This window comes from Vibrio sp. Vb1026 (genome assembly GCF_033338745.1).
GTDB lineage: Bacteria > Pseudomonadota > Gammaproteobacteria > Enterobacterales > Vibrionaceae > Vibrio > Vibrio alginolyticus.
Genome location: NZ_JAWOTH010000015.1, coordinates 1 through 57,671, shown reverse-complemented (window position 1 = coordinate 57,671; position 57,671 = coordinate 1). Strand labels below are relative to the sequence as shown.

Sequence of the window (57,671 nt, the reverse complement as noted above, 5' to 3'; positions counted from 1 at the left end):
CCAAACCTTTGGTGTAAGGGTGGTAAGGACTTTCCAGAATTTGCTTAGAAGGCGCGACTTCAATCAACTCACCTGAGTACATGATGCCGATACGATCCGAGAACTCGACCATCAATGACAAGTCATGTGTGATGAACAGAATTGAGAAACCAAACTCTTCTTTAAGCGCGTAAATTTTTTGTAGAATTTCACGTTGAACCACTACATCCAATGCGGTAGTCGGTTCGTCCATGATGATCATTTTTGGGTTCAGAGCCAAAGCGATTGCGATTACTAGACGTTGACGCATACCACCAGAGAACTGGTGCGGGTAATCACTCAATCGGCTAGGGTGGATATCAACGATTTCCAGCAGACCTTCAGCGCGTGTTTTTGCTTGAGCGCGAGTCATATTGGTATGACGCATGATGACGTCACAGAACTGCTCTTCCATGGTTAGAACAGGGTTCAAAGCGTTCATCGCACTCTGGAATACCATCGACATTTCACTCCAGCGGAACGCTTGCATGCGATCATCGCTGTACTGAAGGATATCTTCACCGTTGAAGATCACCTCACCACCTGTGATAAACGCTGGTGGCTTATGAAGGCGCATTAGTGAGAAGGCAACAGTGGACTTACCACAGCCAGATTCACCAGCCAGACCGAATACTTCACCGGGTGCAATGTCGAAGCTCACGTTGTTACAGGCGCGGACATCGCCCGCGTCTGTGATGTAGTCTACGCATAGGTTACGGATGGAAATTAGTGGTGCAGTCATGATTATTTATCTCCGCTCCATAGTGCATTTTGTGGTGCCAGTTCAGGCTCACGCTCTTTCTTGTCTTTTGCTGCTAGTTTTTTCCAGCGTTTCATGCCTTTGTGAGAACGAAGTTGAGGGTTCGCAATTTCGTCAACGGCAAAGTTCAACAGAGCAAGACCAGTAACCAGTAATGTTAGGGCAATACAAGGTGCTAGTACTTCCCACCATGCGCCAATCAGCATGGCTGATGAGGTTTGCACGTTGTAAAGCATGATGCCCCAACTGATCGTGTTGGCATCACCCAAACCTAGGAACGAAATGACCGCTTCAGTGTTGATCGCCAGCATTACTGAGCCAATGAAGCTCGCACCGACAATTGGGATAAGGTTTGGTAAAATCTCAACAAAGATGATGCGGAATGAAGACTCTCCCAATACTTCGGCGGCTTTAACGAACTCTTTCTCGCGTAGTGCCATAGTTTGAGAGCGGACAACACGTGCACCCCATGCCCAAGAAGTACCAGCGATAATCAAGGCAATAGTGAGTGGGCCTGCTTCACCGATAAAGGCCGCCAACACGAATAGCAATGGATACTGCGGAATTACTAACATGATGTTCATCGCGGCACTCAATACGTCATCCACTTTGCCGCCGAAGTAACCTGCCGATATACCAATGACTGTTGCTAAGAAGCACACGATGATGCCAGCGCCAAAGCCTACACCCAGTGATACTCGTGCACCGTAAGCCACTTGCGACCAGATATCGCGACCCATTCGGCTAGTACCTAATACGTGGTCGGCCTTTTTAGACATAATCAGTGTACGACGATCGTCTGCTAGGTTTTTAGCAACCCAACCATCAGGGTTGTTTTGTGCCTGTTTTACAACAAAGCTTGGGTATTCGTGTGGGTTACCGGTTCGCTTGTCTGGCGCATGCTTTGTAAGTAAAGGAGCGGCAATCGCAACGAACACGAACAGCGTAACAATGCCAAGACCAATGCGAGCAAATGCGTTACCTAAAATAAGTTTGAATAGTTCTTTCATGATTATTTGCCTCCCGTACGTAGGCGAGGGTCTAGAATCATGTACAGCATGTCAGCCATTAAGTTGAAGCACAGCATGAACATCGTCATGATAATTAACTGACCTTGAAGTACTTGGTAGTCACGAGCGTGAATTGCGTTCAATAGAACAGTACCTAGGCCTGGGTAGTTGAAAATCATCTCGATGATTAATTGACCACCGATGGCCATACCTAAAGACATAGACAGTGCGGTAACACTTGGAAGTAGTGCGTTACGTGCGGCGTAATTAAAGACGACGCGGTTTTCACTCAGCCCTTTACCTTTAGCCATCGTGATATAGTCTTCGGCGAGAAGGTTGATCATGTTGTTACGCATGTTAACTAGGAAGCCACCAATTTGAACGATGGTTGCACAGAATAGAGGTAGTACAGCGTGGTAACCCACGTTCTTGATGAACTCCCAGCTTGTCCAATCAGGAATAGTACCTGGCGTGTAAGCATAGCCAGATGGGAACCATTTCAGGCCAATCGCAAAGGTAAACAGTGCTAACATTGCGATAACCATTTGTGGAATCGCTTGAATGATCAATGTGCCAGGCGTTACGAATGCATCGTACTTACTACCGCGCTTCCAGGCGGCAAAAATACCAAGGACAGAAGCGATGGAGAAAGAAAGTACAACCGCAGTACCAGCTAGAAATAGTGACCAGCCAAATGCACTACCTAGTAAAGAATTAACTGAAAGAGGGTAGAACTGGATTGATGTACCTAGCTCCCAACTTAGAATGTTTTTAATGTACGAGAAGTACTGAATGTAAATTGGCCCATCAACGAAACCGAGCAGTTCTTTCATTGCTGCGATTCGTTCTGGAGTCACCTGTACTGAAGCATTAGCAAACATCATGGTAACTGGGTCACCAGGCATTGCTCGCGGAATAATAAAGTTTAACGTCGCTGCAACTAAGAGCGCGACAAGATAGAACGACAAACGTCTTAAAAAATAACCCATAACTCACACCTTACTCACCCAGATTTTTTCCCTGTTTCTGGTTTCAGGTCGCTCCTAGCGAAATTTAGAGCGAAAAATCCCCTGACGACGAGCGCCACATATTGGTTTCGTTAACAAGGGATTTTTATAGGCGGCACACGGGATGCATGCCGCTTGAAATGAACTTCTACTTATTTAACTGGTTTTAGGTCCAGTACGTGAAGTAGACGCTCTGGGATACCTGCCCAAATGTTTGGACGGCCCTTAGGGTTTTCTTCGTTCCACCAACCAGTGAAGCGAGTTGTGTTGTATTGGTACATGTACGCGCCAGATAGCACAGGAATAGTTACTTGGTCCTGAGCAATGATCTTCTGAATGCCATGAGCGATCTCTAGCTGTTCTTGCTTATCTGCTGTCTTGTAGAAGCTGTTAAGAAGACCGTCTAGCTTATCGTTCTTGTAGAAGTGCATTGCAAAGCGAGGCATGCCGTCACCAGCTTGTAGCTTCGAGTTGTAGCCACTATCCCAGTACAAGTGTGGATCTGCACCGTGGAAGTAGTTGGTGTAAGCAACGTCGTAAGTACCTTCTAGCATAGCTTGGTTGTATACCGAGAAGTCCGGTGTACGAGCACGAGCTTTAATGCCCACTTCTGCTAGTTGCTCAACGGCTAGTTGTACCGTGTTGTTGAAGTCAGTCCAACCGTTTGGTGATTGAATTAGAAGCTCGAAAGACTTGCCAGATGGTGTATCCACAAAGCCATCTTTGTTTACATCTTTGAAGCCAGCTTTAGCTAGAAGCTTTTTCGCACCTTCCGCGTTGTATGTGTTGTAGCCTTTGTACTTGTTGTGCGTCTCTTCATCAGACCAAGCTTCGAATGCGTAGCCAAGGCCAGATGCGAAGTCGTTCACTGTACCGCCGCCGTAGAAAGCGATATCAATGATAGTTTGACGGTCTAGCGCCATAGAGAACGCACGACGGAAGTCAACGTTAGTTAGTGCTTCGTTTTTCGCAGCGTCTGGGTTTTTGAAGTTCACTACAAATGCTTGAGTACCCGCTGGTGGGTACCAGTAGTGGTGATTCGGACTTGCTGCAGCGTACGTACGGTCGATGTCTGGTACGAATGAAGACGTCCAGTCCATTTCGCCGTTAACGATTTTGCCCAAGAATTGGTCGTTGTTCGCGATTTGTGGCACACGCAGACAATCTACATCTAGGTTGTCAGCATCCCAATAATTCGGGTTCTCACACTGGATATATAGCTGCGGTGTGAAAGTGTCGATTTCAGTAAATGGACCACTGCCTACTGGATTTTCGTTTGTGAATGTTGCTGGATCTTTTACTTTGCTCCATACGTGCTTAGGTACGACTGGTACTTTCGCAATTTCGTAAGGAACGTTTGAGTTTGCTTCGCTTAGACGGAATTTAACTTGGTAGTCGTTAACTTTTTCTACGCCAGTCACCCAAGAGTTGATACCAGATTGGTCTAGCTCTGGCTTCTCTTTAACTAGGTTGAAAGAATAAACAACATCATCAGCGGTAAACGCTTTGCCATCAGACCATTTTACGCCCTTACGGATATCGAAGGTTACGCTCATCAGGTCATCAGCCATGGTAAAGTTTTCTGCTAGACGAAATACAGGCGTGTTACCGTGCATTTCGTTAAAAACAACGAGCGGCTCGTAAATAAAGTCGGTTGTTGTGTGCAGGTTAGTTGCACCCAAGAAAGGGTTAAAGTTACGAACGAAAGTTGTAAACTCTTTAGGGTGGATAGTCAGTTCACTGCGTTCAGCCGCAGTAGCTACCGATGCAAAACCTGTAGTAGCCGTTGCAATAATTGCTGTTGCTAGTGCTGTTTTTTTAATATTGGCAAGCATAGCTGTTCCTTACTATTTGCTTTCATTTCACTAAATGGAATTGAATGTCATCAATTGATAAACACTCTCTAAGACCTACCTCTTGTACATGCCTTACTCATTACAACATTGAGTTTCGCCAAGAGTGGCCTGTAGGCCTTAGGCAGGAGTAAGAAAACACCTTATCCATAAAATAATCAAACTTGATTCCCGTTAAAAACGTTAAAATCTCTGAGCTCTCCGTTATAAACGTTATTTTGGCTAATTTTAACCAGCATTGGGCCAAAAAATAAACGTTGATATGCGTCGCAGTTTATATCCTTGTTAATAATAAATGTTGGTGATTACTAACCTGCTGGTCCTTTTTAAATATACGTTTCCTGCTTGTTTTCTAGGTTCGGAGATCTCGCTCACATGCAGAAATGGTGTTAATTAATCAGCTAAAAATTAATCTGCCGTTCTGTTGTGATTAAGTTCGCAATCTCTATCAATAGTTCGTCAAAATCCGCTTGTTATCTGAAAAATGGCCTTTTTTATCGACAGTTTTCTTCCGTTTGTTGTCCTTTTTTTATTGTATGAATGAAGTTTTTTCGGTTGCTCGAGCTTACCTAGTTAAGACAAGTTAAATGGATAAGGTCGTACGTTTTGAAGACCAACAATAGATAGCGTTGTCTAACCGAATGTTCGTTATTGGAAATATGTTAATGGGGTAGGAAGAGGCGGTCTCTTTTATCTCAAGGAAGGGAATACTCGAATAACAAAAAAGCCCAGCATGTACGCTGGGCTAGTTTTTTTGATAAATATTAGCTGGTCAATAGTCGCTGTAGTTTATCTCGTTGTGCTTCTATGTATGCTCTCTCGGGGCTCTGTTCTTTGCAGTGTTCGAGAATGAACTCTATCGAGCTTAGCACCGTTCTCCAACGTGGTGTTTTGGGTAATGTTTCTATACGCATGTATTTATCTAAGGTGCGTGTTTGTAAAGTACTTCGGTCTAGATAAACGCGCCACAAGCCACTTTGCTCTGCAAATGCGAATTTACTTTCACCCGTTACAGATTCCCAATACTCTAAAGCATGTGTCATTGCGTCGACTAGAACTTCCCGCATAAGTTCTTGCTTGTCCTTTTTATTACCGAGTGCTTTGTCTGCAAGGCGCGTAAATTCTCCGCCAAGCTCTTTTAGCTTTTGCAATTGGTCTTTGTCACCATCAAATGCATAACTTGAAAGCACTTCTACGGCGGTTTCTAGATTATGTATGCGAGCGGCACTGGCTCCACCGCCGACATTAAAGATGTACATGATATCTAACCCTGAACCTTCAGGGAGCTTAAGAATGTCTGCTTCGATGTTCTGACGAATATCTTCAATATAGATATCAATCTTGCCACAGTAATGAGGTTGTTTGACGGTTAGATATTTAGGGGCAATCAGCTCATCAGCAGATGAGCGCTTTAGCTGTTCTAAGCTGCGCTTGAATAGCTTACAAGCAGCTTCGTTAGCAAAGCGAATACGCTTGTCTTCACGTAGACAGATGATAGCTTCAGGAGCCGATTCTAGCTGTTCCAACAAACGACCTTGAGTCTCAAGTAAGCTTGCTTCAACGACTGCTCGCTGTCTAAGTTCAGACTCTAGCACTTTGTTTTCCATATGGCGCATTTCTGCTTTACTTGCCGTTAAATGCGCTTGGATACGTGCCGCCAACTCTTGTTTATTAAATGGTTTCGATAAATAGTCGTTGGCTCCTGCTTCAAAACCTCTTACACGATCTTCTGTTTGACTGAGTGCGGTGAGCATAATGATTGGCAACTCGGCATGATCATAGGTTTCACGTAGTTCACTACAAACTTGGTAGCCGCTCATGCCTGGCATCATGATATCCAATAACAGAAGTTCCGGCTTCTCTTGCTCGACGAGCGCTAACGTTTCTGGCCCATCGGAGACGGTACGCACACGATAGCCCTCTAAACGTAAAAAGCTTTCAAGCACGCGTAAGTTTACTGGTTCATCGTCAGCAACATACAGTAACGGGCCGTCTGGGTTCTCTGGAAGTGATAAGTCTTCGCTGTTCTCTACATTAACTTCAGGAATTTGGAAGTGCCCGTGCGCAGCTAGAGTCTGGGTTGCTTGGATTTCTTCTTCACTGGCGAGCGGTAAAGTGAAACTGAAGGTAGTTCCGACCATTGGTTGGCTACTGACGTATAACGAGCCTCCCATTAATTCGATCAATTGCCGGCTAATGGAGAGCCCAAGCCCTGCACCTTGACGATAACGGCTCGCGTCTTGCCCTGCTTGGATAAGTGGTTCAAAAATATGCTCAAGTTGTTCTGCGGGAATTCCTTGTCCAGTATCCACGACTTGTACGCGTACATGATCATCTACCACATTAGCGGAGATAACAATTTTACCTTCTGAGGTGTATTTAATCGCATTGCCAATCAGGTTATATAGCACTTGTTCAAGGCGTTGCGGGTCAGCTGATACTGCTTTTAAATCCGCTGGGACTTGGTTGATGATGCGGATGGTTTTACTTCCGAGTAAATGGCTAGAAAGCTCTAAAACCAATCGTGTTGCACTGCCCAAACTCACTGCTGATTTCTGGATATCCATGCTTCCATAACGCATTTTATGATAATCCAACAAGTCATCGACTAGATTAGCGAGACGCTGACCACTTTTAATGATGATATCAAGCTGATATTTCTGGCTAGCGGGGATCGCACCATTGGCGCCGGACGCTAAGGTTTCAGCAATCCCGACCATGCCGTGTAACGGTGTACGAAGTTCATGAGAAGTCGTGGCTAAGAATTCATCTTTTAATTTATCGGCCAATTGCAGTTCTTCATTCTGTTTTTGAATGATCTGTATGTTGCTTTCTAGTTCTTCATTTTGCTTCTTAATGGTTTGAATCTTCTCTCGAATAGAGCGTTGCATTCGTTCAAAGCTTAACGCAAGCCGACCAATTTCATCTTTACGAACCGTATTAAAAGACGTGTCATCAAGATCCCCTGCAGAGACCTTTTCGGCAACCCAAGTCAATTTCAGCAACGGAGAAGTGATAAAGTTTGATAAATAGTGAGAAGCGATCACCACAAGGATAATGGCGATCAACATAGCGATAACGAATAGTTTTTCGAGTTGATGGATACGAGCGAAAGCTTCGTTTTCTGGTAACTGTACGACGAGCGCCCAAATCACACCACGAGTTTCAATCGGTGCATAAGCCGCGATGATCTCTTCACCTAAACCGTTTGTGTAAGTGCCGACACCAAATGCACCAGAGAGTGCTTTATCGATCACTTCTAAACTGTTCTTTATGTCGTCTTGTTTCGTGTTAATTGTGCGAGGTTGGTGATCATTTCCAACCAGCAAGGTGTTAATTGATGACTCTCGGTTGGCGTCTGCGGCTAACTTAGTGATGCCATTATTTGGCAAGCGGAACATGGCATAGCTGTGTAGATAACCTTGCTGAACAATTGGTGCACCTAGCCAAGCGACTGATTTCCCCCCTTCCAGCTCGAAGTCAGACACAATCACAGGAGTGTAGTCTTCGTTTACTTTTCGACGTTCAGTCACATCATCGGCGAGACGCTTGAAAGTTTTGCCAAGTGCCGAGTCTTTGTAGGGGCCTGATAACAAGTTCGTTCCGTAGTTATCGTCTTTGTTGATCGAGTAGGTGACGTTACCATTGATGTCGACCAGCAAAATGTCATTAAAATCAGAGCGCTTGAGGAGCTCTAAGTAGGCCCAATGATAGCGTTTATGTAAAAGTCGGTAACGTTCACTTCCTACATAGTTGGATGACTCGGGTAACGTTGAGGTTTTGATTTGGTCTCCGCTGCCCTCGATGTAGCGCTGTTGGGCGTTTTTACGAGACTCTTCAATATCATTGCCTAAACGACTAAAGGCATTGACGAGACCATAGAATCGGCCACCACTGGCGTAAGCCAGCTCTGAGCGCACAAAGCCCATGACTTCGGTTTCTCGTGCCTCAAAGTAGTCGATGATTTGCTGCTGTTTTGTATCTCGAACAGACAGTAAGTGCGAGGTGCTTTGTTCTTGCAGATCTTTACTGTGGGACTGCAAGAAAAAGATCGCAGTAATGGTAAGAGGTGTGATACTGAGCACCAGAAATGCGGTCATCAGTGTACTCTGAAGGCGCTTAAATTTCTGTTTTTTGTAGAATTTAAACATGGATAAGATTACAACTCATAATGGGCAGTTCTAAAACATACTTCGCTGCCGAGGTTCTCGTTAAAAACGGATAAGATGTTCAACTAGATAGAATTAACAAAATTAACGAGTTTTTTTTCTTTGACAAGAAAGTTAGTTGTAAAGCGTGCAGGGTGACGCAGTTTTTCTTATGAGTGTTGAATTTATGAGAAAAAATCGCGCAGGTTTATGCCTGCGCGGGGGAAGTTATGATTTTTTCGCGTAGTAGATAGAAAATTTATTGGTCTTATTTAGCGTCTCGCAATTATTAAACGCCCGCTCGATAATTGGTGGGTATTTTAAGAAGCTATTCGCGACAATCACCATTTCGCCATCTTTGGTTAGATATTGTGGTGCCTGACCCAACAAGGTTTCCGCTGCGTTGTAATTTGTGTCTAAACCACTGTGGAATGGCGGGTTGCTGACGATAAAGCGGTAGTCTTTTGCGGTATCCGAGTATATATCTGATGCAAATACGCGTCCGGATAAACCATTCGCTTCTAATGTGGCTTGGCTAGAAGTGATCGCATAAGCATTAATGTCACACATCTCAATCGCGATCTCTGGATTCGCTTTCGCCATAAACGCACCGAGTACACCTGCACCACAACCAAAGTCGAGCACTTTGCCCGACAGCTTAGGTAAGGTTTCAAGCAGCAATCGGCTACCTAAGTCGAACTCGCCATGGCTGAATACGCCAGGTAGGCTCTTAACCGCTAGCGACTGCTCACCGAGTGTAACAGTGTAAGACTTAAACCAATCTGCTTGGTTGAAAGGTTTTGGTTCATTGAGGCAATTACCCCAGTAAAATGAGCAGCGACGAGCAGAGTCGTACTTGTTCACAGGGCCGTATTCTTGGAACATCTTCTCGATGCTCTTGATGCCGGAGCGGTTTTCACCAACGATGACGATTTCGGTGTTAATGCCCAGTTTCGCCATCAACATCGCCAGCAAGTATTCTGCTTCGGCTTTTGCTTTTGGCCAGTATAAAAGGACCATGTCTGCTTTTGTTTCGGCATCAAACACAGAGCCAAAATGACTTTTCACTTTGTCAGAGGTTTGAATTTGGCGGTAGTAGCTATAGTTGGAAGTAAACACTTCAACAGACTCACAATGAGCCACTAACTCAAGAGGAAATAGGTCTTCAACTTCACCAGCGACTAAAACGTGTTTTCCGTTGAAGTATTCAAGTTGGCGCTGAGCTATTTGGCTAGGAGCGATATAAGCAGACATAAATTTGGTTCATCAGAAATAATTTGGGGCAGATTTTCGCACAATCTGCCCCAAGCTTGAAGTGATTAAGCGGTGACTAGCTGTTGTCTTGTTGGTTAAGGAAGTCTTTGAATTCTTCCTCGTAGATATTAAACAGTACCATGGTCACGGCAAAAATAAGTGGGCCGTAGATAAGACCAATCAAACCAAACAGATGCAGACCACCCAGTAATGAGAAGAAAATCATAAGGGTATTCATGCCGGCGCTGCCTTGCATTAGCAACGGACGTAATAGGTTATCTATAGAGCCAACGATAACTACACTCCACACCGTCAAGAAGATAGCCCAAGTCATATCGCCTGTTAAGAACAAGTACGCTGCTGCAGGAATCCAGATTAGCGCGGTTCCTACCACTGGAATGAATGATGCAAAGCCCATCATTGTTCCCCAAAATAACCCAGGGAAACCGGCGAGCCACATACCGATACCGCCAGCCAAACCTTGAGCAATCGCTGTCATGAATGAGCCCATTACGGCTGATTTAGAAACTTGCTCTATCTCTGTCAATATGCGGTCTTCTTGGCTACGTGAGAGTGGCAGGATATGACGAATCGCAGAGATAATTTTGTCGTGGTCACGAAGCAGAAAAAACAGCACAAACAGCATCAGGAAGAAGTTCATTAGGAAGTTGGTTGCGTCTCCTAAAATCTTTGCGCTGATAGCAACTAAGTTAGAGCCAAACGATGTGGCAAATTGACCAATTTTCTCAGCAATGGCTTTGGGCTCGATTTTATCAAAAGGTAAGTACTCATTAACAATCGCTAAGCCTTTGATAACGAAAGGATGCTGGAATATATCTTGGATACCACCATTGGTAACCCAATTATATGTATTTTGTGAGAAAACAGAGCCTTGCTGAACAATGGCGGCAAACACAAATAAAAGCGGGATAACAATAATAAATGTCAAGACGACACATGACAGCAGTGCCGCCATATTGGGGTGCTTGGGAATTTTCTGCTCAAACCATTCGTGTATCGGAAACATGAGCAAAGAAATGATAAAAGCCATCACAATGGAATTGATATATGGCTCAACCAATAAGTAGCAAGCAAAAGCAGCGGCGAGTAAAGCAACCATTAGTACTCGGTGACTCGACGTTATTTTTACATTATTTGGCATGGTATTAGTCCAACTTACAGGTGACGTTTACGGTTTATGCCTTCAATGATGGCGTGTAACCTTTATTACTTTGCACTCTTAACTCTTTCAAGCTTATGACAATGCCGAATTAGAGCAGGGCGATGTACCTTGCTATAATGACTACAAATCAGTCGGTTATCAATCAAGAGATGAGCTATGGGTTGTTGCAACGGTGATAAAAAGTGTCAAACCGAGAAAAAGCTAAGCGAATACCGTGGTTTGGCATTGTCGTTGGGGTATTAGCGATATTGGTTATTTTGAATTGGCAATAAAAAAGGACCGTTACGGTCCTTTTCTAAATGCGTTATCGCCGTTTTTAGCGATTATTTCGCTTCTTCTGCAAGAACAGCAAAACAGCGGTCAGCCGCTTCTAGTGTGGCATCAATCTCTTTTGAACCATGAGCGAGTGAAGTAAAGCTCGCTTCAAACGCAGATGGCGCAAGGTAGACACCGTGTTTTAGCATTAAGTGGAAGAAACGCTTGAAGCGTTCTACATCGCACTTCGTTACGTCTTCGTAGCAAGTTACTTTTTCTTGGTCAGTGAAGAAGAAGCCGAACATACCGCCCACTTGGTTAACAACTAGCGGAATACCGTGTTTTTCTGCTAGAGACTTAAAACCTTCAGCAAGTTGTTTCGTTTTAGAAGCTAGGCGCTTTTCGTTGCCCTCTTCTTTTAGAAGGTTCAAACATGCGTAGCCTGCTGCCATTGCGACAGGGTTACCGGAAAGGGTACCAGCTTGGTAAACTGGGCCTGTAGGTGCAACGTATTGCATCACTTCTTTACGGCCACCGAAAGCACCTACTGGCATACCGCCACCAATCACTTTACCCAGTGTCGTTAGGTCGGGTTTGATGTTGTAGTGTGCTTGCGCGCCGCCTAGAGCAACACGGAAGCCTGTCATTACTTCATCAAAAATTAGTAGCGCGCCTTCTTGATCACAGATGTCACGTAGCCCTTCGTGGAAGCCTTCCACTGGTGGAATACAGTTCATGTTGCCTGCTACTGGCTCAACGATGATACAAGCAATTTCGCCTTTGTTAGCAGCAAATAGCTCGCGTACAGAATCTAGGTCGTTGAATGTTGCTGTTAGCGTGTGCTTAGCAAAATCTGCAGGAACGCCAGGAGAGCTTGGTTGGCCTAGAGTTAGTGCACCAGAACCTGCTTTTACTAGCAAGCTGTCAGCATGGCCGTGGTAACAACCTTCAAATTTCATGATCTTGTCGCGACCGGTGAAGCCACGTGCAAGGCGAATCGCGCTCATCGTAGCTTCAGTACCAGAACTTACCATGCGGATTTGCTCCATTGATGGAACAAGCTCAGAAACTAATTCTGCCATCGCGATTTCAAGTTCTGTTGGCGCACCGAAGCTAAGACCGCGTTGCGCTGCATCAATTACTGCCTCGCGGATAACCGCGTGGTTGTGGCCAAGAATCATTGGACCCCAAGAGCCAACGTAATCAATATACGCTTTACCATCGGCATCAAAAATCAGTGGACCGTCTGCTCGTTCGATAAATAGCGGAGAGCCGCCAACGCCGTTGAATGCACGAACTGGTGAATTGACACCGCCAGGGATGGTTTGCTGAGCTTTTTGATACAGCTCTGATGATTTGGTCATGGGGTTATCCTCTTTTGATTGCTCGGACCAAGTGGAGCGCATTGTACCTAGCTATAATCAAGTTAGAAACGTTTTGCTTAATTTATGTGTTGTTTCGCAGTGTAATCTTATATATCCGCATCTGTTATAAAGAATCGGCGGCGAATACTTGAACGAGTTTGTCAGGTATTGGATAATCGTCTCAATTAGCACAAATTTGACGTCTTGCTTCAGGCTTGACGCATTACACGAGTGAGAGAGGTCTTCGTGAGCGAAGTAAACGTACCATTATCTTTTTCTGACGCAGCAGCATCTCGCGTTAAAGCATTGATTGCTGAAGAAGAAAACCCAGCATTGAAACTGCGCGTATACATTACTGGCGGCGGCTGCAGCGGCTTCCAATACGGCTTTACTTTTGATGAAAATGTAAACGAAGGCGATACGACAATCGTAAACAGTGGTGTAACACTGGTTGTAGACCCTATGAGTCTGCAATATCTCGTTGGCGGTATTGTTGACTACACAGAAGGGTTGGAAGGAGCGCGCTTCTTCGTAAATAATCCAAATGCAACGACAACATGTGGTTGTGGTGCATCGTTCAGTGTGTAATTAACACCTAACAGGCAGCTAATGGCTGCCTGTGCTTTATGTAGAAGGATGTCACGTAAAGCGCACACTCGCAGATATGCAGAGAAATAATAAAAAGGACTTTATATGTCTGGACTTTCTTTTGGACGCCGAATTGTCGAGCGCCCTTGGCTAGTATCTCTTATCCTCGTCTTACTTCTTGTTGCATGGCTAACCATCGGCCAACTCAAAGCACAAGATGATCATCCTAACTCTTCAACATCCACGAACACAACACCACTTGCAAAGGTGATGTTTGATACTTTTCTTGCCGAACCTACCAGTAAAACCATTGAATTGTATGGACGAACAGCGCCCAATCGTCAAGCGCGTCTTGGCGCCGAAGTTGCCGGTAAAATAGTCAGTCTTAACATAAAGAAAGGCCAAGCGGTCAAACAGGGACAAGTGATCGCAAACATCGATAAGCGCGACCTTGGCATTCAACTTAAACGGGCCCAGGCGATGCTGTTGGTTAAAGAGAAAGAGTTTAATGCAGCTAAATCGCTAAAAAGTCGTGGACTGCAAGGTGAGGTTGCATTTGCGACAGCGCAAGCAGCGTTGGTAGATGCACGTGCGAATTTGAGTAACGTGCAAACGGCTTTAAGAAATACTGAGGTTAAAGCGCCATTTGATGGCATCGTAGATCACCACTTTGTTGAGTTAGGTGATTTTGTCGGGATTGGCGATCCTATTGCGACGGTCATTGATTTGGATACTTTAGTGATTGAAGCCGATGTCAGTGAACGGCATATACAATACCTTAAGGAAGGCCTAGAAGCCGACGTAAGAACCATTAACCAACAGCATCATCAAGGTCGTGTGCGCTACATTGGACGTGTTTCTTCTGCTTCTACTAATACATTTCCAATTGAAATCGAAATTGATAATCAAGACGCAAGAATTCCTGCCGGTATGAGCGCAGAAGTACAGCTGCCTTTGAGTGAAGTGTTGGCAGTAAAGATTACGGCTGCCATGTTAGCACTAGATGAAGAAGGTAACTTAGGTGTCAAGACACTGCGTAATGAGTATGTTGAGTTTGTTCCAATTCAACTCGTTAAGGCCGAGGATGATGGTGTGTGGCTCTCTGGGTTAGGAGAGCGTGCAGACATTATCGTACTGGGACAAGGTTTTGTGCGAGATGGTGATCAAGTACTGGCCAATAAAGTTGATGACGTAGTTGTTGAAGCGGCTAGTGAGCAGTAAGGAGCACTTATGTACACTCTGATTGATGCTGCGTTATCCCGCGCTCGCACCATGCTGACATTACTGGTGATGATCTTAATTGCCGGTGTCATTACTTACGTCACTATCCCCAAGGAATCGAGCCCAGATATTACCATTCCTATTATCTACGTTTCTGTTGGGCATCAAGGCATTTCTCCCGTCGATGCCGAACGTTTATTAGTTCGGCCAATAGAGCAAGAGTTGCGCTCTATTGAAGGCGTAAAAGAGATGACCTCTGTGGCATCAGAAGGTCATGCTTCGGTGACGCTGGAATTTAGTGTTGGAGTGGATCTTGATAAAGCGATGGCAGATGTGCGTGATGCGGTTGATCTTGCAAAGCCAAAATTACCAGAGGACAGTGATGAGCCAACGGTAAATGAAGTCACGTTTGCATCTGAAGAGCCTGTTTTGACTGTTGTTCTATATGGCACCGTACCAGAGCGGACCATTGTACAGATTGCCAGAACGCTACGTGATCGTTTGGAGAGTTTCCGTCAGGTTCTTGAAGTTGAAATCGCAGGGGATCGCGAAGACATCGTGGAGATAGTTGTCGATCCGCTATTGATGGAAAGCTACGGTCTCGATCAAGCGGACATCTATAATTTAATTGCCTTGAATAACCGAGTTGTGGCTGCGGGGTTTGTCGATACTGGGTATGGACGCTTTTCGGTAAAAGTCCCATCGGTTTTTGATTCACTGAAAGATGTGCTTGAACTACCGATCAAGGTGAATGGCAAAGAGGTGATCACTTTTGGCGATGTGGCGACAGTACGACGTGCATTTCGCGATCCTGAAAGTTTTGCTCGTTTAGATGGCGAATCTGCCATCGTTTTGGACGTAAAAAAACGGGCAGGGGAAAACATCATTGAAACGGTTGAGCTGGTAAAAGAAGTACTGGCTCTGGGACAGAAGCGCGCCGAGTGGCCCGACAATTTGCAAGTTAAATATACTTGGGATCAATCCGACGATGTCAAATTGATGCTCAGTGATCTACAAAACAATATCTTATCCGCAATTATCCTCGTAGTTATCGTCATTATTGCCATATTGGGGGTTAGGACCGCGCTTCTCGTGGGGATTTCTATTCCAGGATCGTTCTTGACTGGGTTGTTGGTGTTATCGGTATTTGGGCTGACGGTCAATATCGTCGTACTGTTTGCTTTAATTATGGCGGTAGGCATGTTGGTGGATGGTGCCATTGTGGTGACAGAGTTTGCAGATCGGCGCATGCAAGAAGGAACGCCACGTAAAGAAGCCTATCGAGATGCAGCAAAGCGAATGGCCTGGCCTATTACCGCATCCACAGCAACCACATTGGCTGCGTTTGCTCCGTTACTTTTCTGGCCAGACATCACTGGTGAGTTCATGAAGTACTTACCACTTACTTTAATTGCTACCTTGGCCGCTTCGCTGATGATGGCTTTATTGTTCGTTCCTGTCATCGGTGGGATCATTGGCAAGCCTCAAGTAGTCAATCAGAAAGCTCAGCGAGAAATGGTGGAGCTGCATAACGGCAACTTTGAAAAAGCGACTGGCATTACCAAGCTTTATTACCAGACTCTGTCGGTAGCGATTCGTCATCCATGGAAAGTCTTACTCAGCGCGATACTGCTAGCGGCAGGTGTCGGCTTCACTTACAACAAAGCTGGCTTGGGTGCAGAGTTTTTCCCTGAGGTGGACCCTGCCTTTTTTACCGTTAAAGTTCGTTCTTATGGTGACCTGTCTATTCACGAAAAAGATGTTGTTATGCGCGAAATCGAGAAGGTGATGCTCGGTCATGACGAGTTTGAAAGTGTCTACACGCGCACAGGATCGAGCGATAATGGGGACGAGATTGGCCAGATTCAAATAACGCCTGTGGATTGGCAGTATCGACGCAAAGTGAAAACCATTATTGAGGAACTAAAAGAGACGACAGACCGCTTTTATGGTGTTGAACTTGAGTATAAATTCCCGGACGCAGGGCCGCCTGTCGAGCATGATCTCGTGATTGAAGTGTCATCACGAAATTTGAGTGTTAGTGCGTTAGATGAAGCAGCCAAAAAAGTACGACATTGGGCTGATGGTAATCCTGCACTGACCAACTTGAGTGATACCACTAATAAGGAAGGGATTGATTGGCAAATTGATATCCAGCGAGATGACGCCTCTCGCTTTGCAGCGGATGCTACTTTAGTCGGGAATACCGTCCAGTTTGTTACGAACGGCTTGAAAATAGGCGATTATTTGCCCGATGATGCGGATGAAGAAGTCGATATTTTGGTGCGCTATCCGCAAGATAAGCGCGACATAGGTCGATTTGATCAGCTGAGAGTGAAAACGGCAGCTGGTCTAGTACCGATTACGAATTTTGCTCAAATCAAACCAGATCATAAGCAAGACACTATTCGTCGGGTCGACGGTCATCGAGTTATCAATATTAAAGCGGATATGGTGGAAGGTTACAATTTGGCGCTTGAGTTACCTAAGATTGCCGCTGGAATGGAACAGCTCGACTTACCAGAAGGCATTGAATATAAGATTCGGGGTCAAAATGAAGAGCAGGAAAACTCATCAGCATTCTTGCAAAATGCTTTTATTGTCGCGCTTGGTGTGATGGCTTTGATTTTAATTACGCAGTTTAATAGCTTTTATCAAGCTTTCTTAATCCTTAGTGCAGTGCTGTTTTCTACCGTTGGTGTCTTCGCTGGGTTACTTATTTTCCAAAAGCCATTTGGCATCATTATGTCGGGAATTGGAGTGATTGCGTTGGCTGGTATCGTGGTAAACAACAATATTGTTTTAATCGATACTTATAATCAGATGCGTAAACGTGGCTTAGAAAAATCTGAGGCTATTTTGCGTACGGGTGTGCAGCGTTTAAGACCCGTTTTACTTACGACGGTGACCACCATATTAGGCTTATTGCCAATGGTGTTAGAAATGAACATCGACTTAGTTAATCAGAAAGTGGAGTTTGGCGCACCAAGCACTCAATGGTGGTCTCAGCTTGCGACCGCTGTCGCGGGTGGTTTGGCGTTTGCGACTTTGCTAACGTTAGTTCTGACACCGTGTTTGCTTATGCTCGGGAGAGAGCATCACTCCGAACAGTAAGCTTTATCGTGATGATATCGACAAAACAAAAAGGGCAGCGAAGCTGCCCTTTTCAATACCTTGCCTTACTTCATTGCTAACAGTTTGCTGTAGCGTTCAAGCTTGTCCATGCTAACTTTCGCGTTTGCCATGAAAGTTTGTCTCGCTTTTCCTGTCAGGGATTTAGATTGTGGCAAATTCACCGTGCGCGGGTTTTTATGGACACCATTCACAAGGAACTCATAGTGCAGGTGAGGGCCAGTTACACGGCCAGTTCCGCCAAGCGTACCGATGGTTTGGCCTTGCTTAACGCGTTGACCAGCTCGTACAGTACGTTTGGTTAAGTGCAGGTACTTGGTAATGTAAGTATTACTATGTTTAATGAAAACGTAGTTACCATTAAATTTGTTGTAAGACGATTTTTGAACGACGCCATCACCAGCTGCCCAAATCGGGGTACCCACCGGTGCCGCATAGTCCGTGCCTCTATGAGGACGAACGCGTCCCGTCACTGGATGTAAGCGGCGTGGGTTGAAATTAGACGAAACTCGACGGAAATCCAACGGCGCGCGTAAGAATGCTTTTTTCATTGCACGCCCATTTTCGTCGTAATACTTGCCACTTTTCTGATCCAATATTGCGGTAAAGGTATCGCCTTGGTTTTTAAAGATCGCAGCAATGATTTTTCCACGGCCGATTACTTCACCTTCTACCACTTCCTCTTGGTAAAGTACTCGGAAGCTGTCGTTTTTACGAATATCTAAAGCAAAGTCGATGTCCCAACCAAATATGCCAGCCAGTTCCATGATTTGGTTACCATTTAATCCAGAAGATATTCCTGCATTCCAAAAGTTTGATTTGATGGTGGCTTCAGCGTAGTTGTACTGGAAGTCGACTTCTTTTTTATCAACTTCAGAAACGTACTTGCCGTCTTTTAATGTGATACGAAAAGTCTCGAACGCGCTTAGTGTTCTTCTTAGCTGCACCAAGTCGCTATTTTCGTCAAAACCAAATTGCAATCGGTCACCAGGTCGAAGCCGAGTTAACTGTTTTTCCACTTCTTTGTCTGATGACACCAGTTCATGTAATAGACGAGCAGAAAGCCCTACGCGACTAAATAAGATGGCAGCACTCTCGCCATTTTTTACCTTGTATGTCTCCCAGCGCAGCACGGCGGGAACCGCAGGCGATGAACTATTTAGTGCACTGAGTTCGAGGGAAACTGGCACAGGATAATGTTGACCAACTTTTAATCGGCTCTGCTGCGGGTCTAGGTCTTGCGGATCAGGTAAAAAGAAGAGCGCGAAGATAATCAGCGCACTAAAAAAACCGATCAATACTTTGTGCAAGAGTGGAAGTCGGACAAAAATCGAATGCATGAGGTACTTGATTGCTAAATTAAACGGAAAAAGTGACAACTACCTAGTCTAACGTGTTTCAAAATGCATCGCTATTCAAGTAATATGTTCAGCTATTATATTTTTGCCAAATCTGTGGGAGTGAACAAGAATGGCGAGCATTGAAGCTGCACTAGCCGAGATTAAGCGCGGTGTTGAAGAGCTGATTCCAGAAGAAGAGCTAATCGCAAAACTAAAAGAAGACCGTCCTCTACGTATTAAATTGGGCGCTGATCCAACAGCACCTGACATTCACCTAGGTCATACGGTTATTTTCAATAAGCTTCGCTTGTTCCAAGAACTAGGTCATGAAGTGACGTTCCTAATCGGTGACTTCACTGCAATGGTTGGTGACCCGACAGGTAAAAACACAACTCGTCCACCGCTAAGTCGCGAAGACGTATTGCGTAACGCTGAAACGTACAAAGAGCAAGTGTTCAAAATTCTCGATCCTGCAAAGACTAAAATTCAGTTTAACTCTGAGTGGCTGTCTGAATTGGGCGCAGAAGGTATGATTCGCCTTGCGGCAAACCAAACCGTTGCTCGTATGCTAGAGCGTGACGACTTTAAAAAGCGTTACGCGGGTGGTCAGCCAATTGCTATTCATGAGTTCATGTACCCACTTCTACAAGGTTGGGACTCAGTAGCAATGGAAACGGATGTTGAATTAGGTGGTACAGACCAGAAGTTCAACCTTCTAATGGGTCGTGAACTGCAAAAGTCTCACGGTCAAAAACCTCAGGTTGTACTGATGATGCCGCTTCTAGTGGGCCTTGATGGCGAGAAGAAGATGTCTAAGTCAGCAAACAACTACATCGGTATCAGCGAAGCGCCAAGCGAAATGTTTGGTAAAATCATGTCTATTTCTGATGACTTAATGTGGAGCTACTACGAGCTGCTCTCTTTCCGTCCTCTGGAAGAGATTGCTCAATTCAAAGCTGATGTAGAAGCGGGCAAAAACCCTCGTGACATCAAAGTATTGCTAGCAAAAGAAATTATTGCTCGTTTCCACAGTGAAGCCGATGCCGATGCAGCAGAGCAAGAATTCGTAAACCGTTTTGCGAAGAACCAAATTCCTGATGAAATGCCAGAGTTTGACTTTGACGCAGGTCGCCCAGTGAGTAATCTGTTGAAAGAAGCAGGTTTATGTCCATCATCGTCAGATGCGATGCGCATGGTTAAGCAGGGCGCTGTGAAGATTGATGGTGAAAAAATTGCGGACAGCAAATTTGCTCCAGAAGCGGGTACTTACGTGTTCCAAGTAGGCAAACGTAAATTTGCTCGTATTACTATTCAGTAATCCATAATGACTGCAAATGAAAGCGTCCGAAGGGCGCTTTTTTTGTATGAAAATTTAGCAAAAACGGCAAAGTAAAACTTCCATACCTGATGAACTTTGCTACTATACTTGCGCTGCCAATAATGGCAGCGCTATCGGAGATTTACATGAACAATACCGACCATCCTCCCAGTCGTTGGGTGAGTAAGATTAAGGGAGCGAAATAACCCGCTTCGGTATTGGCGATCTCCGCCTTACCTAAGTGGTGAGGCATCTTTTCTAATTTTTTTCTCGTTATTTCCTTCATACATTCTGAATAGACAGTGCATTCGCATTGGTTTTCTCTGTGCATCTTATTTGTTGTCTGACTTTTAGCGTGCAAGAGTGGCTTTTCATGCTTTGTCGATGGTCGTTACCAATGCCAATCGGGAGATTCGCCATGACGGTAATGAACAACACTTTTATTGAAACAACACCAAACTTTTCTGAAGTAGAAATTGGTGCAGCTCGCAATGCATTCTTGCAGTACGAGCAAGAGCAACAAGTCCATTTGCTTACGGTTATGCCGATTGATGAGGCTGTAGGTATTTTACAGCATTGCTCTGTCGGCTATGTGAATAGTCTTATTGCTCAACTTGAGCAAGCAGGCCATGACAAACGCGCACGTCATTATGCTCACCAATTAGGTCTGCATATGTCTGAAGTTGATACACCTGATGGTTATTTATCGACTAGTGTTTTGGGGCACGTGAAGCAGCGTATTGGGTGGATCATTGCACTGGCTCTTTTAGGGATAGTGTCAGGCTTGATCATTGCTCAGTATGAGGACACCCTTAGTCAGCTTGTTTTACTTGCAGTGTACATGCCAGTGATTGCAGCTGCTGGTGGTAACACAGGAACACAAGCAGCAACTTTAGTGATTCGTGCTCTTGCTACTGGAGAGTTAAAAAAACGCCAATGGTTAGAAGTTTTGTGGAAAGAGAGCCGAGTCGCTCTATTTATTGCGCTAGCGATCGCTATCGTGATGATTGGACGCATTATGTTATTTAGTGCAGGACAATCAACAGGAGGCTTTGAACTGACCGATATCGCACTGGCAATAGCAGTTGCGCTGTTCATTCAAGTCACCATTTCTACAACATTGGGCGGGCTGTTGCCAATTATTGCACGAGCTTGCAAGTTGGACCCAGCCGTATTGGTGAGTCCAGTTCTTGCGTCTATCGTCGATATTTCAGGAATGTGGATTTACTTTAACGTGGTGAACTATTTCTTAGGTATTGCCTGACTAAAGTTCACAATGTCATTGTAAAAAAGCTGCTCAAAATGTGTAATCGGGGCGATGACAGGTGTGTTGTCGTCCCGTTTTTCTGGGAAGTAGTCTGAAACAAACTGAACAAAAATGGTGTTAGGTTGACCATTTTTATCCAAGCCATATCCAGCCATATTGTAAGTCCCGTAGATAGAGCCACTTTTAGCGATCAGCTGTCCTTTAATTGGAAGTTTTCGCATACTTTGTCGGTACTTTAATGTGCCGGATTCACCTGATTTCGGCATGATGGCAATCAATTTGAGTTCGTTTTCATGCTTCCAAATATAGCGCAGCATTTCAGCCATCTTGGTCGCGGAGATCCGGTTATTTCGCGAAAGTCCTGAGCCGTCTTCTAGGCGCGCATTACGAATATCAATACCAGTGTTGGCGAAAATGATCTGCTTGATCGCTTCTGTACCGTTAGTAAAACTACCTGGCTGAACGAAAAATTTAGCACCAAGTGTTTTGGTTAATGTGTCGGCAATCAAGTTGTCAGAGTTTTTGAGCATATCTTCAAGAATGTCTGGTAAGGCCTTTGATTGATGCATTGCGATGAGCTTTCGCTGCTTTTCTGGCGCCGTACCGACCCTAATCTTTCCTGATACCCCAATGTTGAGCTCCTTGAGCAAAGTCGCCAACCTTTGACTGGTGTAACGCTCAGGGTCTTGAACCGCAAATTTCAGTGGCAATGGTTTGTCTCTTTCAACCAAGCACCCTGTTAGCTTGTAGTTGTTATCGGGATTTGCAACTAAACCTAAGTCACAATGACGACTTTTCTTAATGGTTTTAGAAACAGTTTCTACGGTACTTGTGACACGAATAGGTTGATGCTCTGGTACGTAGACCCGCGTTCCACCATCTTTTTGTGTATAGATAGAGGCTTGTACACAGTTGTTATTGAGTGTGATGGTCGATGCCGGAGCGCTGTAGCAAACTCCCAAGATATCCCACGGCCAGCCCACCGCACGGTTATAACCAGTGAATGCGCTGTTATCGAGCCATAGGTCACCGTTAATCCGTTTTAAGCCATTTTTCTTAGCTAGAGTGAGAAGTGATTTTAAGTCGTTGGTTTGGAGTGTTGGGTCGCCGACAAAGTAAATCACTGCATCTGAGTTCGACGTTTCCAGCTTGGTTCGAAACCGGAAATTATCCCCCAGTTCTAGCTTTGCGGCTAATGCGGTGACGATTTTTAATGTACTCGCTGGTGGGAACAGTTGTTCGGTAGGATGAACACCGTCAAGCTCAGCATTTTCACTGAGTTTTTCCGCAACTAAACTGATGCGGGCGCCTTCAGGCAACACCTCTTGATGAGGGTACGCTTGTGAAAAAGCAGAAAGTAATGAAGAGAATATGAGCAAGGGCCAACGTAAACGCATAATGATACTTTCTAAGGTGAGTTATGTGATTGAGTATACGCAAGTCCTTTCAATATGCTAGGTAACTAAAGAAATGCTTCAAATGTCTTCATGAATGAGACACGAGAGAAAGGCGCGCTGCTTAAAATGAAGTATAAAAAATGCCCGCTTAAAGCGGGCATTCGATATTCTAGTCAAAGACCGGAATTAGAAGTCGTAACGTAGACCTAGAGCTAGCTCGTCTTCAGCATCGATCTTAGTTGCAACTGTTTTGCTAGTGTCAGTTGAACCAAACTTGTCACCTGCATCAATCAGGTTGAAGTTGTAAGAAATGTAACCACGGAAGTTAGGCTTGAAGTAGTAAGAAGCATCAACAGCGAAGTTGTTTGCAGAAGTTTCGTTGTTAGTTTCTGCATTGTTGTATGATGTTGTAAATACTGTTTGGCCTAGAGTGTAAGCACCCGCTAGCTCGTAACCAGTGTAATCAACTGTGTTACTGTTGTTTGAATCTTCCATTTTCTCGCCGTCAGTGAATACACCAGCGAAGTAAAGATCAGACATTGTGTAAGATGCAGCTAGCATGTACTCGTTAGCTTTGTCTTGATCTGCGTAACCAGCACCTAGCTCAAGACCAGTGTCAGCTAGAGCGTAGATTGCAGATAGAGAGTAACCGTCTTGTTTGTTGTCGTAGTACTCACCAGTGTTTTTGTTTTCCATACGATCAGCGAAGCGGTAGCTTGCTTTTACGCTTAGGTTTTCAAACTGGCCTTTGTAAGCCATCATGTTGTCTGTACGGTCTGATACAGCTAGTTTGTCTGCTGCAGAGTTACCGTGGTAAGCCATGATATCTGTGAAGTCAGTGATAACGCCTAGTGCACCTTCAGTTTTACCGTATGCGAACTCACCGTAAGCACCGCCAAGACCAGCGTAAGCAAGACGAGTTTCTAGATCGCTCTTGTCGTCGCCGTCTACAGTACCGTTTTGAGCAGTCTCAAATTCACCTTCCCAGAAACCAACACCGTATAGGTTGTCATTGATTTCTTGTTTACCAAGGAAGTTTAGACGGATGCGAGATTTGTCTTGAGCGTCGCCATCTTTCATAGATAGACGTGCTTCAGCACGGCCGCCCATTTCTAGAGAAGTACCGTCTTGGTTGTAAAGTTCAGCTGCGTTTACGCCAGTTGCCATAGCTGCTGCAGATACAGAAAGAGCAATTAGAGTCTTTTTCATCTTATTTGTCCTAGTTAGCTGTCCATAATCATTGTTGTATGGGGGAGAGGTGATCTCTCACAAGTTGTTGGTCCAAAATTGACTAATTGAGCGATATAGTTCGCACTTGTAAGCCATTGATCTAACAACTCGCTGGACATGTTTTACTGCTAAAGTTTCCGTATGAGTTAGTAAAATGATATAAATCCCACTGATGAACACTGTTCAATTGTACGTTGTTTTTATTTAAATTACTGTTTTTGATTGAAATTATTGGCAATGACATTGGCCTGACATTGATTAGTTTTTATCTTTTTTGATATTTTTGGTGTAATGAACAGTGTTGTTTTTCAATAAATTGAGAAGGTGATTCGCCCTAGAACCGCTCTAAAAGTGAGTTATATCATTATGCCGAAAAGGCATAGTCTTGCTGTCTTTCGAATTAAGATGATTTCGTCCGGGAGTTTGTTTACACTAAACGAAATACATCTTTAAGCGCACTACCCAGTCCTATGACAGGGTGGGCTTTTTTTGTCCAAAGACCCATTTGGGCTTGAGGTTATAAAATGGAAAAAGTTCCAATGACACTACGTGGCGAGCAAAAGCTACGTGCAGAACTCGATCGTCTACTTAAACTACGTCCTCAGATCTCAGAGGCAATTGCTGAAGCTCGTGAGCTAGGTGATTTAAAAGAGAATGCTGAATATCACGCCGCTCGTGAAGAGCAGGGCATTTGTGAAGCACAAATCCGTGACATTGAATACAAACTGTCAGTTGCTCAAGTTATTGATGTAACGAAGATGGAGAACACGGGTAAAGTTATTTTTGGTTCAACCGTAACCTTGATTGATATCGACACCGAAGAAGAAAAAACGTACCAAATCGTTGGTGATGACGAAGCCGATATCAAAGCAGGTCGCATTTCAGTGAGCTCACCTATTGCTCGTGGCCTGATTGGTAAGATGGAAGGCGATGAAGTTGCTATTCAAACTCCGGGTGGCGCGAAAGACTTCGAAATTGACCGAGTAGAATATATCTAAGTCGTTTGGAGTAGCATTACTACTCTGATAAAACGCAAAAAGGTCGCCTCAGGCGACCTTTTTTCTTCAGCAACGTAAGTAGGGTTACTTACGAGGGATTTCGATTTTACGCTCTTCAGACTGGCGGTATAGCACAAGCACTTTACCAATAGTCTGAACTTTTTCAGCGCCCGTCTCACGTACGATAGCGTCGATGATTAGCTGTTTTGTTTCACGATCTTCCGAAGCAACTTTTACTTTGATAAGTTCGTGATGGTTAAGAGCGATTTCAATTTCTGCTAGCACGGCTTCTGTAAGTCCATTTGCGCCCATTAGCACAACAGGTTTTAAACTGTGAGCTAGGCCTTTAAGGTGCTGCTTTTGTTTGGTGCTTAGGTTCATTACGCGGCCAATTTTCTTTAAATAAGGGTTGAAAAAAGCTATTTTAACGCCATCTATTGCTGAAGACTATAATTTATTGAGTAATAGGTAGCGCCTATTAAAACAATAGCTCCAATTTGTGCCTTGTTGGGATTAAAATGAGTAAACAAAAACATTCGGCTAGTTCTGGTCGTTGGTTGAAAGAACACTTTGATGATAAATACGCGAATGAAGCCCGAAAAAAAGGCTACCGCTCACGTGCTTATTTCAAGATCGATGAGATTCAAACGAAAGATAAATTGTTAAAGCCTGGAATGACAGTCGTCGACTTGGGGGCTGCGCCGGGCGGATGGTCTCAATATGCTGCTAAGATAGTAGGGGACAGTGGTCAGATCATCGCGTGTGACTTGCTTCCTATGGACCCGATTGCTGGCGTTAGCTTTTTACAAGGCGACTTTCGTGATGATGCAGTATTGGAAGCTTTGCTAGAAAGGATCCAACCTTCCATGGTAGACGTAGTAATGTCTGATATGGCGCCTAACATCGCGGGAAACAATTCTGTTGATCAACCTCGCGCTATGTATTTAGTTGAATTAGCTTTAGATATGTGTCGACAAGTTCTAGCGCCTAATGGTAGCTTTGTCGTAAAGGTTTTCCAAGGGGAAGGCTTCGATCAGTATGTGAAAGAAGTCCGAGACATGTTTAAAGCCGTAAAAATTAGAAAACCAGACTCATCGCGAGCCCGCTCTCGAGAGGTCTTCGTCGTAGCCACTGGTTACAAAGGTTAACCATTTTGCTCTCTTGAGAGCGTGTTAACACTATAGCTACAGTTAATGAACTGTAGTACCCTACCTTTAATTACAATTAGTTATCGAGAGGCTTACACCTTGAGTGACATGGCAAAAAATTTAATTCTGTGGCTTGTTATCGCCGTCGTATTGATGTCGGTATTCCAGAGCTTTGGCCCTGGAGAAAGCAATGGCAGAACCGTGGATTACACCACGTTTGTACAGGAAGTTGGCCAAGGCCAGATTCAAGAAGCAACTTTTAAAGACGGTGAAATTAGCTTTGTTCGTCGTGGCGGCGGTGCCAAAATGGTCACTTACATGCCAGTGTATGACCAAAAGCTTCTAGATGACCTAATTAACCAAAACGTGAAAGTACAAGGCACGCCTCCAGAAGAGCAAAGCTTGCTTGGTACTATCTTCATCTCTTGGTTCCCAATGATCTTACTAATTGGTGTATGGATTTTCTTCATGCGTCAAATGCAAGGCGGCGGTGGTAAAGGCGCCATGTCTTTTGGTAAGAGCAAAGCTCGAATGATGAGCGAAGAACAAATCAAGACAACTTTTGCTGACGTTGCAGGTTGTGACGAAGCAAAAGAAGACGTGAAAGAGCTGGTGGACTACCTACGCGATCCAAGCCGCTTCCAAAAGCTGGGCGGTAAGATTCCAACGGGTGTTCTAATGGTTGGTCCTCCTGGTACGGGTAAAACGCTTCTAGCGAAAGCCATTGCCGGTGAGGCGAAAGTACCATTCTTTACTATCTCTGGTTCTGATTTCGTAGAAATGTTCGTTGGTGTTGGTGCATCTCGTGTGCGTGACATGTTTGAACAAGCAAAGAAAGCCGCACCTTGTATCATCTTTATCGATGAGATCGATGCGGTAGGTCGTCAACGTGGCGCAGGTGTTGGTGGTGGTCATGATGAACGTGAACAAACACTAAACCAAATGCTCGTTGAGATGGATGGTTTCGAAGGTAACGAAGGTATTATCGTTATCGCTGCGACTAACCGTCCGGATGTGCTGGACCCTGCGTTACTGCGTCCTGGTCGTTTTGACCGTCAAGTGGTAGTTGGTCTTCCAGATGTACGTGGCCGTGAACAGATCCTAAAAGTTCACATGCGTAAGGTCCCTCTAGCGGGTGATGTAGAGCCTTCTCTCATCGCACGTGGTACTCCAGGCTTCTCTGGTGCTGACCTAGCAAACTTAGTTAACGAAGCAGCCTTGTTTGCTGCGCGCGGTAACAAGCGCAACGTTTCTATGGTTGAGTTTGAACTGGCGAAAGACAAAATCATGATGGGTGCTGAGCGCCGTTCAATGGTGATGTCTGAGGAAGTGAAAGAGTCAACCGCATACCACGAAGCTGGTCACGCGATTGTTGGTCGCTTGGTTCCTGAACACGATCCAGTGTACAAAGTGTCTATCATTCCACGTGGTCGTGCGTTGGGTGTAACAATGTACCTTCCAGAGCAGGACCGCGTGAGCATGTCTCGCCAACACCTAGAATCAATGATTTCTAGCTTGTACGGTGGTCGTTTAGCAGAAGAACTTATCTACGGTGCTGACAAAGTATCAACCGGTGCTTCTAATGATATCGAGCGCGCAACAGATATTGCTCGTAAGATGGTTACTCAATGGGGTTTCTCTGAAAAGCTTGGCCCTCTGCTGTATGCAGAAGATGAAGGCGAAGTGTTCTTAGGACGTAGTGTAACTCAGACTAAACATGTGTCTGACGATACAGCGAAGTTGATTGATGACGAAGTTCGTCAGATCATTGACCGCAACTACGATCGTGCGAAGAAGATTCTTCAAGAGAACATGGATATCATGCATGCGATGAAAGATGCGCTGATGAAGTATGAAACCATTGATGCTCGCCAGATTGATGACTTAATGGAGCGCAAAGCTGAAATTCGTGAGCCTGCGGGCTGGAGTGATAACTCAGCAAGCAAACCAGAAGACAGCGACAAGCCTCAAGCAAAGCAAGAAGTTAAAGAAGAAGCAACGGATACTGCGAAAGATGCAGAACAGCCTAGCTCTTCTGATACAACTTCTAACGAAGCGCCTGAAAAGAAAGACTCTGAATAAAGAGTATCGATAATATTAAACCCCGAGTTATCTCGGGGTTTTTGTGTTTATGATGATGATTACAGCAAATAACAAATCTTTGGACCTTTCGCGTCCACATGTCATGGCCATTCTAAATGTGACACCGGATTCCTTTTCGGATGGCGGTAAATACAACTCAATTGAACTTGCTCTTGCTCAAGTTGATAAAATGATAAAGGCTGGTGTAAGTATTGTTGATGTTGGTGGTGAATCGACAAGACCTGGTGCACCGGATGTGTCTTTGGAAGAAGAGCTTAGGCGTGTTGTCCCAGTAATCAAAGCCATTCGTGAAAAATATGATGTATGGATTTCCGTTGACACCAGTAAAGCAGAAGTGATGCGTCAAGCAATTGATGCTGGGGCTGATTTGATCAATGACATCCGCTCGCTGCAAGAGCCAGGTGCTCTGGAAGTCGCAGCAGAAGCAAACCTTCCAATTTGTCTGATGCATATGAAAGGTCAGCCTAGGACCATGCAAGTTGACCCTCATTATGATGATTTAATGGGGGACGTGTCGGCTTTTCTAGAAGAACGTATCGCGGCGTGTGAAGCAGCAGGGATTGATAAATCTCAACTGATTCTCGATCCTGGGTTTGGCTTTGGCAAAACAATCGAACACAATTATCATATGCTTGCTCATCTTGAAAAGTTTCATGAATTCGGCCTGCCTATTTTGGCTGGCATGTCTCGTAAATCCATGATCTTCAAACTGTTAGACAAGCCAGCGGCAGAGTGTACGAACGCAAGTGTCGTTTGTGCTACGATTGCCGCGATGAAAGGCGCGCAGATCATTCGCGTGCATGACTTTGAAGAGACAATCGAAGCGATGAAAGTTGTTGAGATGACGAAAAACAATATTTAAAAATAATAAAGGAAAGTTTATGTCGAATGAAAGACGTTACTTTGGTACTGACGGTGTGCGCGGTAAAGTAGGACAATACCCAATCACTCCAGACTTCGTACTTAAGCTTGGCTGGGCTGCTGGTCGTGTACTAGCGAAACAAGGCACAAAGAAAGTTATCATAGGTAAAGATACACGTATTTCAGGTTATATGCTTGAATCTGCACTAGAGGCTGGCCTTGCAGCTGCGGGACTTAAAGCAACATTTACTGGTCCCATGCCAACTCCAGCTGTGGCATATTTAACTCAGACTTTCCGTGCCGAGGCTGGTATTGTGATTTCTGCATCACATAACCCATATTACGACAACGGCATTAAATTCTTTTCTTCTGAGGGTACTAAGCTACCTGACGATATCGAATTGGCGATCGAAGCTGAGTTAGATAAAGAAATTGAATGTGTGGAGTCTGCTGAGCTTGGTAAAGCAACCCGCCTAAATGATGCAGCTGGTCGTTACATCGAATTCTGTAAGAGTACTTTCCCATCTGAGTTGAGCCTTGCGAACTTTAAGATCGTAGTAGACTGTGCGCACGGTGCAACGTACCACATCGCTCCAAATGTTTTCAAAGAACTTGGGGCAGAAGTTATCGCTATGGGCGTAGAGCCTAACGGCATCAACATTAATGAAAAAGTGGGCGCAACAGACGTACGAGCTCTTCAACAGCGTGTTGTTGAAGAGCAAGCGCATCTTGGTCTCGCATTTGATGGTGATGGTGACCGCATCATTATGGTCGACCACCTAGGTAACAAAGTTGATGGTGACCAAATTGCTTATATCATCGCTCGTGATGCACTTCGTCGTGGTGAGCTAAAGGGTGGTGTTGTTGGTACACTAATGACTAACTTGGGTATGGAAAATGGTTTAAAGCAGCTAGGCATTCCGTTTGTACGTGCTGCTGTTGGTGACCGTTATGTCATGGAGCAACTGCTAGAAAAAGGTTGGAAAATTGGTGCTGAAAACTCAGGCCATGTGATCTTATTAGATAAAGTCACAACCGGCGATGCGATTGTTGCTGCACTTCAAGTACTTGCTTCTGTAATTGGCAGCGATATGTCTTTATATGAACTATCGCAAGGAATGACATTATATCCTCAGGTTTTAGAAAATGTCCGTTTCTCAGGAGAAAGTAACCCTCTTGAAGCTACAGCTGTATTAAACGCTGTCGCTGAAGTAGAGGCGACACTTGGTGATAAAGGGCGTGTACTGCTGCGTAAGTCTGGCACTGAGCCTTTGATCCGCGTTATGGTGGAAGGCGAAGATGGTGAACTAGTTCAACACTCAGCATTGAAAATCGCTGAGGCTGTTAAAGCAAGTTGTTAATCATTGCGTTAAAGCATGTCTTGAATGAAAAGGGCATCTTTTGCCCTTTTTTTGAGCGCTTAACGCATTGGCATTGATTTTTTACTAATTTTCCCTTGTCAGCGTTACTGGCTTTCGCTAGTATTGCTCCGCCTCCCGTTAGGAGGTCGCTAGCCTTGTTCATAATGATTTATTCTTTTGAACGGCGCTGGCTCAACAATTTGGAACATAGGTGGAAAAAATGTTTTCAGTTCTACTTGTGATTTACCTGTTGGCAGCGCTTGGTGTGATTGGCCTTGTGTTGATTCAACAAGGTAAAGGCGCAGATATGGGAGCCTCGTTCGGTGCTGGTGCTTCAAACACAGTGTTTGGTGCTGGCGGCTCAGGTAATTTCTTAACCCGAACAACTGCTATTTTAGCAACCGTATTCTTTATCGTTAGCTTGTTACTTGGTCGTATGTCTACGCACCAGACTGAATCACAATGGGTAGACCCAACGTTAGGTCAACCAGTTGTTGAACAAGTTAAGGATGCAGCGAGTGAAGTTCCTGCCCCTGCGGGTGATGAAATTCCTCAATAAGCTGTAAGGTTTTGATGCCGAGATGGTGAAATTGGTAGACACGCTAGCATGAGGTGCTAGTGCCTTAGGTGTGAGGGTTCGAGTCCCTCTCTCGGCACCATGTATTTACAAACTTGTAAATCACTTGTTTGCGAGTATAATGCTCAGCAAGTCGGACGCGGGGTGGAGCAGCTTGGTAGCTCGTCGGGCTCATAACCCGAAGGTCGTCGGTTCAAATCCGGCCCCCGCAACCAATCTCTTTCTTTAAAAGGAAATCGTAGATTGGCAAGTTTGCGTAGTGCTAACCACACTACGAGTTAAGAAAAGCAATTGTTGGCTATTCTTAACGTATCAGGGTCCAGCAGCATAAAACCCCGACTATCGGGGTTTTTTGTTATCTGAGCTTTTTGAAATAGCTCAGATACTGCTTGGTTTTTTGATTGGGCTCTGAGCCCTTTTTTTGTTTCTGGAGTGGTTAAATGACTGGTTTAGAAAGACAACTTACTGAAATGCTTGACGCGCCAGTAGCGGCATCAGGTTATGAGTTAGTTGGATTAGAATTCATTCGTGCAGGCGCGCACTCAACGTTACGTATCTACATTGACCATGAAAATGGTATTAACGTAGACGACTGTGCAGAAGTTAGCCACCAAGTTAGTGCAGTTTTAGACGTTGAAGATCCAATTTCTGTTGCTTACAGCCTAGAAGTGTCTTCTCCAGGTTTAGAAAGACCACTTTTTAAAGCAGCACATTACGAGCAATTTATTGGTCACGAGGTCAGCATCGTATTGAAAATGGCTGTAGCAAACCGTCGTAAGTGGAAAGGTATTATCCACGGTGTTGATGGCGAAACAGTGACAATTACTGTAGACGGTCAGCAAGAAGAGTTTGCTCTAAGTAACATTTCCAAAGCTAACCTGATCCCTAAATTTTAGTTCCCTAAAAAAGTTTAAGCTTAGAGGCTAAATACAATGAGTAAAGAAATTTTAGCGGTAGCAGAAGCGGTATCGAACGAAAAAGCGGTACCTCGTGAGCGTATCTTTGAGGCTCTTGAGATTGCTCTAGCAACTTCTACAAAGAAAAAATACGAAATCGAAATCGACGTACGTGTTGCCATTGACCGTAAAACCGGTGAGTTTGTAACTTACCGCCGTTGGTTAGTTGTTGATGACGTTGAGAACCCTACAAAAGAGATCTCACTAGAAGCAGCGCAATACGAAGATGACTCAATCGAGCTTGGCGACTACGTAGAAGACGAAATCGAATCAGTAACGTTTGACCGTATTACGACTCAAACTGCTAAGCAAGTTATCGTTCAAAAAGTTCGTGAAGCTGAGCGCGCACAAATCGTTGAACAGTTCATCGACAATGAAGGTGATCTAATCACTGGTGTCGTGAAAAAAGTAAACCGTGACACAATCGTGCTTGATCTTGGTAATAACGCTGAAGCGGTAATCCTGCGTGATGACCAACTTCCTCGTGAAAACTTCCGTCCAGGCGACCGCGTACGTGGTCTTCTTTACAAAGTCGCGCCTGAAGCACGTGGTTTCCAATTGTTCATCACTCGTTCTAAGCCAGAAATGTTGGCAGAACTGTTCCGTGTTGAAGTGCCTGAAATCGCAGAAGATATTATCGAGCTTAAAGGCGCAGCACGTGATCCTGGTTCTCGCGCTAAGATCGCTGTCAAAACAAATGACAAACGTATCGACCCTGTAGGTGCGTGTGTTGGTATGCGTGGTGCACGTGTACAAGCTGTTTCTGGCGAACTTGGTGGTGAGCGTATCGATATCGTTCTTTGGGATGATAACCCAGCTCAATTCGTTATCAACGCAATGGCGCCAGCTGATGTTGCTTCTATCATCGTTGATGAGGATGCACACTCAATGGACATCGCAGTTGAAGCTGACAACCTAGCGCAAGCTATTGGTCGTAACGGTCAAAACGTGCGTCTAGCATCTCAACTAACCGGTTGGGAACTGAATGTTATGACAGTTGCTGATCTTCAGAAGAAACACGCTGAAGAATCACAAGCATCTATTGAAAACTTCATGAAGTACCTAGATATTGAAGAAGACTTCGCTCAACTTCTTGTTGAAGAAGGTTTCTCAACGCTAGAAGAAATCGCATACGTGCCAGTTAACGAGCTACTAGAAATCGATGGTTTGAATGAAGAACTAATCGAAGAGCTTCGTGGACGTGCAAAAGATGCACTAACGACGATCGCACTAGCACAAGAAGAGTCTTTTGAAGGTCTAGAACCAGCTGAGGACCTACTTGCACTTGAAGGTCTTGAGCGTGAGATGGCATTTAAATTGGCAGCGAAAGGTGTAGCGACACTGGAAGATCTTGCTGACCAAGGTATTGACGATTTAGAAGGTATCGAAGGCCTGACCGAAGAACGTGCAGGTGAGCTAATTATGGCCGCACGTAACATCTGTTGGTTCGGCGAAGAAGCATAATTTTCGGCAAGGAGGAAGCGGCATGACACAATTAACAGTTAAAGCACTGAGTGATGAGATTGGTACGCCAGTCGACCGCTTGATTGAACAACTTGCTGACGCTGGCATTAAAAAGGCGAGCTCTGACAATGTTACTGATGAAGAGAAGCAGAAGCTTCTCTCTCATTTAAAGAAAGAACACGGTGATAAATCAGGTGATTCAGAGCCGACTCGCCTTACGCTTCAGCGTAAAACTCGTAGTACACTTAGTGTGAACGCGGGTGGTGGTAAGAGTAAGAATGTTCAGGTTGAGGTGCGCAAAAAACGTACATACGTGAAGCGCAGCACAATTGAAGATGAAGCGAAACGTGAAGCTGAAGAAGCAGCACAACGTGAAGCAGAAGAAGCAGCAAAACGTGCAGCAGAAGAAGCTGCAAAACGTGAAGCTGAAGAAGCTGCGAAACGTGAAGCTGAAGAAGCTGCAAAACGTGAAGCGGAAGAAAAAGCGAAACGTGAAGCTGAAGAAAAAGCGAAGCGAGACGTAGATACGAATGCACAACGTAATGCTGAAGAAAAAGCAAAGCGTGATGCTGAAGAGAAAATTAAGCAAGAAGCAGCGCGAAAAGAGGCCGACGAGCTTAAACGTCGTCAGGAAGAAGAAGCTAAGCGTAAGGCTGAAGAGGAAAGTCAGCGCAAGCTTGAAGAAGCTCGCGAATTGGCTGAAAAGAATAAAGAGCGTTGGTCTGCTGCAGAAGAGAAAAAGGGTGATATGGAAGATACAGATTACCATGTAACGACTTCACAATACGCACGTGAAGCCGAAGATGAAGCAGATCGCAAAGTAGAAGGCGGTCGTCGTAAGAAGAAAAAAGCAGCTTCGGGTAAAGACGACCAAGCTCGCGGTGGCCGTAACAACCAACGTGGCGGTAGAGGTCGTAAGGGCAAACTTGCTAAGCCGACTTCAATGCAGCACGGGTTTGATAAGTCAGCAACGGTTGCTAAGCAAGACGTTGTAATTGGCGAAACGATCGTTCTATCAGAACTTGCTAACAAGATGTCGGTTAAAGCGACAGAAGTTATCAAAGTAATGATGAAGATGGGCGCTATGGCGACTATCAACCAAGTGATCGACCAAGAAACAGCACAACTTGTTGCTGAAGAAATGGGCCATAAAGTAGTTCTTCGTAAAGAGAACGAACTGGAAGAAGCGGTACTATCTGACCGTGACACTAACGCGGAAGCAGTTCCACGTGCTCCAGTTGTTACTATCATGGGTCACGTTGACCACGGTAAAACGTCAACACTTGACTACATCCGTCGCACACACGTTGCTTCTGGCGAAGCGGGTGGTATTACTCAGCACATTGGTGCGTACCACGTTGAAACAGACAACGGCATGATCACGTTCCTTGATACTCCTGGACACGCAGCGTTTACTGCAATGCGTGCTCGTGGTGCTCAAGCGACAGATATCGTTGTTCTTGTAGTTGCAGCAGACGATGGCGTAATGCCACAAACAGTAGAAGCGATTCAGCACGCGAAAGCGGCAGGCGTTCCTCTAATTGTTGCTGTGAACAAGATCGATAAAGAAGACGCGAACCCAGATAACGTTAAGAACGAGCTTGCTCAATACGACGTTATTCCTGAAGAGTGGGGCGGTGAGAACATGTTCGTTCACATCTCTGCTAAACAGGGTACAAACATCGATGGTCTTCTAGAAGCAATCCTTCTTCAGTCTGAAGTTCTTGAACTTACAGCTGTAGCTGAAGGCATGGCATCTGGTGTTGTTGTTGAATCTCGCCTAGATAAAGGTCGTGGTCCAGTTGCAACAGTACTTGTTCAATCAGGTACACTAAACAAAGGCGACATCGTTCTTTGTGGTCAAGAATACGGCCGTGTTCGTGCAATGCGTGATGAGCTAGGTAAAGAAATTACTTCGGCTGGCCCATCTATCCCTGTAGAGATCCTAGGTCTTTCAGGTGTACCATCTTCAGGTGATGAAGCAACAGTAGTTCGTGACGAGCGTAAAGCGCGTGAAGTAGCTAACTACCGTGCTGGTAAGTTCCGTGAAGTGAAACTTGCTCGTCAGCAGAAATCTAAACTAGAGAACATGTTCTCTAACATGACTGCTGGTGAAGTTGCTGAACTTAACGTTGTACTTAAAGCAGACGTTCAAGGTTCTGTAGAAGCAATCGCAGACTCACTAGTTAAGCTATCTACTGACGAAGTTAAAGTGAACATCGTTGGTTCTGGTGTTGGTGGTATTACGGAAACTGACGTAGTACTAGCGGAAGCTTCAAACGCAATCATCCTTGGCTTTAACGTTCGTGCAGATGCTTCTGCTCGTCGTGCTGTTGAAGCCGCAGCTGTTGACTTACGTTACTACTCAATCATTTACCAATTGATTGACGAAGTGAAACAAGCAATGGGCGGTATGCTTGCTCCAGAATTCAAGCAAGAGATCATTGGTCTTGCTGAAGTTCGTGACGTGTTTAAGTCACCGAAACTGGGCGCTATCGCTGGTTGTATGGTTACAGAAGGTGTGATCAAGCGTAACAACCCAATCCGTGTACTACGTGATAACGTTGTTATTTACGAAGGTGAACTAGAGTCACTGCGTCGTTTCAAAGATGACGTTCAAGAAGTTAAGAATGGCTACGAATGTGGTATCGGCGTTAAGAACTACAATGATGTTCGCGTTGGTGACCAAATCGAAGTCTTCGAAATCGTTGAAATTAAACGTACTCTAGACTAATTGACTAAAATTACTAATATTGTCTTTGAAAGATAAGTAGTAATTGGTTGTTGAATACACCATGGGGGGCTGGCTTTGACCAACCCCCCATTCTTTCTATATAAGAGTAAAGATATGTCAAAAGAATTTAGCCGCACGCAGCGCGTTGCACAGCAGCTGCAAAAAGAACTAGCGATGATCCTTCAACGTGAAGTTCGTGACTCTCGCCTTGGCATGGTGACGATCTCAGACGTAGAAGTCTCTCGTGACCTAGCTTACGCAAAAGTATTTGTGACCTTCCTATGTGTGGGTGAGCAAACACCTGAATCATGTCTAGCAGCGCTACGTGAGCACGAAGTGCACATTCGCATGATGTTAGGTAAGCGTATTCGTCTACGTTTAACGCCAGAAATCCGCTTCCACTATGACAATACGCTTGTTGAAGGTATGCGTATGTCTAACCTAGTGTCTGAAGTCGTTAGTTCAGACAAACAAAAGCAAAAAGATTCTGGTCGTGAGGACGAAGAATAATGGCTCGTCGTCGTAAAGGTCGTCCAATTAATGGCGTTATACTGTTGGACAAACCAACAGGTATCTCTTCCAATGATGCACTGCAAAAAGTAAAGCGAATCTACTTTGCCGAGAAAGCAGGCCACACTGGAGCCTTGGACCCATTAGCGACAGGCATGCTGCCAATTTGCTTGGGTGAAGCGACAAAATTTTCTCAGTTTCTTCTTGATTCTGATAAACGCTACCGCGTGATCGCAAAGCTGGGTGAACGTACCAATACGTCTGACTCGGATGGTGAAGTTGTAGAGACGCGTCCAGTCGATGTTACGTTAGACAAGCTAGAAGCGTGCATCGATCAGTTCCGTGGTGAATCTGATCAAGTGCCTTCCATGTTCTCTGCGTTGAAGTATCAAGGTAAACCCTTGTATGAATACGCTCGTAAAGGCATCGAAGTTCCGCGTGAATCTCGTAAGATCACGGTATATGAGATTGTTCTTCACCGTTTTGAAGGCGATGAAGTAGAGATGGAAGTGCACTGCTCTAAAGGTACCTATATTCGTACTATCGTTGATGATCTGGGCGAAATGTTAGGTTGTGGTGCGCACGTAACTATGCTTCGTCGTACTGGTGTGGCTAAATACCCTTACGAGAATATGGTAACACTTGAGCAACTAAATGAGTTGCTAGAGCAAGCTCACCGCGAGGAACGAGCGCCTCGAGAACTACTGGACCCACTGCTTTTGCCAATGGATACAGCGGTAGAAGACTTACCAGAAGTCAATTTGGTGCCTGAACTGGCGAATATGGTCCAACATGGGCAGCCCGTTCAAGTATTTGGTGCTCCAACTGAGGGCTCACTTCGCCTTACTATGGGTGAAGAACGCTTGTTTATTGGCGTTGGCGAAATGAACGAAGATGGCAAAATCGCTCCTAAGCGATTGGTCGTGTTCCGAGATGACGTTGCATCCAAGTAAATGATTGAAAATACCGACCTGAGTGTCGGTATTTTTATATTGCACGAGATAGGAATTTTCCCTATAATCCGCGCTTCGCGTAGCGGCTGAATCAGAGATTGGCTGCTACAACTTTAAACCTACTCTTATTAGGAGAGAATTATGTCTCTGAATGCAGAAACTAAAGCAGCAATCGTTGCAGAATACGCACAAGGCGAAGGCGACACTGGTTCACCAGAAGTTCAAGTAGCTCTACTTACAGCTTCTATCAACCACCTACAAGGTCACTTCAAAGCGCACAAAGGCGATCACCACAGCCGTCGTGGTCTTCTACGCATGGTTTCTCGTCGTCGTAAGCTTCTAGATTACCTAAAAGGTAAAAACCTAGCTCGCTACCAAGACCTAATCAAACGTCTAGGCCTACGTCGCTAATCAGCGACTGCATAGCAGTTTGTCTAAAAAGGGGCTTTATGCCCCTTTTTTGTTGCCTAAATTTAGCCAAATTAGACTTATGCCGTTATAATACTGGCGGCTAAACCTTGTAAGAGGTTTTCTCAAAAGCTCATAGCATTACAGTCAACCACGTCGACCAAAAGGTCGCGACTATTCAAAAGGAATTTCCGAGTTTCTTTTTACTAGTCGCGATTCGTAATGCCTTGAGTGTCAATTAACACATCTAAGATTTCTTTAAGCACTAAAGGAAGATTAGAAACAAGGAATAACAATGTTCGAAAAACCAGTTGTTAAAACGTTCCAGTACGGTAACCACACAGTTACTTTAGAAACTGGCGTTATTGCACGTCAAGCTACAGCAGCAGTTATGGTCACAATGGATGATACGTCTGTATTCGTATCTGTTGTAGGTAAAAAAGAAGCCGTTGCAGGTCAAGACTTCTTCCCACTAACGGTTAACTACCAAGAGCGTACTTACGCTGCGGGTAAAATCCCAGGCGGCTTCTTCAAACGTGAAGGTCGTCCTTCTGAAGGCGAAACGCTAACAGCTCGTCTAATCGACCGTCCAATCCGTCCGCTATTCCCAGACGCGTTTAAAAACGAAGTTCAGGTTATCGCGACAGTAATGTCTGTAAACCCAGATGTTCAGCCAGATATCGTTACAATGATCGGTACTTCTGCTGCTCTTGCTATCTCTGGCATTCCATTCAACGGCCCTATCGGTGCGGCGCGTGTTGGTCATATCGATGGTCAGCTTGTACTTAACCCTAGCCAAACTGAACTAGAAACTTCTAAGCTTGACCTTGTTGTTGCAGGTACAGAGTCAGCAGTACTGATGGTTGAGTCAGAAGCGGACAACCTAACTGAAGAAGAAATGCTAGCGGCGGTTGTTTATGGTCATGACCAACAACAAGTTGCTATTCAAGCTATCAACGAATTCAAAGCAGAAGTTGCAACTCCTGCTTGGGATTGGGTTGCTCCTGAAGAGAACACAGCGCTTAAAAATAAGATTGCTGATCTAGCAGAAGCTAAACTTGTTGAAGCTTACCAAATTACTGAGAAAATGGCTCGTTACGACCGCATCCATGAGATCGCTGCGGAAGTAAATGAAGTTCTTCTTGCTGAAGATCCTGAAGCAGATACAAAAGAAATCCACACTATCTTCCATGATCTAGAGAAGACAGTAGTACGTAGCCGTATTATTGCAGGTAACCCTCGTATCGATGGCCGTGAAAAAGACATGGTTCGTGCACTAGATGTACGTACTGGTGTTCTTCCTCGTACTCACGGTAGCGCGCTATTCACTCGTGGTGAAACTCAGGCGATCGTTACGGCAACGCTAGGTACTCAGCGTGATGCTCAAATCATCGATGAGCTAACTGGTGAGCGTAAAGATCACTTCCTACTGCACTACAACTTCCCTCCATACTGTGTAGGTGAAACTGGTTTTGTAGGTTCTCCTAAGCGTCGTGAAATCGGCCACGGTAAACTGGCGAAGCGTGGTATTGCTGCAGTAATGCCTTCTGTTGATGAGTTCCCATACACAGTACGTGTTGTATCGGAAATCACTGAATCTAACGGTTCATCTTCAATGGCTTCAGTATGTGGTACTTCTCTTGCGCTTATGGACGCAGGTGTACCAATCAAAGCATCTGTTGCTGGTATTGCAATGGGTCTTGTTAAAGAAGGTGACGATTTCGTTGTACTTTCTGACATCCTTGGCGATGAAGACCACCTAGGTGACATGGACTTTAAAGTAGCAGGTACTAACACTGGTATCACTGCACTTCAAATGGACATCAAGATCGAAGGCATCACTAAAGAAATCATGCAAATTGCGCTTAACCAAGCTCAAGGCGCACGTAAGCACATCCTATCTGTAATGGATGAAGCAATCTCTGGTGCTCGTGAAGACATCTCTGAATTTGCTCCGCGTATTCACACGATGAAGATCAGCGCTGAGAAGATCAAAGACGTTATCGGTAAAGGTGGTGCAGTTATCCGTGCTCTAACTGAAGAGACTGGTACAACTATCGAAATCGAAGACGACGGTACTATCAAGATTGCGGCAACTGAAGGCACTGCTGCGAAAGAAGCTATCCGCCGTATCGAAGAGATCACTGCTGAAGTTGAAGTGGGCCGTATCTACACAGGTAAAGTTGCACGTCTAGCAGACTTCGGTGCATTCGTAACGGTTCTTCCAGGCAAAGATGGTCTTGTACACATTTCTCAAATCGCAGAAAAACGCGTAGAGAAAGTGTCTGACTACCTAGCTGAAGGTCAAGAAGTTCAAGTTAAAGTTCTTGAAATCGACCGCCAAGGCCGTGTACGTCTAAGCATGAAAGAAGCGGTAGAAAAGCCAGCTGAAGAAGCTGCTGCTGAAGCACCAGCTGCTAAAGACGAGTAAGACAAAATGAGACTTTCAGCCTTTTATTAGATTAAGGGCCTGAAAGCATGTTATAAAAGGGGAGCATTTTCGCTCCCCTTTTTTGGTTTGTTTCGATGTATTAACCTCAAACGAGGTTATCGCCTATATTGCATTAAGAGAAATAAATCTTGAGCGGTCCAAACAGGAGTATCAATTAGTGAAATGGTTTCAAACCGCAATTTTATGTGTTGCTATCGCGCTGACCGGTTGTGCAAATACTTCTCAACAATCAGCACAAAAGTGGTTATATCCACCGATGGCGGTGCCACTTCAGCCTAGTGTTCAACAAGAAGTACAAATCGCGCGTCTCTCGCAGTTGCTACAACGTCCCGACCTTAGTGATGAAGTGCGCGCTAAAATGCATTATGAGCGCGGTAGCTACTACGACAGCGTTGGTTTACGTGATCTTGCCCGTTTGGACTTTAACCAGTCTTTGCAGTTGAATCCTGCTCAGCCGGACATCTTCAATCTTTTGGGAGTATACTTTACCCAAGTAGGAGAGTTTGATGCGGCATATGAAGCGTTTGACTCGACCATAGAGTTGGCTCCTGATAATACCTATGCTGAGCGCAACCGTGCGATTGCACTGTATTATGGTGGCCGAATCGATCTCGCTTTAGAAGATATGACCAAGCATTATCAAGAAATGCCAACGGATCCTTTTCGTTCATTATGGCTGTACATCATCGAAGCTGAGCAAAATCCAGAGCAAGCAAAAGCCAATCTTCAACAGCGTTATTTACGAGATCGTAGTGAAGAGTGGGGGTGGGTTCTTGTTGCTATCATGCTGCGAGACGTCTCGGACGAAGACGCGCTTAAAGCAATTATGGATGGAACGAGAGAGAACTATCGCCTAGCTGAACGATTGACGGAAACGTATTTCTACCTTGGAAAGCGTAATCAGCTTGAAGGTGATATCGCAAGTGCCATCTCACTTTATAAGCTCGCGATTTCGTTCAACGTTTACGATTATGTTGAGCATCGCTATTCTTTCTTGGAGTTGGCGCAAATTTACGATCAATTACAGCAAGATAGATTGGCCAAGTTAAAGGCTGCCAAGAAGCTGGAAATTGAATGATTTAGAGCCGCTCGATGAGAGCGGCTTTTTTTATGATTGAACTTGATGAGTGACTCATTTAAAATAGTTAGTCTTGCTAACTAAGTGGTGGTGGCTTTTATGGCATTAGAAGAAAGCTTGATTGATTTAGAGCGTTTTTGCGCCAAAGCTTGGCGTGTCTATGCCAAAGAAGATCCATTATCACATCTAAGCTTTAATGAGTTCGATTATTTACGTGTGATTCAGGTTTACCCTGAGGGTGTGCGAATAACCGATCTTGCAGAAGAGCTGCAAGTGACTAAGCCTTCCGCATCGACAATGGTTGTGCGTTTGGAAAAAAAGGGTTTGGTGAAACGCATCGCATGTAATGAGGATGCTCGTGCTAAGCGTGTGTTGCTTACGGAAGAAGTCGCAGAAAAAATGTCTTTGGAGCAGGTAGTGTACAAAGATATCTCTGACCAAATGATGCAACAATTAAATCAGCAAGAAGCTGAACAGTTACAAGCTTTATTGAATAAAGCATTGAGTAATAAGTCATTTTAAACTGAAGCAAAGGCCTCAGCTGTATGGTTTAGTTTTTGTTGTTTCATCTTTCTTTTATTTAATTTAACCATTTAGTTAGCCTTGCTAATTAAATGGTTAGCTTTGCTAACTACTGGTGACAGTCATGCAAAACTCAATTTATAGACAGTTTTGGAAATATACGATTCCAACCGTCGCAGCAATGCTCGTAAACGGTTTGTATCAAATAGTTGATGGCATTTTTATTGGCCGTTATGTTGGCGCTGACGGATTAGCTGGGATCAATGTTGCGTGGCCTATTATCGGTTCGATCCTCGGTATAGGAATGATGATTGGGGTGGGGACTGGCGCGCTGACTTCGATCAAGCAAGGAGAGAACGATCATGAAGGCGCTAAGCGAATCCTAACGACCGGATTGACGTTGTTAGCGGCATTGATGCCGATCGTTGCTACAATATTGTTCTTGTTTTCGGATGAATTTATTCGCTGGCAAGGTGCGGAAGGGCGAGTGTTTGAACTTGCGCTGCAATATTTGCATATTCTGATTGTCGCGTGCGTATTCACGTTGGGTTCTATCGCAGTTCCGTTTTTATTACGCAATGACGACAGCCCGAACTTAGCAACGATTTTGATGGTCATCGGTGCCGTTATTAACATTGTATTAGACTACGTATTTATTGCTTGGTTGGAGTGGGAGTTAACCGGAGCCGCTATTGCCACTGCACTTGCACAATTAGTGGTCACTGTGCTCGGTATTGGTTACTTCTTTACTTCAAAAGCAACATTACGCCTTCGTATCCGCGACTTCAAAGTTCAGATTGATGCTGCACCAAAGATTATCATGATAGGTACATCAAGTTTCTTTATGTACGCCTACGGCTCTGTGATGGTGGCACTGCACAACGCGCTATTTGCTCAATACGGAAGTGCAATGTTGATCGGAGCGTACGCCATTTTGGGGTACATCGTGACGGTTTACTATCTGATAGCAGAAGGAATTGCGAATGGTATGCAGCCTTTAGTGAGCTTCAACCACGGTGCACGTAATCAGGAGAACATCAGAAAGTTATTAAAGGTCGCGATGGGGACATCTGTGCTTGGTGGGGTGGCGTTCGTTGTTTTGATGAACCTTTTCCCGTACGAACTGGTTGCGGTGTTTAATAATGCTGACCAACAGTTGATTGATAGCACCGTGATCGGGATTCGTTTACACATGTTTGCGTTGTTCTTAGATGGTTTTTTAGTTGTGGCGGCCGCGTACTATCAATCAGTAAACAAAGGCAGCAAAGCTATGTTTGTAACACTAGGCAACATGCTGGTCCAGTTGCCATTCTTATTCATTATGCCGAAACTTTTCGGCGTGACAGGTATTTGGTTAGCTTTCCCATTGTCTAACATTGCATTGAGTTTGGTCGTGATCAGTATGTTGTGGCGAGATGTGAAAAAGCTGCTTAATGAGAGTTCTGTCGAACCAAGGGTGCAAGCCTGCTAACAAAAGCTAACAGATAAAAGCGAGGCTAGGCCTCGCTTTTATCTTTAAGGATTAAATGGTTTTTACTTCTAAGCCCGCTAGTTGATGCCAATAGCCATTGCATTGGCGGCTTTCGAGCTTTTCAGGATTATCGCCGTATTCGTTTGAGCGAAAACGCTCTAACTCTGAAAAAGTGTCGATACCAAGAGGGCTTAACCGGACCACATCAACCAGCCCTTTCATAGTAGGTAAGTCATTGATGAGGTTGTAGCAATACCCTGACTGTGTTTGAATGCCGTTAAGGTTAAAGACTTCTTGCTCTTCTTGGCTGCTGACCTGGATACCCGTAGGGTATTTGATACAGCAGGTTTCGCAATCGTCTTTCGCTCGGTTTTCAGCTCGGGCTGTGAAACAGCGAGCGGAATACGCTAAAGGCAAATAACCGTGGCTAAATACCTCAACTTCAAACTTGTTACGAATACCAAGCTCGTCACACTGAACTAAAGTATCGTTTAACCATTCGCGAGATAGCTCGACAGGCATGCACCAACGCATCATACCTTGCTTCAAAAATAAGTTGAGCGTGTGTGCGTTATAAGTATTGATTGCAGGGCCAACGACGAAAGGCACTTTATGCTCTGATGCCAATTGAACAGCAGATACGTCATTTGCTTCAATCGCGAAGTCACCGTTGTCGATGTACTTCTTCATTATGTTTACTTCACTCGGAGCTTCTAGTAGTGCCATTGTTGATAGCACCACTTGCTTGCCAGATGCAGACAGCTCTTTTGCGATTTCAAGCCAATGCGAAGGCTTCATTTCTCGACGTTTTGAACATACGGTTTCCCCAAGATAGATGATGTCCGCGGAGCTTGATTTCGCTTGTTCATAAAACGCTTCGATATCTTGTTTTGGCCAGAAGTACAACAGCGGGCCAAGCGCGTATTTCATTGAATTATCCATCTTAACCTCTACTGCCATTTGCGGTGATAAGCACCAAGTGTGGTCTGCGTACCTTCAGACACGTTTGCCAATGCGGCATCCCAAGCCGCTTCGACTTGATAAGCTTCTGGGTTTGCTTGGTAACGGTCAATCGCGGCTCGCCATGTTCGAGTGACTTGTTCTACGTAAGCTGGGCTACGTTGGCGACCTTCAATTTTTACAGACGCCACATTTGCAGCAAATAGTTCTGGCAGCATAGAGAGGGTGTTCAAACTGGTTGGTTCTTCCAGTGCGTGGTAGCGTTTTTTCTCGCCTTCGATTTCTGCTTCGAAACGACCTTTACACAAGGTAGGGTAGCCCGCATTTTCACCGGCGCTGTAGCGATCGATCAAAATGTCGTTAAGGCGGGATTCCAGACCATTTTCTGTTTCTTGCCAGCGAACGTACTTAGCTGGAGAGCATGCTCCCACAGTGTTTGGAGACTCGCCTGTCATATATGACGATAGGTAGCAGCGACCTTCAGACATGATACAAAGGCTACCAAAAGCAAAGACTTCTAACTCGACATCGCTAGTGATGTTGCGCGAAAGCTGTTTGACCTGATGAATCGATAAAACGCGAGGTAGTACCACACGTTTTACGTTGAAGTTTTGTTTGTAAAAATCAATGGCTGCGACGTTGGTCGCTGATGCTTGCACTGAAAGGTGTAGTTCCAGATCGGGATATTTGCGAACCGCGTACTCCAGCACTGCAATGTCTGCAACAATCAGCGCGTCTACACCCAGTGCCGCTGCATTGTCTACTGCGTTCGTCCAGCGCTCGAAGCCATTGGGATGAGCGAAGGTATTCAACGCGACATGAATTTTTTTATTGCGGTCATGAACGTATTGCACCGCTTTTTCTAACTTTTTGCCGTTAAAGTTGAGGCCAGCAAAGTGACGGGCGTTGGTATCATCTTTGAAACCAATGTAGACGGCATCGGCACCGCAATCAATCGCAGTTTTTAACGCAGGCAGGTTACCCGCGGGACACAAGAGTTCCATATGCTCACAATCATTGAGAATAAAAAGGTGTCCGCATTTTATGAAGAATTATGAATAGCGAAATTGACCTAAGTTAGGTTTAGCTCAATAAAGTCGATATTTACCCCTTGCGAGTAAGGGTATCGGGTCGGGGTTAGTTCTTGTGACGACGATTCTGTACAAACAGCTCTTCAATTTCATGTTTTGGCTGCGGGCGATAAAAATGGAATCCTTGAATCGCATTACATTGAAGGTTAGAGAGCAGGGTCGCTTGCTGGTGGGTTTCCACCCCCTCGGCAACGACAGTTAAGTCGAGCGACTTACCCAGATTAATGATGTTTTCAATCACAGTGACTTGTTTCGGTAGTGTGTCGATATCATTAATAAAAGCGCGGTCGATTTTTAGCTCGTCAATAGGAAAACGCGCTAAGTAGGAAAGAGAAGAGTAGCCGGTACCAAAGTCATCGATAGAGAGAGCGAAGCCAAGCTTTTTAATCGCATTCAACATTTGCAGTGTATGTTCGCTATCACTCATCACGGCACTTTCGGTTAGCTCGAAGGTAATGCAGCTTGGATCAAGCTCGGTAGTGCGAAGCAGCTTTTCCATAAAGTCGATCAGCTGTGGGTTGCCAAATTGCTCGGGAGAGAGGTTGATGGCGACACGGCCTGGCAGTATGCCTTGTTGCTTCCAACGTTTTACCGTATTGAAAACATCACGCATCACGACACGTCCAAGGTGTTCTATTAACCCAGCGCGCTCGGCGACAGGAATGAATGAGCCAGGACTAATGTACCCTTCGACTGGATGCTTCCAACGAACGAGCGCTTCTGCGCCGTTGATACTGAAGTCTCGCGCGTTAACCTTAGGTTGATACCACACTTCCAAACCGTTCTGCTGCAATGCTTTTTGCAGTTCAATTTCAAGCCACAAACGCATACGCGCTTCTTTGTTCATTTGATCGTTAAATTTGATCAGACGATTTCTACCACGATCTTTGGCTTCATACATCGCAGTATCGGCATTTTGTAGTAGGATTCGCGCATCTTGTCCGTCTTCAGGGTATCGAACGCTACCAATTGAACACGCAAGGCGTTTACTGAAGTGGTGCAAGTCGAAAGGTTGGTTGATCAACGAGATAATGCGATCGGACAAAATTTCAGCCATGCGGGTGTTTTCTGGCTCCGGCAGAATGACGCCAAACTCATCGCCACCCAAATGACCAATAATCGCTTGGTTTGGCAGTAACCGTTTAAGACGGGCCGATACCTCTTGAATCACTTTATCGCCAATATGGTGACCAAGTGAGTCATTAATGTTTTTGAAGTTATCGATATCCAAATAGAACACCAGAAGCGGTGTTTGCTTTTTGATCAGCTGTTCCAAACGTTTGGTGAAGCCAAAGCGGTTGTAGAGTTTGGTGAGCGAGTCAATGTGTATGTCTTCATTCGATGCAGAAGACAGGTTTTTGGGCGCATCATCAGCATCTTGGATTAGGATAATTTGAGATTCGCTACCTAATATCGCCGTGGAATCCGCGTGTAGCTGAACTTTCCGTTCAAAGCCGCATCTTGCACTGGTTAAGCAGACAAAAGGTTTGTCAGAAATTAATGTACTCAATCGATGACTAAATACCTTTTTACTGTTTTCATCGATGAATAAACGACTTAGCTCTTCGCCCAACAATTCATGAGGAGAGTTAAGTCCGAGAAGGCGCGCTGATGCGGGGTTCGCAGAGATGACAATATCATCTTCGATAAGCAGTAAGCCGTCTGGTAGCAGTTGTGTTAACTTCGCAAACTTACTTTCGGACTCTTCTAAGGAGCGAACGAGTATCTGCTTTTCTGAAGTATCGACAGCGTGAAAAACAACAAAGCGAATGTCGTTACCTTCAAAAACTGGCGAAAGACTAAAGTGAAGACTGGTTTCAAGGTCGGTTTCATCGAGCGTGATTTCGGCTTCGACATGTGCCCCTTTGAACGCGCGCTGATAGTATGGTGCAAGCTTCTTATAAAACTGTTCACCCAGCACTTGGCAATCGTTTAAGCCGACGATTTCCTCATGACTTAAACCTGCGATATCGCAGTAACGGTCACTTACCATTCGATAATTGTGTTTTTTATCAAGAATGGCAAAGAAGAAAGGGCTATTTGAGGTTAGCGTGGCAAACCAATGTTTTAATTGCTGGGAAGGCATTAGGGTATTACCGATCTCCAATGAGCCAGATTATTCGTCCGTGTATAAAAAGCGACACCCTGATAAGCCTGCGGCGATCTACCACCAAGCCAAAGTGTTACTTGCCATTAAAGGGCTCGCGGTTTTAGCTGTGCAGTCGACAATCACATGGATACGCTCAGATAACTATAACTTTGAAAATACGGTTGTAAAAGTGTTTATCCACCTGTTCGCATCAATAATACACGTAAGTTCAAAAAAAGAAGCGTTAGTGAGCAATAAACCACCAATCTAAAATAAGCACTTTATTGATACATAACAGTAATCTCATCGCCACGATTGCTTAATATAAGCAACCTAATGACAAAGTAACGGATAATGAACGTGTTAAACAAGATTCGCAGTCAACTAGTAAAGAACGCAGCTAATATTTTGCGTTCTCCAGTCCAGTTATTACCACAGCCAATTCAGCAAAAAGCGTTGCTAGAAGGGCTAAAAATGGTGTTTAAAGAAGCCTTGGAAGATGGTGACTTTGAGTTCCTTGAAGACAAGTGGTTAAAAGTTGCGATTAAAGACTTGAACTTAGCATGGTACATCAGCTATCAAGACGAAAAATTGGTGGTAGCTGAAAAACCAGTTCAGGAAGATGTGAGTTTTAGTGGTAATCTAAACGACCTAGTACTGATTGCTGGTCGTAAAGAAGACCCTGACACACTGTTCTTCCAACGTCGCCTTTCAATTGAAGGTGATACTGAGCTTGGCTTAGAAGTGAAAAACTTAATGGACAGTGTCGACTTAGAGCAGTTACCGAAAGCAATGCAAGTCGCTTTGAATCAATTGGCTGATTTTGTTCAGAAAGGAGTTCAAGCGCCTGCACAACCAACCGGAGTAGCGAATGCTTATTCGAACTGAAGCCCCAGCGGACATTCTTACCATTGACCGCTTATTGAAACACGCCTTCCCGACGGAAGCTGAAGCTGAGCTTGTGATGCGTTTGCGCGAAAACAGCAAATTCACGCTTTCCTTAGTCGCGTGTACAGATGAGGGAGAGGTGATAGGCCATGCTTTATTTAGCCCTGTGACCTTAAATGGTGAAGATTTGTCATGGCAAGGGCTAGCGCCATTAGCTGTTCATGAAGATTACCGTCGCCAAGGCATCGCTGCAGAGTTGATCAAAGAAGGTTTTGATTCACTGCGTGATTTTGGCTACCCAGTGTGTGTGGTGTTGGGCGATCCTGATTATTACGCGCGCCAGGGTTTTCAATCATGCGACGAGATGGGCTTTGAATGTGCTTGGGATGTCCCTAAAGGTGCATTTCGAGTCGCAGAGTTGGTCGAAGGTCAATGTGCTGGACGCTCCGGACGCATAGACTATGCGCCAGAGTTCTCTGAACTGTAAATGAAAGAAGCCCACGACTAAGTGGGCTTCTTTCTTATTCACTGAAAACTGAGATAGGGAGGTTAGGATGACTGGTTACTTTTCTTTTTGCCCCAGACCTCTATTTTCGCTTTTTTACTTACCCCTAGCAGGCTAAGTTTTGTGCTTCCCCAGCTACTGTAAGTCATTTCAATCCGTTTTAGCTTGGCTTCTTTTGTACCTGGAAGGCTCCAGGCACGAGTCGACAATCCGCTTGTTAGTACGCCCATAGAGGAAAGCTTTTTCTCACTACCATCTGTCATGACGACTTTTAAACCATTCATGTCTACCGTTCCTTGCACACATTTTAGTTTTATTTTACTGAAGCTTCGGTTTCGGAATAGGCTATTTGGTGTCACGGTATCTGTTTCTGTATGAAAGTTAACGGTTTTCGTTGCAATCAGCTCCCACTCATCGCTGTTATTAGCAAAAACACTCACGCTGGTGGCGGCTACCAGTGTGCAAAGTAGTAGCGTATTTAAGAATTTCATAATGTACCTCATATGTCATACCCAATGTGTGGCCGTTGGCAAAACGCTATGTTCAGGAATATCCAAATCATCTCATTGTGTTCAGGTGTTCCTTGAAGTCCTTTAGGTATAATCGCGATAATTTGATAGGATTGCCCTCGTTCAAATAGGTGACGGAAAATGTCAATTAACGAGAAACAGTATTTACGTGAAATGGGGATCAGCACATGGGAGCTGGTACACCCTGAAAGACTGGAAGGCTATCAATCGCCATTATTGGATTTGCAAAGTTCATGTAAACTCCTATTGGTATCGCCAATATGTCCAGAAAACGAGACGGCATTGATGTTTGAGCGCGTATTAAAAAGCATTAAGCTCACGCTTGATGATGCGCTACACCTAGAGCCTGAGCGCTTATCCATGCTGGGTGAACATCAGCTAGAGTGGGTGTGGTTTGCAGGCTGTGAGGCTGATCAAAGCATCAAGGCAAAGCACCTGACCTCGCCACTATTACAAGATATTGATGGTAATAACGAACAGCGCCGCGCATTGTGGCAACAAATCTGTTCGTACTCTTCTTAACGGAGCTAATGCGTGACAATTGAAATTACGCCGATGCGTGCAGAGCACCTCGACCAAGTTTGGCAAATCGAGCAGCAAGCACATTCTCACCCTTGGGCCGAATCTTTGGTTCGTGACTTATCCAGTCGCGGTGCTTGCCATCATGTGATGCTGGAAGGCTCTCAAGTGGTTGGTTACTTCTATGGACAGAATATTGTTGGAGAAGTGACACTATTAAATATTGCAGTAGCGCCTTCTCAACAGGGCAGAGGGCTAGGGCAAAAATTGCTGGACGCGTTTATTGAATACTGTGAACAAGCCAAAGCAGAGAGTGCTTGGTTAGAAGTGCGTGAAAGTAATCACCCAGCTATCCATATTTATGAGCAAGCAGGTTTTAATGAAGTGGACCGTCGTTACAACTATTACCCAGCTAAATCGGGAAATGGTAAGGAAGACGCCATTATCATGAGTTACTTATTTTTGAGTTAGTTTTAGGTCGTTACTAATTACCTCATCAACACTTATGCTTTAAATGCGTATCCGGATTCGAGGCTTTTGAATATGTAATAATAATTTTTTGAATTTTTACATCTCTTTGTGTGGAGCTGGCTTTCCCTTGTTAGTTGCAGGTAAAGGCTGGTGAGCCGAGTAAATTCAGTTCATGTCTTTCCAGTTTGCTAGCACAGCGATAATAAGCGAGAATACCGCACAATATCGAATAGTAGATATGCTTGCCTATTTTGTGAGCATGAAAGTAATTTAGAAGATTAACTAATGTCAAATCCCCTTTTTTTAGGCGAAGTGTCTAAGCGCAGAACGTTCGCTATTATTTCTCACCCTGATGCCGCCCAGCCTTTCAACGCTTAAAACCACCTTTCATTGCACACCACAATCACATCTCTACGTACTGAATTTAAAGGCTTTTTGTCTTTTTCTCGTTTCTTTGCTTTTCAATGATGTTCAAGCGTAACCTCGGAAAGTGTGTACAAACTTGAGTACAAATTCCGTTTTAGAGGCCTTTGGCGAAAATTCCATGACACAAATCTGGCTGTAGGCCTTGTGGTTACTGGGTTTGATGAAGAAAGTGCCTTCTGCTTTTGGTACTTTGGTTTCGACATTACAAAAGCGGAATAAATGCGATCATCTCTAGTTTTATGTTTGTAAGCTTATGAATTTAAAGGGTTCGTCATTGTGGTTTTTGATGTGTCATCGTTGCGAGTGTACAAACAGTGTGTACAAATTTTTCTCGTTAGGCATGTTGATTGCTATTCATGACACAAACCGCCTTGTAGCCCTTGTTATTCATAGGTTTGAGCTGAAAAGTACCTAATAGCAACATTTGTGTTTTGATAAGGCTGATCTTCTGAACAAATCATGCATCTTTCTGACCATCAACTAGTGATGAATCAGGCGATGATAGCTTTACATTGATTTTCAGGAGAATGCAGATGACAGCAGTAGCGCACCAGGCAACCCCTTTTCTAACATCTTACGAAGTGATGGCTCGTTACCACATTAGCTATACGACGCTCTGGCGAAGAATAAAAGATGGCAGCTTGCCGCAACCTCGCATCAACCGAAATACACGAAACAAGCTGTGGCACATTGAAGACTTGGAGGAGTATGAGAAGAAAGAGGACTGAGCCTCTTTCTTTTATTTTATTGTCCGAAACGCCAGTTGAATGAAAAGCCTGTCGGCTCGATGATGGTCTCTAGCTGTTGATACCAAACGTCGTAAGCATGACGCATTTCATCCAGGTACTGATATTGGTTGTAGATAGCATCCAACCCTTTTTTGCTGTGGCCAATCATCAACTCGGCAACTTCTTGCGTGGTGATGGCTGACATTCGCGTTCGCATCGTTCTGCGAAGATCATGCATAGACCAATGTTCCATCTCAACACTAAGCGATCTGCGAGCCCAGATTTTCACATTGTTAGGAATAGTGGTATCAAAGCCATTTGTGGCAAGCTCTTCTTGTCCGTTCGCGGGAAACAAGTAAGTTGATTTGCTCATCTGCATCGCTAGTTCAATCAGCTCAATAGCTGGCTTAATCAATGGCCGCATGATCGGCGCTCCAATTTTCTCACCTTGTTTGCGGATCTCTATGGGCACTGTCCACATTGCAGATTGCAAGTCAAAGTGATGCTTTTCAGCTTGAATGAGTTCGCCCTTGCGCCCTCCCAATAAGAGAAGCAGTTTTATGTAGATGCGATTCTTCTCAGTGATTTTTGACTCATGCAAATAGCGCCAAAGTATCCTGATCTCGTTGTCATTTAGCACCCGAGTTCGTTTGCCTTTCTTACCGCCGACCTTCTTTGCAGTGATCCCAGCGGCAGCGTTAATTTCCAAAATCTGTTCATCTATCAGCCAGTCATAAAACTTATGCAGCACAGACACTAGACGTTCTGTGTTTGACGGAGACGCTTCCGAAACCTCACGAAGACAGTTTCTTAAGGACAATTCATTGATGTCAGTTAATGGGTACTTACCAAGTCGGGGCAGCAAATATATTTCACTGCTGCGTTTTTGGTAGTGCCACGTTTTCTCCTTTAGCCCTTGCTTACCGGCAGAGTCTATCCAGTCTCGAAAAATCGATTCGAAGCTTTGATTGGCAGAATACTTGGCCCGTTCTTGCTGTAGGTAGAGCTTGGGGTTTCGGCCTTGATCAAGTACTGCCCTTAACCTATCTAGCTCATTCCTGGCTTCAGCAAGCTTCATAAGTGGGTAAGTACCTATGTCTACCCGTTGTTGCTTGCCATCGAAACGATAACGAAACTGAAAAACAATTTTGCCCTTGGGTGATACCCGAGCACTTAGCCCATCTCGGTCGGCTTTTACTACGGTTTCTTTTGCTTCTTTATTTAACCTGGCATCGAGCCAGCTAACTGATAACGCCATGTTATAAGCCCAGCCCTAGTTTTGATTTTAATGATTGTTTACGTGATTCTGCTTTGGGTTCTGGCGCTGTACTCATAGAAGTCACTTCACCATCTGGTGCATGGCCATCCACCGGTGCAGATGTCGTGGATAGATTGGGTTGGCTCATGTGAATTAACCCAAAGGTGGCCAGCATCCGCAGACGCTCAGCGCGTTCCCGTGGCGGCGTCTTTTCCAATTCTTTGAGTAGTTCAGGGTGGCTCCCTGGGGGAATGTTGACGACAACTCTCATAATCAGGCCCCATAAAACCAGAAGCCTCGGACGTTCGCCAAAACAGACTGTTCCGGCACGATGATCTTGCTTCGTGAAAAAATCTCCTTGGCCGCTTCCTTATAAGCCAAGGCTCCACCTCCGGCGATCAATACCAAGTCCGCATTGATGCTTTCGTCGCGCATAGATTGGCGCATGGCTGTAAGAGCAACAGGCGCTACCTTTTTCATTGCAGCATTCAGATAAGGTGAAATATCGACTTTTTCTCCAAATAGCAGCACCTGCAAGTCGCCGGTTCTCATGGCTTTTTCAAGTCGATCCATACCCACTTTGGCACCATGATCTTCCGAAATCAGCTTATCAATGGTTTCCAGTAGCACGGACATTGCCTGAAGACTGGTTCCTGATGAGCTGTAGCGAATTTCTCCGGCCTCAAGGGCAACCCAGTCAACAGAAAAAAAGCCTGGATCTATGACGACGACGCGACCTTCTTCAATCAAGCCCAAATCTCCACCTGTTTGAACCAGATCCATATAGGCACCGGCAGGCTGCGGCAGCACTTTGACGTCATGAACGGTGATGCTGCGCTTAGGCGTTACTTGATGAATACCTTTTAAACGCTTCACAAGGTCTGACTTACGTTGTGGTTCATGAAACTGGGAAACCGGTAATCCAGTGACAACCAAATCGATGGATTCTGTTTCAGCCATTAACAAGGCGGCATGAAAAAGCGCCTTATAGGTTTTTGTGGTGGGATATTCTGGGTGAAGCTCCCGTTCCCAACCTTGAAGGCGTCCAGCAGGCACACCAGCGGCCCAACGCTCATTCTCGACAGACACATACAAACAAGTTTCATCATCGCCTCCACCGATACGCTCCGGCATACGATCCGCAGGACCGGCCCCCGCAGGCAGAATAATAGTTTTCGGTTCACTGCCTGATTGGCCAATTGCCAGCTTCAGGTTCGAGTAACCGATATCTACGCCTAGTACAAACATACTTATCTCCTGTGCACTCAAAGTGCTCTAACGGTTTTCAACTAACCGCTCAGGTCACGCTTGGGCATTTCCAAGTGCTCTGGCGGTTCACTCAAATGTCATTATCAGGATTCGGTGCACTGGCGGTGGGCAGAAAGGTGACAAATCCTTTCATCTATCTGCCTATTGCATTTTCGCAAAAGTATGAGAATAGGCTCTGTTTGGCGGCGGATGACTAAGCCAAAAAAATCGAGACGCCAAACGTCGTTTGCCTTCTGGCCTGAACTCGCCAAACGGTTTGTATCTTCATGACGATACGTCTTTTCAGGCGTTTTTAAGTGAAATCGGGCTGCATCCCTTGTCAGGTATGGGATTGCGCGAGTTGATTTATATCGAGACGCCAAACAGCGATTGTTACGGCAGTTTTACGTTTGGCGTTTCGATCCAAAAGCCAAACGGATAGTGGTTTTGGCTTTTGGGGTTAATTGGATGGGGAAATTGGTTTGGTAGAAATCGTCAATGAACAATGGAAAGCAGAGATATCAGATTTACTTCAGCAAGAAACGGACAGGCTAAAAGCGCTGGCACGAGCTGAAGTTGATGACTTTTGGGTTACCCATTACAAGGTTCGTGAAAATGAGCCATTTAAAGATTGGGGGCTGCTTGGTGTCCGTATCAGAGACTTTAAGTATGGCTTTGGCATTGAGTGGTACATCAACAGCTTTCACGGTCAACGAGGCAAGCGCGTAGTCTTTAGTAAAGGACTGCGTATCTCAAAGACGAAGCTGAGATACTCATTTTTGGACTGCCAAGGTTTGGCCAAAGAATGGGAGTTAGCGCTGGCCATGGAGAAAGAGGAATTTTTCAGTGATATTCGACGCCAGGTTGATAAGCTCAACATGCTGCGTCGCAGAGTGAATGCCTACTGAATTCTCGGCGCTACTTCACTCGCGGCAACTGGTCCCAGCGTGTTGTATAAGCGGGAGATAAATGCTCTCGCTTCATCGACCAATCTTTCTTCGTACCTTGTCCAGCAAAGAAAACCTTTCCGGCACCACTTTGGTTAATGGTGTCCAATACAGACATTAACTGTTGGCTATTAGAGCGGATCGATACGTCATCGAATAGTCCTGGCTGAAACATGCCAGGATCGTAAAAGTCAGACAGCATGACGCCCGCTTTGGCATAACGAAAACCATCCTTCCATATCCGCTTGAGTAAATGACTGGCCAGCTCGATAAAATCCCTAGTATCGCAACTGGGGATCAGCAACTCACCCGATGCAGAGTTGCTGTATTGCGGCTCGTTGTCCTTAAAGGGGCTGGTACGTATGAACACGGTCATCACTTTGGCTTGCTGCTGTTCTTTGCGTAGCTTCTCAGTGGCGCGGGTTGCGTATTCACATACGGCCTCACGTAACAATTCAAAGTGCGTTACTTTTACGCCAAATGAACGGCTACAGACAATTTGTTTCTTAGTTGGTGGGATCTCTTCAAGTTCAATGCACGACTCACCATTGAGCTCTCTGACGGTTCTCTCTAAAACCACCGAGAACTGGTCTCTGATGGCTCTAGGTGAGGCATTGGCGAGGTCTAAGGCTGTGCTGATACCCAAGGCATTTAAACGCTTAGAAAGCCGTCTACCAACGCCCCAAACATCATCAACCGGGACTAATGCGAGCAATCGACGTTGCCGATCTGGATTGGTTAGATCTACAACCCCCTGAGTGGCGGGGTATTTCTTGGCGGCATGGTTAGCCAGCTTGGCGAGTGTTTTAGTCGGTGCAATGCCTACACAGACGGTGATCCCAATCCAGTGGCCTATGCGCTCTCGCACTTGTTGTCCGAACTCGACAAGGGATAGGACAGACTCAATACCGGTTAAATCTAAAAACGCTTCGTCAATGGAGTAAACCTCTACTCGTGGTGCCATCTCCTCCAAAGTGCGCATCACTCGACTGCTCAAATCCGCATACAGTTCATACAGTTGGCTAAGAATTCCCGCTAAAAATAGACGAGTAAGTGAGCAACCATTCTGCCGCATGGGTTGCTGGCGTCTAACACCAGAAAAATCACCCAGCCCAACCCGCTGTCTATTTTTTAAGGTGGGCATTCATCTACATGTCTAATTTTTTACCAATTTGATCGCTAAGATGTACTAATTTGATTACCGAGGGAGACTGACGGACTAATTACTTAGGGGCTTAATCGTACAATCTCCACTCGACACCACACAACTCACTTCTGGACATTTCTGAGTTGCATTTTAGCTAATTTAGAAAAACATGAATTAGATAAAGTATGGAAATTTCAAATCAATATGAGGCGGACATGAAGAAATTGAAAAAAGTAGCTTAACTGGGTTGGTCAATTTTGGTTGACCACGTCATGTTCCGGTGAGTACGCAAGTCATTGGCGCTAACGAATATGAAGGTCACTTTGCTTTTGACTTACTCTATAACAACTCTTCAGATATACAGCCTAATACCTTATCGACCGATACGCATGGTACCAATAATGTTAACTTCGCTATATTAGATTTCTTTGGTTACACATTCGCCCCTCGATACGCGAAAATGAAAAAGGTGTTTTTTGAGCTATTTGAAGTGACTGAAGAGAACGGAGGCCGTATTCAATTAAAGAAAGATATTAATCATAAGCTAATTGCTGAAGAATGGGACAATATTCAGCATATTGTTTGTTCATTGAGTCGTAAAACCACCACTCAAAGCACAATCATTAGAAAGTTGAGTAACGGCAAGAGCCGAAGATTGTCAGCATTGCATGAGTACGACCGTTTAATTAAATCTATTTATGTTTTGGAGTATGTTGATAATTCAACGTTGCGTCATTACGTCCAGCAAGCCTTGAACAGAGGTGAAGCATACCATCAGTTAAAACGTGCTATTACTTCAGTTAATGGCAATAAATTTCGTGGGGGGAATGATTACCAAGTATCACAATGGGGTTCTAGGGATTTTCCCCTCTAAAAAGACTTAATCCTCTGTAGACCACACCAATAAATGGCTGCGGAGGTGG

General features: G+C 44.8%; 48 protein-coding genes, 2 tRNA genes and 1 pseudogene (1 of these 51 running past the window's edge). 31 read left to right on the top strand and 20 right to left on the bottom strand.

Annotation, left to right across the window (positions count from 1 at the left end; translation table 11 throughout):
• The 8 genes from R7E47_RS18875 to hemL all read right to left on the bottom strand — a co-directional run.
• Positions 1–760: the 5' portion of an ABC transporter ATP-binding protein gene (locus R7E47_RS18875; protein ID WP_005386550.1), read on the bottom strand. The gene continues 224 nt to the left of window position 1, outside the view; only the first 760 of its 984 coding nucleotides appear in the window; it begins with the start codon at positions 758–760; its stop codon lies off the left edge, out of view.
• A 2-nt stretch (positions 761–762) separates the two neighbouring features.
• Positions 763–1,788: an ABC transporter permease gene (locus R7E47_RS18870; RefSeq protein WP_025768199.1), complete on the bottom strand. Its 1,026-nt coding sequence runs from the start codon at positions 1,786–1,788 to the stop codon at positions 763–765.
• Between the two features lie 2 nt (positions 1,789–1,790).
• Complete coding sequence (locus R7E47_RS18865; RefSeq protein WP_005380038.1) at positions 1,791–2,777, bottom strand: ABC transporter permease; 987 nt, start codon at positions 2,775–2,777, stop codon at positions 1,791–1,793.
• Positions 2,778–2,947: 170 nt separating this feature from the next.
• Positions 2,948–4,630 carry an ABC transporter substrate-binding protein gene (locus tag R7E47_RS18860; RefSeq protein WP_005380037.1) on the bottom strand — a complete coding sequence of 561 codons (1,683 nt, stop codon included), beginning with the start codon at positions 4,628–4,630 and terminating at the stop codon, positions 2,948–2,950.
• Positions 4,631–5,412: 782 nt separating this feature from the next.
• Positions 5,413–8,799 carry a response regulator gene (locus R7E47_RS18855; protein ID WP_005380036.1) on the bottom strand — a complete coding sequence of 1,129 codons (3,387 nt, stop codon included), beginning with the start codon at positions 8,797–8,799 and terminating at the stop codon, positions 5,413–5,415.
• 225 nt (positions 8,800–9,024) lie between these two features.
• A complete protein-coding gene (rsmC, locus tag R7E47_RS18850) occupies positions 9,025–10,050 on the bottom strand; it encodes a 16S rRNA (guanine(1207)-N(2))-methyltransferase RsmC (protein ID WP_132936916.1) in 1,026 nt (341 codons plus the stop codon).
• Between the two features lie 76 nt (positions 10,051–10,126).
• Positions 10,127–11,212: an AI-2E family transporter gene (locus R7E47_RS18845; RefSeq protein ID WP_031779035.1), complete on the bottom strand. Its 1,086-nt coding sequence runs from the start codon at positions 11,210–11,212 to the stop codon at positions 10,127–10,129.
• A gap of 344 nt (positions 11,213–11,556) precedes the next feature.
• On the bottom strand, positions 11,557–12,852 hold the full coding sequence (hemL, locus tag R7E47_RS18840) for a glutamate-1-semialdehyde 2,1-aminomutase (RefSeq protein WP_017820414.1): 1,296 nt from the start codon (positions 12,850–12,852) through the stop codon (positions 11,557–11,559).
• Positions 12,853–13,098: 246 nt separating this feature from the next.
• Between hemL and erpA the strand changes: the two genes are divergently transcribed.
• The 3 genes from erpA to vmeK all read left to right on the top strand — a co-directional run bounded on the left by erpA (position 13,099) and on the right by vmeK (position 17,775).
• Positions 13,099–13,440 (top strand): iron-sulfur cluster insertion protein ErpA, encoded by a 342-nt coding sequence (gene erpA, locus R7E47_RS18835; protein WP_005380031.1) that lies wholly within the window; start codon positions 13,099–13,101, stop codon positions 13,438–13,440.
• A gap of 105 nt (positions 13,441–13,545) precedes the next feature.
• Positions 13,546–14,661 carry an efflux RND transporter periplasmic adaptor subunit gene (locus tag R7E47_RS18830; RefSeq protein ID WP_005386537.1) on the top strand — a complete coding sequence of 372 codons (1,116 nt, stop codon included), beginning with the start codon at positions 13,546–13,548 and terminating at the stop codon, positions 14,659–14,661.
• 9 nt (positions 14,662–14,670) lie between these two features.
• On the top strand, positions 14,671–17,775 hold the full coding sequence (gene vmeK / locus R7E47_RS18825) for a multidrug efflux RND transporter permease subunit VmeK (protein WP_017820415.1): 3,105 nt from the start codon (positions 14,671–14,673) through the stop codon (positions 17,773–17,775).
• A gap of 65 nt (positions 17,776–17,840) precedes the next feature.
• Here the strand turns inward: vmeK and R7E47_RS18820 are convergent, their stop codons facing one another.
• Positions 17,841–19,133, bottom strand: coding sequence for a peptidoglycan DD-metalloendopeptidase family protein (locus R7E47_RS18820; protein ID WP_021707738.1), 1,293 nt, complete (start codon positions 19,131–19,133; stop codon positions 17,841–17,843).
• A 130-nt stretch (positions 19,134–19,263) separates the two neighbouring features.
• On the opposite strand from R7E47_RS18820, the gene tyrS reads away from it, so the two are divergent.
• Positions 19,264–20,451, top strand: a complete 1,188-nt coding sequence (gene tyrS / locus R7E47_RS18815) for a tyrosine--tRNA ligase (protein ID WP_017820416.1) — start codon at positions 19,264–19,266, stop codon at positions 20,449–20,451.
• A 418-nt stretch (positions 20,452–20,869) separates the two neighbouring features.
• Positions 20,870–21,715, top strand: coding sequence for a magnesium transporter (locus tag R7E47_RS18810; protein ID WP_005380062.1), 846 nt, complete (start codon positions 20,870–20,872; stop codon positions 21,713–21,715).
• Here R7E47_RS18810 and dacB read toward each other — a convergent pair.
• Both dacB and R7E47_RS18800 read right to left on the bottom strand, forming a co-directional pair.
• Positions 21,694–23,115 carry a serine-type D-Ala-D-Ala carboxypeptidase gene (dacB, locus tag R7E47_RS18805; protein ID WP_017820417.1) on the bottom strand — a complete coding sequence of 474 codons (1,422 nt, stop codon included), beginning with the start codon at positions 23,113–23,115 and terminating at the stop codon, positions 21,694–21,696. The genes R7E47_RS18810 and dacB overlap by 22 nt on opposite strands.
• Before the next feature lie 186 nt (positions 23,116–23,301).
• Complete coding sequence (locus R7E47_RS18800; protein WP_005380064.1) at positions 23,302–24,324, bottom strand: porin; 1,023 nt, start codon at positions 24,322–24,324, stop codon at positions 23,302–23,304.
• Positions 24,325–24,869: 545 nt separating this feature from the next.
• Between R7E47_RS18800 and greA the strand changes: the two genes are divergently transcribed.
• Positions 24,870–25,343: a transcription elongation factor GreA gene (gene greA / locus R7E47_RS18795; RefSeq protein WP_005380065.1), complete on the top strand. Its 474-nt coding sequence runs from the start codon at positions 24,870–24,872 to the stop codon at positions 25,341–25,343.
• Between the two features lie 84 nt (positions 25,344–25,427).
• Here the strand turns inward: greA and yhbY are convergent, their stop codons facing one another.
• The gene (gene yhbY, locus R7E47_RS18790; RefSeq protein WP_005380066.1) at positions 25,428–25,724 is read right to left on the bottom strand and encodes a ribosome assembly RNA-binding protein YhbY; all 297 of its coding nucleotides are present in this window, start codon (positions 25,722–25,724) and stop codon (positions 25,428–25,430) included.
• A gap of 137 nt (positions 25,725–25,861) precedes the next feature.
• Between yhbY and rlmE the strand changes: the two genes are divergently transcribed.
• From rlmE to R7E47_RS18705, 17 genes are all read left to right on the top strand, one after another.
• On the top strand, positions 25,862–26,491 hold the full coding sequence (gene rlmE / locus R7E47_RS18785; protein ID WP_005388985.1) for a 23S rRNA (uridine(2552)-2'-O)-methyltransferase RlmE: 630 nt from the start codon (positions 25,862–25,864) through the stop codon (positions 26,489–26,491).
• Positions 26,492–26,599: 108 nt separating this feature from the next.
• Positions 26,600–28,573: an ATP-dependent zinc metalloprotease FtsH gene (gene ftsH / locus R7E47_RS18780; RefSeq protein WP_021034025.1), complete on the top strand. Its 1,974-nt coding sequence runs from the start codon at positions 26,600–26,602 to the stop codon at positions 28,571–28,573.
• Positions 28,574–28,625: 52 nt separating this feature from the next.
• Entirely contained in the window at positions 28,626–29,456 is an 831-nt protein-coding gene (gene folP, locus R7E47_RS18775) for a dihydropteroate synthase (RefSeq protein ID WP_017820419.1), read from the top strand.
• A gap of 19 nt (positions 29,457–29,475) precedes the next feature.
• Positions 29,476–30,816 (top strand): phosphoglucosamine mutase, encoded by a 1,341-nt coding sequence (gene glmM / locus R7E47_RS18770; RefSeq protein ID WP_005388992.1) that lies wholly within the window; start codon positions 29,476–29,478, stop codon positions 30,814–30,816.
• A gap of 220 nt (positions 30,817–31,036) precedes the next feature.
• The gene (secG, locus tag R7E47_RS18765; protein WP_005380080.1) at positions 31,037–31,375 is read left to right on the top strand and encodes a preprotein translocase subunit SecG; all 339 of its coding nucleotides are present in this window, start codon (positions 31,037–31,039) and stop codon (positions 31,373–31,375) included.
• A gap of 16 nt (positions 31,376–31,391) precedes the next feature.
• Positions 31,392–31,475, top strand: a tRNA-Leu gene (locus R7E47_RS18760).
• 56 nt (positions 31,476–31,531) lie between these two features.
• Positions 31,532–31,608 (top strand) — tRNA-Met (locus R7E47_RS18755).
• 225 nt (positions 31,609–31,833) lie between these two features.
• Entirely contained in the window at positions 31,834–32,289 is a 456-nt protein-coding gene (rimP, locus tag R7E47_RS18750; RefSeq protein ID WP_005386424.1) for a ribosome maturation factor RimP, read from the top strand.
• 36 nt (positions 32,290–32,325) lie between these two features.
• A complete protein-coding gene (gene nusA, locus R7E47_RS18745; RefSeq protein ID WP_005380084.1) occupies positions 32,326–33,813 on the top strand; it encodes a transcription termination factor NusA in 1,488 nt (495 codons plus the stop codon).
• Between the two features lie 22 nt (positions 33,814–33,835).
• Positions 33,836–36,547: a translation initiation factor IF-2 gene (gene infB, locus R7E47_RS18740; RefSeq protein ID WP_005380086.1), complete on the top strand. Its 2,712-nt coding sequence runs from the start codon at positions 33,836–33,838 to the stop codon at positions 36,545–36,547.
• 114 nt (positions 36,548–36,661) lie between these two features.
• On the top strand, positions 36,662–37,057 hold the full coding sequence (rbfA, locus tag R7E47_RS18735) for a 30S ribosome-binding factor RbfA (protein ID WP_005380087.1): 396 nt from the start codon (positions 36,662–36,664) through the stop codon (positions 37,055–37,057).
• Entirely contained in the window at positions 37,057–38,010 is a 954-nt protein-coding gene (truB, locus tag R7E47_RS18730) for a tRNA pseudouridine(55) synthase TruB (RefSeq protein WP_005380088.1), read from the top strand. Before rbfA ends, truB begins: the two co-directional genes overlap by 1 nt.
• 141 nt (positions 38,011–38,151) lie before the next feature.
• Entirely contained in the window at positions 38,152–38,421 is a 270-nt protein-coding gene (rpsO, locus tag R7E47_RS18725) for a 30S ribosomal protein S15 (protein ID WP_005380094.1), read from the top strand.
• Between the two features lie 292 nt (positions 38,422–38,713).
• Positions 38,714–40,849, top strand: a complete 2,136-nt coding sequence (gene pnp / locus R7E47_RS18720) for a polyribonucleotide nucleotidyltransferase (protein WP_005380098.1) — start codon at positions 38,714–38,716, stop codon at positions 40,847–40,849.
• 178 nt (positions 40,850–41,027) lie between these two features.
• Complete coding sequence (nlpI, locus tag R7E47_RS18715; RefSeq protein ID WP_005380101.1) at positions 41,028–41,948, top strand: lipoprotein NlpI; 921 nt, start codon at positions 41,028–41,030, stop codon at positions 41,946–41,948.
• A gap of 99 nt (positions 41,949–42,047) precedes the next feature.
• Positions 42,048–42,470, top strand: a complete 423-nt coding sequence (locus tag R7E47_RS18710; RefSeq protein ID WP_005380103.1) for a MarR family winged helix-turn-helix transcriptional regulator — start codon at positions 42,048–42,050, stop codon at positions 42,468–42,470.
• A 124-nt stretch (positions 42,471–42,594) separates the two neighbouring features.
• Positions 42,595–43,941 carry an MATE family efflux transporter gene (locus R7E47_RS18705; protein WP_318084937.1) on the top strand — a complete coding sequence of 449 codons (1,347 nt, stop codon included), beginning with the start codon at positions 42,595–42,597 and terminating at the stop codon, positions 43,939–43,941.
• Positions 43,942–43,992: 51 nt separating this feature from the next.
• Here R7E47_RS18705 and R7E47_RS18700 read toward each other — a convergent pair whose 3' ends face one another.
• The 3 genes from R7E47_RS18700 to R7E47_RS18690 form a co-directional block, all read right to left on the bottom strand.
• A complete protein-coding gene (locus R7E47_RS18700) occupies positions 43,993–44,871 on the bottom strand; it encodes a U32 family peptidase (protein ID WP_165935372.1) in 879 nt (292 codons plus the stop codon).
• Between the two features lie 20 nt (positions 44,872–44,891).
• Positions 44,892–45,905 (bottom strand): peptidase U32 family protein, encoded by a 1,014-nt coding sequence (locus R7E47_RS18695; RefSeq protein WP_132936911.1) that lies wholly within the window; start codon positions 45,903–45,905, stop codon positions 44,892–44,894.
• A 133-nt stretch (positions 45,906–46,038) separates the two neighbouring features.
• Entirely contained in the window at positions 46,039–48,078 is a 2,040-nt protein-coding gene (locus R7E47_RS18690) for a bifunctional diguanylate cyclase/phosphodiesterase (RefSeq protein ID WP_005380112.1), read from the bottom strand.
• Between the two features lie 363 nt (positions 48,079–48,441).
• Between R7E47_RS18690 and R7E47_RS18685 the strand changes: the two genes are divergently transcribed.
• A complete protein-coding gene (locus R7E47_RS18685; protein WP_005394645.1) occupies positions 48,442–48,969 on the top strand; it encodes an SCP2 domain-containing protein in 528 nt (175 codons plus the stop codon).
• Entirely contained in the window at positions 48,953–49,456 is a 504-nt protein-coding gene (locus R7E47_RS18680) for a GNAT family N-acetyltransferase (protein ID WP_005380119.1), read from the top strand. The genes R7E47_RS18685 and R7E47_RS18680 overlap by 17 nt, the downstream gene beginning before the upstream one ends.
• Positions 49,457–49,518: 62 nt before the next feature.
• Here R7E47_RS18680 and R7E47_RS18675 read toward each other — a convergent pair whose 3' ends face one another.
• Positions 49,519–49,965 (bottom strand): hypothetical protein, encoded by a 447-nt coding sequence (locus tag R7E47_RS18675; protein ID WP_005380120.1) that lies wholly within the window; start codon positions 49,963–49,965, stop codon positions 49,519–49,521.
• Positions 49,966–50,124: 159 nt separating this feature from the next.
• Between R7E47_RS18675 and R7E47_RS18670 the strand changes: the two genes are divergently transcribed.
• From R7E47_RS18670 to R7E47_RS18660, 4 genes and pseudogenes are all read left to right on the top strand, one after another.
• Positions 50,125–50,526 carry a DNA polymerase III subunit psi gene (locus R7E47_RS18670; RefSeq protein WP_005380121.1) on the top strand — a complete coding sequence of 134 codons (402 nt, stop codon included), beginning with the start codon at positions 50,125–50,127 and terminating at the stop codon, positions 50,524–50,526.
• 12 nt (positions 50,527–50,538) lie between these two features.
• Positions 50,539–50,994, top strand: coding sequence for a ribosomal protein S18-alanine N-acetyltransferase (rimI, locus tag R7E47_RS18665; RefSeq protein ID WP_005380122.1), 456 nt, complete (start codon positions 50,539–50,541; stop codon positions 50,992–50,994).
• A 285-nt stretch (positions 50,995–51,279) separates the two neighbouring features.
• Positions 51,280–51,357 (top strand): annotated as a pseudogene (locus R7E47_RS25520) (peptide chain release factor 3); the annotation flags it as partial.
• 596 nt (positions 51,358–51,953) lie between these two features.
• Positions 51,954–52,148, top strand: coding sequence for a helix-turn-helix transcriptional regulator (locus R7E47_RS18660; RefSeq protein ID WP_040523226.1), 195 nt, complete (start codon positions 51,954–51,956; stop codon positions 52,146–52,148).
• Positions 52,149–52,164: 16 nt separating this feature from the next.
• On the opposite strand, the gene R7E47_RS18655 is transcribed toward R7E47_RS18660, so the two are convergent.
• From R7E47_RS18655 to R7E47_RS18645, 3 genes are all read right to left on the bottom strand, one after another.
• Positions 52,165–53,406, bottom strand: a complete 1,242-nt coding sequence (locus tag R7E47_RS18655; RefSeq protein ID WP_008845652.1) for a tyrosine-type recombinase/integrase — start codon at positions 53,404–53,406, stop codon at positions 52,165–52,167.
• Between the two features lies 1 nt (position 53,407).
• Complete coding sequence (locus R7E47_RS18650; RefSeq protein WP_008845653.1) at positions 53,408–53,554, bottom strand: hypothetical protein; 147 nt, start codon at positions 53,552–53,554, stop codon at positions 53,408–53,410.
• A 125-nt stretch (positions 53,555–53,679) separates the two neighbouring features.
• Complete coding sequence (locus tag R7E47_RS18645) at positions 53,680–54,654, bottom strand: ParM/StbA family protein (RefSeq protein ID WP_008845654.1); 975 nt, start codon at positions 54,652–54,654, stop codon at positions 53,680–53,682.
• Between the two features lie 464 nt (positions 54,655–55,118).
• Between R7E47_RS18645 and mobI the strand changes: the two genes are divergently transcribed.
• Entirely contained in the window at positions 55,119–55,562 is a 444-nt protein-coding gene (mobI, locus tag R7E47_RS18640) for a conjugative transfer protein MobI(A/C) (protein ID WP_040523231.1), read from the top strand.
• 10 nt (positions 55,563–55,572) lie between these two features.
• On the opposite strand, the gene umuC is transcribed toward mobI, so the two are convergent.
• Complete coding sequence (umuC, locus tag R7E47_RS18635) at positions 55,573–56,745, bottom strand: translesion error-prone DNA polymerase V subunit UmuC (RefSeq protein ID WP_008845658.1); 1,173 nt, start codon at positions 56,743–56,745, stop codon at positions 55,573–55,575.
• Positions 56,746–57,028: 283 nt separating this feature from the next.
• Here umuC and R7E47_RS18630 point away from each other — a divergent pair, with 283 nt between their 5' ends.
• Positions 57,029–57,622: a Tn3 family transposase gene (locus R7E47_RS18630; RefSeq protein WP_000107352.1), complete on the top strand. Its 594-nt coding sequence runs from the start codon at positions 57,029–57,031 to the stop codon at positions 57,620–57,622.
• Positions 57,623–57,671 lie beyond the last annotated feature (49 nt).

Bases quoted from the DNA above. Each gene is read 5' to 3' on its own strand.
- truB (WP_005380088.1), top strand. From the start codon at position 37,057: ATGGCTCGTCGTCGTAAAGGTCGTCCAATTAATGGCGTTATACTGTTG.
- R7E47_RS18690 (WP_005380112.1), bottom strand. From the start codon at position 48,078: ATGCCTTCCCAGCAATTAAAACATTGGTTTGCCACGCTAACCTCAAAT.
- greA (WP_005380065.1), top strand. From the start codon at position 24,870: ATGGAAAAAGTTCCAATGACACTACGTGGCGAGCAAAAGCTACGTGCA.
- rsmC (WP_132936916.1), bottom strand. From the start codon at position 10,050: ATGTCTGCTTATATCGCTCCTAGCCAAATAGCTCAGCGCCAACTTGAA.
- dacB (WP_017820417.1), bottom strand. From the start codon at position 23,115: ATGCGTTTACGTTGGCCCTTGCTCATATTCTCTTCATTACTTTCTGCT.
- vmeK (WP_017820415.1), top strand. From the start codon at position 14,671: ATGTACACTCTGATTGATGCTGCGTTATCCCGCGCTCGCACCATGCTG.
- rpsO (WP_005380094.1), top strand. From the start codon at position 38,152: ATGTCTCTGAATGCAGAAACTAAAGCAGCAATCGTTGCAGAATACGCA.
- infB (WP_005380086.1), top strand. From the start codon at position 33,836: ATGACACAATTAACAGTTAAAGCACTGAGTGATGAGATTGGTACGCCA.
- nusA (WP_005380084.1), top strand. From the start codon at position 32,326: ATGAGTAAAGAAATTTTAGCGGTAGCAGAAGCGGTATCGAACGAAAAA.
- R7E47_RS18830 (WP_005386537.1), top strand. From the start codon at position 13,546: ATGTCTGGACTTTCTTTTGGACGCCGAATTGTCGAGCGCCCTTGGCTA.
- R7E47_RS18700 (WP_165935372.1), bottom strand. From the start codon at position 44,871: ATGAAATACGCGCTTGGCCCGCTGTTGTACTTCTGGCCAAAACAAGAT.
- R7E47_RS18695 (WP_132936911.1), bottom strand. From the start codon at position 45,905: ATGGAACTCTTGTGTCCCGCGGGTAACCTGCCTGCGTTAAAAACTGCG.
- R7E47_RS18670 (WP_005380121.1), top strand. From the start codon at position 50,125: ATGTCAATTAACGAGAAACAGTATTTACGTGAAATGGGGATCAGCACA.
- ftsH (WP_021034025.1), top strand. From the start codon at position 26,600: ATGGCAAAAAATTTAATTCTGTGGCTTGTTATCGCCGTCGTATTGATG.
- yhbY (WP_005380066.1), bottom strand. From the start codon at position 25,724: ATGAACCTAAGCACCAAACAAAAGCAGCACCTTAAAGGCCTAGCTCAC.
- R7E47_RS18660 (WP_040523226.1), top strand. From the start codon at position 51,954: ATGACAGCAGTAGCGCACCAGGCAACCCCTTTTCTAACATCTTACGAA.
- folP (WP_017820419.1), top strand. From the start codon at position 28,626: ATGATGATTACAGCAAATAACAAATCTTTGGACCTTTCGCGTCCACAT.
- pnp (WP_005380098.1), top strand. From the start codon at position 38,714: ATGTTCGAAAAACCAGTTGTTAAAACGTTCCAGTACGGTAACCACACA.
- R7E47_RS18860 (WP_005380037.1), bottom strand. From the start codon at position 4,630: ATGCTTGCCAATATTAAAAAAACAGCACTAGCAACAGCAATTATTGCA.
- hemL (WP_017820414.1), bottom strand. From the start codon at position 12,852: ATGACCAAATCATCAGAGCTGTATCAAAAAGCTCAGCAAACCATCCCT.
- R7E47_RS18870 (WP_025768199.1), bottom strand. From the start codon at position 1,788: ATGAAAGAACTATTCAAACTTATTTTAGGTAACGCATTTGCTCGCATT.
- R7E47_RS18675 (WP_005380120.1), bottom strand. From the start codon at position 49,965: ATGAAATTCTTAAATACGCTACTACTTTGCACACTGGTAGCCGCCACC.
- rbfA (WP_005380087.1), top strand. From the start codon at position 36,662: ATGTCAAAAGAATTTAGCCGCACGCAGCGCGTTGCACAGCAGCTGCAA.
- glmM (WP_005388992.1), top strand. From the start codon at position 29,476: ATGTCGAATGAAAGACGTTACTTTGGTACTGACGGTGTGCGCGGTAAA.
- tyrS (WP_017820416.1), top strand. From the start codon at position 19,264: ATGGCGAGCATTGAAGCTGCACTAGCCGAGATTAAGCGCGGTGTTGAA.
- R7E47_RS18705 (WP_318084937.1), top strand. From the start codon at position 42,595: ATGCAAAACTCAATTTATAGACAGTTTTGGAAATATACGATTCCAACC.
- R7E47_RS18820 (WP_021707738.1), bottom strand. From the start codon at position 19,133: ATGCATTCGATTTTTGTCCGACTTCCACTCTTGCACAAAGTATTGATC.
- R7E47_RS18855 (WP_005380036.1), bottom strand. From the start codon at position 8,799: ATGTTTAAATTCTACAAAAAACAGAAATTTAAGCGCCTTCAGAGTACA.
- rlmE (WP_005388985.1), top strand. From the start codon at position 25,862: ATGAGTAAACAAAAACATTCGGCTAGTTCTGGTCGTTGGTTGAAAGAA.
- R7E47_RS18650 (WP_008845653.1), bottom strand. From the start codon at position 53,554: ATGAGCCAACCCAATCTATCCACGACATCTGCACCGGTGGATGGCCAT.
- R7E47_RS18810 (WP_005380062.1), top strand. From the start codon at position 20,870: ATGACGGTAATGAACAACACTTTTATTGAAACAACACCAAACTTTTCT.
- rimP (WP_005386424.1), top strand. From the start codon at position 31,834: ATGACTGGTTTAGAAAGACAACTTACTGAAATGCTTGACGCGCCAGTA.
- R7E47_RS18865 (WP_005380038.1), bottom strand. From the start codon at position 2,777: ATGGGTTATTTTTTAAGACGTTTGTCGTTCTATCTTGTCGCGCTCTTA.
- R7E47_RS18655 (WP_008845652.1), bottom strand. From the start codon at position 53,406: ATGGCGTTATCAGTTAGCTGGCTCGATGCCAGGTTAAATAAAGAAGCA.
- R7E47_RS18645 (WP_008845654.1), bottom strand. From the start codon at position 54,654: ATGTTTGTACTAGGCGTAGATATCGGTTACTCGAACCTGAAGCTGGCA.
- R7E47_RS18710 (WP_005380103.1), top strand. From the start codon at position 42,048: ATGGCATTAGAAGAAAGCTTGATTGATTTAGAGCGTTTTTGCGCCAAA.
- secG (WP_005380080.1), top strand. From the start codon at position 31,037: ATGTTTTCAGTTCTACTTGTGATTTACCTGTTGGCAGCGCTTGGTGTG.
- R7E47_RS18800 (WP_005380064.1), bottom strand. From the start codon at position 24,324: ATGAAAAAGACTCTAATTGCTCTTTCTGTATCTGCAGCAGCTATGGCA.
- R7E47_RS18680 (WP_005380119.1), top strand. From the start codon at position 48,953: ATGCTTATTCGAACTGAAGCCCCAGCGGACATTCTTACCATTGACCGC.
- umuC (WP_008845658.1), bottom strand. From the start codon at position 56,745: ATGCCCACCTTAAAAAATAGACAGCGGGTTGGGCTGGGTGATTTTTCT.
- R7E47_RS18845 (WP_031779035.1), bottom strand. From the start codon at position 11,212: ATGCCAAATAATGTAAAAATAACGTCGAGTCACCGAGTACTAATGGTT.